This is a genomic window from Vibrio sp. 10N.286.48.C11, assembly GCF_041469805.1.
GTDB classification, from domain to species: Bacteria; Pseudomonadota; Gammaproteobacteria; order Enterobacterales; family Vibrionaceae; genus Vibrio; species Vibrio crassostreae_C.
Window position 1 is genome coordinate 57,672 of sequence record NZ_JBFRLK010000013.1, and the last position, 57,671, is coordinate 115,342.

The window sequence follows — 57,671 nt, forward strand, 5'->3', positions numbered from 1 at the left end:
GCGTATGGCAAAGTGCATAAGTCATTTCTGCACGGTTTAGCGTGTAGAAGTGGAAATCTTTCACACCTTCACGGCTCAGTGTACGAACCATATCAATTGCTTGGCTAGCACCAACAAGCTGACGAGTCGTTGGATCATCATCCAAACCTTCAAACTGCTTCGCCATCCAGCCCGGTACTTTTACGTTGTTCATCGCAGCAAAGCGAGATGCTTGCTTGAAGTTAGAAACCGGTAAGATGCCCGGAACAATCTCCACATCCACACCTGCCGCTACACAACGGTCACGAAAACGTAGGTAGCTTTCTACATCGAAGAAGAACTGAGTGATTGCACGGTTAGCACCCGCATCCACTTTACGCTTTAGGTTAATAAGATCAGATTGAGCGCTTTTTGCTTCAGGGTGAACCTCAGGGAATGCCGCTACTGAGATATCAAAATCGTGGCGAGATTTAAGTAGTTCAACTAAATCAGATGCGTACATCTCTGGCGCGCCGCCGCCTGCTGGAATGTCACCACGCAGCGCAACAATACTCTCGATACCATTTGCCCAGTAATCGTCAGCGATTTGAATCAGCTCTTCGCGGCTCGCATCAATACACGTTAAGTGAGGTGCCGCCACTAGGCCAGTTTGGTTTTTAATTTCTTTAATGATTGAGTGGGTACGGTCACGTTCACCCGAGTTTGCACCGTAAGTTACCGATACAAATTTTGGTTGAAGTGTTTTAAGACGGTGAACAGAATTCCACAGGGTCTCTTCCATCTTCTCACTGCTCGGTGGAAAAAACTCAAATGACACATTGATGTTGTCAGAAAGCTCAGCGATATTCTGATTTAAAGCGTCGATATGACTAGCGTGTGTGTATCCCATCTTACTCTCCCTGTGGCAAAAGCAACCACTAAAAACTCAAATCCTTAAACGACGTTTAGACGTCTATATGTCTGTAGAATGTATTGAATACGATTTAATGTCAACAGATCCATTATGAATTTTTCTCAAGTAGATCGTGAGTAAAACTCAAGTCGTTAAATGGGTCGCAAAGCAGAAATAATGTAGAAAAAAGGCTGAAAAACACATCGTGCTTTCAGCCTTATTTATCTTAGTGAATAGTATGCTATTTACGCATTAAAACAATTGATCTGAGTATTAAACCAACCGATCTGAGTATCAGAACAGGCTAGACATTCTGTTTAGGTCAGATTGAATTGCACCCGCTGTGACTTCACGTCCTGCACCCGGGCCACGGATAACCAATGGATTATCTTTGTACCATTTGCTCTCAATCGCAAAGATGTTGTCGCAAGGCAGCAAGTTTGCCAGAGCATGTTCTTTAGACAGTGCCTCAACGCCTACGGTTGCCTTACCGTTCTTCTCCAAACGCGCTACGTAACGCAGAACTTTCTGTTGAGAGTGCGCTTTCTCTAAGCGCTCAGCCAGCTCTTCGCTTAGAACAGAAGCTTTGTCGAAGAAGTCATCCACTGATAGATCTTGCAGCTCTTCAGGTACGAGCGATTCCACTTTTACGTTTTCAGGTTCGATATCCAAACCCGATTCACGCGCCAGAATCACCAGCTTACGCATCACGTCTGAGCCATCTAGGTCAGCACGCGGGTCCGGTTCAGTCAGCCCTTGTTGCCACGCTAAGTCGACCAACTCGCTGAATGGTACCGTGCCATCAAACTGTTGGAACAACCAAGACAGCGTGCCTGAGAAAATACCTGACAACGCAATAATGTCATCGCCGCTTTCTCGAAGGTCTCGTACTGTGTGGTTAATCGGTAAGCCTGCACCCACTGTCGCGTTGTACAACCAATGACGGCTGATCTTAGCGAAAGCATCTTGTACTTGATGGTAATACTCGCTCGATGCAGAACCAGCCACCTTGTTAGCCGAGATCAGGTGGATACCTTGTTGTGCAATTTGCAGGTACTTTGCTGCAAGCACAGGGCTTGCGGTCACATCCAGAACCACTGCTTCGTCATAACCTTGTATAGAGCCCAAACGCTCTAACCAGTCGTTACCATTGTTGGCAATCGCTTCATCGTCAAAGCGCTTGCTCACTGAGGTCGCATCAACGCCTTGATCGTCGAACCAATAGGTTTGACTATCAACCACGGCAACCAATTCAAAGTTCATTCCACGGCGCTTTTCAAGTTCCGCTTTTTGTTCAGCAAACAGACTTAACCAACTTGAACCAATGTTGCCCTTACCACACAAGGCAATCGCAACACGCTTCTGCGCTTGGAACAGTTGAGAGTGAATGCCTTTCACTAGGCTTGATGTTTCACTCTTACGAATCACAGCCACCAAGCTTAAGCCAGAGTTCGCTTCTGAGATGAACTCAACCGGCGAGCTCTTAAGCTGCTGGTAGAAGCCGTAGCAATGATTCGGGTTCTTAGTCACACCTGCACCCACTGCAGCAATCAGAGAGAAACCTTCTTTTAGCTTAATTTCCGCTTCAATCGCATGATCTTGGAGATATTCTAATGCACCACCAGCGATCTCTTCCGTATAGGCAAGACGCAAGCAGTGTTGATCCGGTTCAAGCTCATAAGCAAGCGGCTCAAGTTGAGCACGCTTAAGCCCTTCAAGCACTTCACTCTCTAGACGGTCGAAATCATGGCCGTGACCAAAGGTCAGCTGCACGATAAGCACTTCATCCAGAGAGGTAATGATTTTTGCGCCACGACCCGATGCCAGTACACGCTCGATCTGTGTAGAGCCCGCCTCCGGCTGATAGCTGCAGCGTAAGCTGAGATCCATAGCACTTTGAGCCACAGGCTGTAGCGTTCGGCTGTGAAGCACTGGAGCGGCAAGACGAGCCAATTCGCTGGCTTCATCAAGGCGAAGTAGAGGCAATAGACACGCATCTGAAACCAGACGAGGGTCAGCGCTGTAAACGCCTGCCACATCACTCCAAATCGTCACGCGTTCAACTTCAGCCAAAGCACCAATCACGGTTGCTGAGTAATCCGAACCGTTACGGCCAAGCAATACCGTTTCACCCTCGCAGTTCTGAGCCATAAAGCCCGTAATCACCACGCGGCAATGTGCATGCTGCGCCAAGGCTTCTTTGATCAGAGGGTAAGAACGTGCGCGGTCGACTTCAGGCTGAGCGCCCACTTCTGCACGTAAAAAAGCACGCGCATCTTGAGCAACGGCTTGTAAATCATGCTGGCACAACAAAGCCGCGAGTATACGTGAAGACCAAACCTCACCGTGTCCAAGCACTTTTGCTTTTTGTGCTTCGCTCAAGGGAGCCGTTAGCTCACCCAAAGCGGTAAATTCTTGTTGAATGGTTGAAGTAAGTTGTGCGGCTGATTCACCCTCAAGCAGTGCTTCAATCAGATCGAGTTGGAACTGACGAAGTGCTTGTAGGCATTCATGGGCAATACGACCATCTTTGTCGAGCGCTTCAACAAATTCAATCAAACGGTTAGTTGTTTTGCCTGCTGCCGATACCACCACCAAATCAGATGCTGATGAGTATTCTCTAAGAATGTTGACCACGCGTTGGTAACATTCAGGATTCGCTAAACTGCTGCCACCAAATTTATGTAGCTGGCGAAAGGTTGCCATTATTAACCCTCCCCTTCAGCGATAAAGCGCTGTGTTCTTTCAAACGCTTGCTTGAGGTCATCGATTAGGTCTTCTGCATCTTCAAGGCCAACAGATAGACGCAGTAGTTGCTGAGAAACACCCGCTTCTGCTAAGGCTTCTTCACCCATCGCGCGGTGAGTCATCGACGCAGGGTGACAAATCAGGCTTTCAACACCGCCCAATGATTCTGCCAAAGAAAACAGCTCTAACTTATCAACAAAGTATTTAAGCGCCTCGAATGAGCCCGCAAACTCAAAACTGAGCATGGAACCAAAGCCCGATTGCTGTTTCTTCGCGATATCATGACCCGGATGTTCAGGAAGGCTTGGGTGGTAAATAGTGCCAACAAGATCTTGTTGCTGCAGAGACGCTAGAATTTCACGTGAGCTTTCTTCGTGAACTCGCATACGCGCACCTAGCGTACGAATACCACGTAAAGTCATGTAGCTATCAAATGGTGTGCCGGTCGCACCAATACAGTTGCCCCACCATGCTAACTCTTCAGCGTGTTCTTCTGTCTTAGTGACCACAACGCCACCAATAACATCTGAGTGTCCATTGATGTACTTAGTGGTTGAGTGGATAACAAAATCAGCACCCAGCTCTAAAGGCTTTTGGAACACAGGTGTCAAAAACGTGTTGTCGACAGCAACCAGAGCACCAACCTCTTTCGCTTTACGGCAAGTTTCTGCAATATCAACCACGCGAACCAGTGGATTCGATGGGGTTTCAATTAAGATCAACTTTGGCTTAAGCGCGAGCGCCGCATCCAGCGCTGCTTGATCCGATTGATCAACGAACAGAACTTTGAAGTCACCTTTTAGCGAGCGAGTGTTAAACAGACGGTAAGTACCGCCGTAGCAATCGTGCGGTGCAATAATAAGATCATCGCCGCCTAAGAAAGCCGAAACCCATAAGTTAAGCGCCGAAGTACCACAGTTAGTCACAACCGCGCCTTTGCCTGATTCAAGCTCAAACAGTGCCGTCTCTAATAAACCGCGGTTTGGGTTACCAGAACGGGTGTAATCGTACTTTGGCACTTCACCAAAAGCGGGAAACCCATAGTTAGTCGAAAGATAAATGGGTGGGACAACGGCATGGTGTTGCGTGTCTGACTCGATACCAGTACGTACTGCGATAGTTGCTGGCTTCCGGCTGCTCATAGGTGCTTCCTTACAAGTTTTGCGTCTGAGAATCACAGCGGCTTGTCGGCATTTTGCGGCTGTGTTAGATATATGTTATTCACTTTACTTTCATAAACGTGAGACGTCAACACTTCTAGACGTCTATATGTCTTTGCTTATGGCAGTAAATCCCGCTAAAATCACCACTATTAATTTATTCTAACAACTAAAGTGATGAAGGTACGCAATGGCCGACTGGAATGGTGAATACATAAGCCCATATGCTGAGCATGGAAAGAAAAGCGAACAAGTAAAGAAAATTACAGTTTCTATCCCTCTAAAAGTGTTAAAGGTTCTTACTGACGAGCGTACTCGCCGCCAGATTAATAACCTACGCCATGCAACAAACAGTGAGCTACTGTGCGAAGCCTTTCTACATGCGTACACAGGCCAACCACTACCAACGGATGAAGACCTTCGTAAAGACCGCCCAGACGATATTCCTGCTGAAGTGAAAAAGCTGATGACAGAGATGGGTATCGAGTTCGAAGCGTTTGACGAAGAATAAAAACAACTCAGTCACTGCCTTCATTATTGATTCGCTCTAGCTGAACCTTATTTATCACATCGCGCATAGCTTTTTATGATTGCGCTGTGAATGATAGACATAAAAAAACCGACTCCAGATGAGTCGGTTTTTTATTATTCTTTTTGGCTCAATAGAGCAACAGCTATTAAGCCATATAGTTAGCAGGCATCTCGATACGAGCTACGCCAGATTCAACAGCCGCTTCCGCAACTGCTCGTGCTACGCGAGGAAGTAGACGTGGGTCCATTGGCTTAGGAATGATGTAACCCTTACCGAACTCCAGTGCAGTCTCGCCCGCAGCTGCTAGTACTTCAGCTGGAACTTCTTCTTTCGCCAGTTCACGAATCGCTTTAACCGCCGCTAGCTTCATTTCGTCATTAATTTCGCTCGCACGCACGTCTAGTGCACCACGGAAAATGAATGGGAAACAAAGTACGTTGTTTACTTGGTTAGGGTAATCACTGCGGCCTGTACCCATGATTAGGTCAGAACGAACTTCGTGTGCAAGCTCAGGCTTGATCTCTGGATCTGGGTTTGAACATGCAAACACAACAGGCTTATCAGCCATCAGCGTTAGTGCTTCAGCAGGCAGTAGATTCGGCCCCGATACACCCAAGAACAGGTCAGCGCCTTCGATAACATCTTCAAGCGTACGCTTATCAGTGTTATTTGCGAACAGCTCTTTGTATTCGTTTAGGTCATCACGACGAGTATGGATCACACCTTTACGGTCAAGCATGTAGATTTTTTCACGCTGAGCGCCACACTTAATCAGTAGTTCCATACAAGCAACCGCCGCTGCGCCAGCACCTAAACAAACGATCTTACACTCTTCAAGTTTCTTACCTTGAAGCTCGATCGCATTCAGCATACCCGCTGCCGTTACAATCGCTGTACCATGTTGGTCATCGTGGAATACCGGAACATCACAACGTTCAATCAGGCGACGTTCAATCTCAAAACAGTCTGGTGCTTTGATGTCTTCCAGGTTAATACCGCCGAATGTATCTGCGATATTCGCAACTGTATCAACGAACTCATCGATTGTGCGGTGTTTTACTTCAATATCGATAGAATCTAAACCAGCAAAACGCTTAAACAGGAGCGCTTTGCCTTCCATAACAGGTTTAGAAGCAATAGGGCCAAGGTTACCTAGGCCAAGAATCGCTGTACCGTTAGAGATAACTGCAACCATGTTGCCTTTACCTGTGTACTTATAAACGTTATCAACGTTCTGTGCGATCTCGCGAACAGGCTCAGCCACGCCTGGGCTGTATGCAAGTGCTAGGTCTTCTGCAGAGTTTGCAGGCTTCGTCAGTTCTACGGCAATTTTGCCTGGAATTGGGAACTCATGGTAATCAAGAGCTTGCTGACGGAATTGTTCTTGAGGCGATAACGATTTTTCAGATGATAACGCTTGAGAGGATTGAGCTTGGCTGCTGTCTTCAGACATAGGTGTAGGTTCCTAGGATATTATTATTTGGGGGATCTTGTTCATGTTAATGGATGTACTTCAAAGTTCCTAGGTGGTTGAAGCCTCTGTCTCATTAAAAAACGAGATTTCACTACTAATAAGACCAGTGAGCAGTTGAAATTACTATCGCTTGTTGAAGTTTCGTGCTGAATTTTGGTGAAGAGAGATACGCAAGGAATTGCCCTGAAATAGAATAGAGAGGCAACTTATCGTTGGGTGAGAGTGATGCTTGAATAGAAGTCAGTGCTTTCTCAAATTACAGGCAACAAAAAAGGACACCGAAGTGTCCTTTTTCATGTCTAAATAGCGAGAATTACTTCTTGCTAGAAAGAGCACCGAAACGCTTGTTGAAGCGATCAACACGGCCGCCAGTATCTACGATACGTTGCTTACCAGTGTAGAACGGGTGACATTTGTCACATACGTCTAGGTGGATTGATTCTTTTGCTAGCGTTGAGTTGAACTCAAATGTGTTGCCGCAAGAACAAGTTGCAGTAACTGCTTTGTATTCTGGGTGGATTCCAGCTTTCATGGGATAACCTCAAGTAGGCCGTGTCGCTATACGATTCTAAGCCGCACACCACACGTAGTTTAAAAAAGAAATAAAGACACCGCATCGACACAAAAGAGTGATGAAGCCATACCTTTAAGGCGCAGTATAGTAATGAATCTATAAAGCAGGATCAACCGATTTGATACATTTTTCACCAATTCTCTCTTTATTTCCTTTATCGGCCTGAGATTTCGGGCTGTCGTTGTCGGTATACGCTAACTCGCCACCTTCATCCAAACTGCTTCTCGAATTTAACCGCCTTATCCTTTAGACTGTTCGCTCTCGTCAACTCAGATAAAGCCGTCCCTTTATGCGTCCAATGATTGCCCGCGTGGCACTGCCTGTTCCACTCGACAAGCAGTTCGATTACAAGATTCCAAACCACCTATTTCCGATTATTGGTGGACGAGTCTCTGTGCCTTTTGGACGACAAACCTTAACCGGCATTGTCACGGCTCTGGTTAACGAATCTGAATTCGAGCTAGACAAGCTCAAACCAATAAAAGCGCTATTGGATAACCAACCTGTTTGGCCGGAATCTGTCTATTCACTATTAATGTGGTGCAGTCAGTTTTATCAGTACCCTCTTGGCGAAACCTTTGCTAACGCCCTTCCGAGCGCTCTAAGAAAAGGCAAAGCCGCCGACTTCGCGACGCTGGTTGAGTGGCAGTTAACGCCATCAGGCAAAGACCAACTGATGCAAGGTTTTGGTCGCGCGGTCAAGCAAGCCAAAGTGATGCACATGCTTGAACACGGCCCGGTTCCTCATCAAGAGTTCATTGATGAAGAAGTTGGCAGCGCCGTACTCAAAACGCTAGAAGAGAAAGGCTGGATTGAATCGGTAGAGAAAAAGCCGAAGCGCCAACCTTGGCCAGTTGAACTTGAGAATGACCAAGACAAACCTAAGCTCAATGCCGAACAAGCCATCGCGATTGCGACCGTAAATAGCCAAACCGACTTTGGTTGTTTCCTGTTAGAGGGCGTTACTGGCTCAGGTAAGACCGAGGTTTACCTGAATATGATTAAGCCGATTCTCGATCAAGGTAAACAAGCGTTAGTGCTCGTGCCCGAGATTGGTCTCACCCCTCAAACGATTAACCGCTTTAAGCGACGCTTTAATGTGCCTGTTGAGGTTATCCACTCAGGTTTAAACGATTCAGAACGCCTGAATGCGTGGTTATCGGCGCGCGATAAAATAGCAGGCATCGTGATTGGTACCCGTTCAGCTCTGTTCACGCCATTTGCTGACCTAGGTATTATCATTGTCGATGAAGAACACGACGCGTCTTATAAACAGCAAGATAGCCTGCGCTACCACGCTCGTGATGTGGCGATCATGCGTGCGCACAAAGCGCAGATCCCGGTTGTGTTAGGCTCTGCAACTCCAGCATTTGAAACACTGCACAACGCTCAAATAGGTAAATACAGTTATCTCACCCTCACTTCACGTGCGGGTGTCGCACTGCCGACCACCAATAAGGTGTTGGATGTTAAAGGTGAATATCTAGAAAGTGGCCTGTCTGCGTCGTTAATTGCAGAGATGCAAAGACACCTCAAAGCTGGCAACCAAGTGATGCTGTTCCTCAATCGTCGAGGGTTTTCTCCGGCATTAATGTGTCACGATTGTGGTTGGACGGCCGAGTGTAAACGTTGCGATGCTTACTACACCTATCACCAATACAGCAATGAGATGCGCTGCCACCACTGTGGTTCTCAGCAGCATATCGTGCACAATTGCCAAGGCTGTGGATCTGCAAACTTAGTGACAGTGGGTGTAGGGACCGAGCAGTTAGAAGCTCAACTTGGTCAACTATTCCCTGAATACAAAACCATTCGTATTGACCGCGACAGCACCCGCCGTAAAGGCAGCTTAGAAAGCGCACTCGAGTCGATTCGTAAGGGTGAATTCCAAATTCTTATCGGCACGCAGATGCTCGCTAAGGGTCACCATTTCCCTGACGTGACACTTGTGGCGTTATTAGATGTGGATGGCTCTTTATATAGCAGTGACTTCCGAGCGTCTGAACGTCTTGCCCAGCTATTCATCCAAGTCGCGGGACGAGCAGGACGAGCAAGCAAACCCGGTGAGGTGATCTTACAGACTCACCACCCAGAACATGGGTTGCTGCAAGCCTTGCTACACAAAGACTACAACCATTTTGCTCAGACGGCGCTGGCAGAACGTAAGCAGGCAATGTTACCGCCTTATACCTTTATGACACTGTTTAGAGCAGAAACCAATGACACACGCTTGGTGGAAGAGTTCTTGCGTCAGGTTCGTCACACATTGGAATCGCACCCGTTGTTTGATCAATATTGCATGGTGTTAGGACCAACTCCGGCTCCGCTGGCTAAGCGAGCGGGCAAATCGCGCTGGCAGTTAATCTTACAAACTCAGACCCGCTCGTTAATGCAGAAGCTATTAATGAGTGCCAAGCCGGCCATCAATATGTTACCCGCTGCGAAAAAAGTTCGCTGGTCACTCGATATTGAGCCGCAAGATTTGAGTTAAACCCACTTGGGTTAAAACTAATGATAAGTTTGTTCACAAATATTTCATATTTCTCGTGAGCAACTTCACACTAGTCATGTGATTTTTGTTAATCTAGCCGTAACTTTACACGGATTAAACGAATAAAATATTGCAATAAAAAAAGTGTTAGCAACACTTTCATAATATCTATTCGATTACATTTATTATTCACGCCTTAGATGCTTAGGCGGCAAAGGAACTTAAAAGAGGGTTTAATTTATGGCGACAATGAAGGATGTTGCCCAGCTAGCAGGCGTCTCAACAGCCACGGTATCACGTGCATTGATGAACCCTGAGAAAGTCTCAGTTTCAACTCGCAAACGAGTGGAAACAGCAGTACTTGAAGCTGGATACTCACCCAATACATTAGCTAGAAATTTACGTCGCAACGAATCAAAAACCATCATCACTATTGTTCCTGATATCTGTGACCCTTATTTCGCCGAGATCATTCGTGGTATCGAAGATGCCGCAGTAGAAAATGATTACCTTGTTCTGCTAGGTGATAGCGGCCAGCAAAAGAAGCGCGAGTCTTCGTTTGTTAACTTAGTTTTCACCAAACAAGCTGACGGTATGCTGCTGCTTGGTACTGACCATCCGTTTGATGTCAGCAAACCTGAACAAAAGAATTTACCGCCGATGGTGATGGCGTGTGAGTTTGCCCCTGAGCTTGAACTGCCTACGGTACACATCGATAACCTGACCTCTGCCTTTGAAGCGGTTAACTACCTAGCTCAGTTAGGTCATAAACGCATCGCTCAAATCTCAGGCCCAGTATCTGCAACGCTGTGTAAGTTCCGTCAACAAGGCTACCAACAAGCACTGCGCCGCGCTGGAGTCTCTATGAATCCAGCTTACAGTACGGTCGGTGACTTCACCTTTGAAGCGGGTGCTCAAGCGGTTCGTCAATTACTGGCACTTCCTGAACAACCTACAGCTATCTTCTGTCACAACGATGCGATGGCGATTGGTGCGATTCAAGAAACGAAGAAGCTGGGCTTGCGCGTTCCTCAAGACCTATCGATTGTCGGCTTCGATGACATCCAATTCGCTCAATACTGCGATCCACCGCTAACCACCATTTCTCAGCCTCGTTATGAGATTGGACGCCAAGCGATGTTGATGATGCTTGATCTATTAAAAGGCAACGATGTGCAAGCAGGTTCGCGTCTGCTTGAAGCTAAATTAGTGGTTCGAGGCAGTACAGCGCCACCTCGAATATAACCCTTAGAAATACCCTTATAAATCTGCGGCACATTTTGATGTGCCGCTTCCATTTCTGCACTATTATCCTCGCGCAATCTGGATTACCATGAGGGCAGAATCAGCAACTATTGAATTGTCTTGTGGCTAATAGAGATTATGTAAAGCGCGGTCGTGGCACGAAAAAACCGACCAAAAAACAAGCCCCTCGCCGTAAACCTTGGCGCAGTGGTCTTTTGGCGATCCTCCTTGCCGGTGGTTTTGGTTACGGACTTTACCTATTGAGTAATGATCCTGAGCCGCCTGCACCAACGCCTGTGGCAACCAAACCAAAACCAGCGAAAGTGATTCCGCCGCCTCCTGAAGAGAAGTGGGACTACGTTGAAACGCTGCCAAGCCGCGAGATTGAAGTAAAAGCCAAAGAGCAACAGATCTCTAAGATCCCTTACATCATGCAGTGTGGCGCTTACAAAACCTCGTCGCAGGCAGAAGCACGTAAGTTGGATATTGCCTTCCAAGGTATCTCAAGTGAGATCCGCAAGAAAGATGGCAGTAGCTGGTACCGTGTGGTTTTAGGGCCATACAAGTTGAAGCGTGACGCAGAACGCGATCGCCATAAGCTGCAACGAGCGAAAATTGAACCTTGCGCTATTTGGAAAGACGGGTCTTAATCAACTCAATATATAATAGGGGGAAGAGGATTCCCCCTATTGCTGTTTGAAAGCGTTCAATAGTTCATCGCACAAGCAATACCAGTATGTTAATCAAAAGAGTGCGTTTTAACGAAACTGAGGTACTTGTTCGTAGTACTCAAGCCCAAAGTCAGTCAGGTAGACCTGCTCCTTATTTATCTCGATGTAACCAAAAAAATCCAAGTGCGCTAAAACGTTAGGAAATGGACGTTTAAGAAAAACGTTGACCGAGTTTTTTAGATGTTCTGTTGAACACTCGCCCGCCTCCTGATACATCAGATGATGCAGTATAGACAGCTCATCCAGATCCATATCTCTATTAAAAAAACTGATATTGTCACTATTCATCACACTACTCCTTATGCAGTGAATACCACTGATTAGTGAACATCATTCCTTATAAATCAAACAAAAAGTGTTAACCATTTCACGTTAGAAATTTGTTTTGTCTTTTTTTATATTTATCACAAACTATTAACCCACCAACCCTTGCCACACATAGGCTCAACAGGTAATGGATGTTTGAAACAACTGGTAACATTTAGTTTTTTTGATATGACATACCATTAAAAGTGGCACTTGAATTCATGATAGTGGAGCCACATATAAGTAGTAACCATAAATAATAATCAAAAGAGGTCGACTCGTGACTACCATTGTATCTGTACGTCGTAATAATAAAGTCGTCATCGCGGGTGATGGACAAGTATCTCTGGGCAATACAGTAATGAAGGGCAACGCCCGTAAAGTACGTCGCCTATACAACAACAAAGTACTGGCCGGTTTTGCTGGCGGTACGGCTGATGCTTTCACGCTATTCGAAAAATTTGAAAGCAAGCTGCAAATGCACCAAGGCCATCTCACCAAAGCGGCAGTTGAGCTAGCGAAGGATTGGCGTAGCGACCGTGCTCTACGTAAGTTAGAAGCACTGTTAGCAGTAGCGGATGAGACCGCTTCACTGATCATCACAGGTAACGGTGACGTAGTTCAACCTGAGAACGACCTGATTGCGATCGGTTCGGGCGGAAACTTCGCTCAAGCAGCCGCTACTGCACTATTAGAAAATACTGATTTAGATGCGCGTGAAATCGCAGAAAAGTCGCTGAACATTGCAGGCGACATCTGTGTCTTCACCAACCATCACCACACTATTGAAGAACTAGAAAGCACCGTTGAGCTGCCAAAGCCAGAGTAACGACCGCTTCCATCAATAACGTTGTATTCAACAGTGATTAAAGAATTAAGGAAAAACCATGTCTGAGATGACTCCTCGCGAAATTGTTCACGAACTCAATCGCCACATTATCGGCCAAGACAACGCTAAGCGCTCAGTGGCTATCGCTCTTCGTAACCGCTGGCGCCGTATGCAGCTTGAAGAAAGCCTACGTGTTGAAGTATCGCCAAAAAACATCCTGATGATTGGCCCAACGGGTGTAGGTAAAACTGAAATCGCTCGCCGCCTAGCGAAATTAGCAAACGCGCCTTTCATCAAGGTAGAAGCGACTAAGTTCACCGAAGTGGGTTACGTTGGTAAAGAAGTTGAAACCATCATCCGTGATCTAACGGACGTTGCGATCAAGATGACGCACCAACAAGCGATGGAAAAAGTACAATACCGCGCTGAAGAACAAGCTGAAGAACGCATTCTTGATGCCCTTCTACCACCAGCGCGTGATGCTTGGGGTCAGAACGAGCAATCAACTGAAGACACAACCTCTTCAAACACTCGTCAGATTTTCCGCAAGAAACTGCGTGAAGGTAAGCTAGATGACAAAGAGATTGAAGTTGATGTAGCCGCACCGCAAATGGGCGTTGAAATCATGTCACCTCCAGGCATGGAAGAGATGACAAACCAGCTGCAAGGCATGTTCCAAAACCTAGCGGGCGACACCAAGAAAAAGCGTAAGATGAAAATCAAAGACGCATTCAAAGCACTGACGGAAGAAGAAGCTGCGAAGCTTGTGAACCAAGAAGAGCTGAAAGAGAACGCGATCTTCAACGCTGAAAACAACGGCATCGTATTCATCGATGAGATCGACAAAATCTGTAAGCGTGGCGACAGTTCAGGCCCAGATGTATCTCGCGAAGGTGTTCAGCGTGACCTACTGCCTCTTATCGAAGGCAGCACAGTATCAACCAAGCACGGTATGGTTAAAACTGACCACATCTTGTTTATCACATCTGGCGCATTCCAAGTGGCTAAGCCATCTGACCTGATCCCTGAGCTACAAGGTCGTCTACCAATCCGCGTAGAACTTGAAGCACTATCAGCACATGACTTCAAACGCATCCTAACTGAGCCAAAAGCATCTCTAACAGAGCAATACATTGCCCTAATGAAAACAGAAGATGTCAGCATTGAGTTCACTGAAGATGGCATCAACCAGATTGCGGACGCAGCATGGCGCGTAAACGAAACCACTGAGAACATCGGTGCGCGTCGTCTACACACGGTAATGGAGCGTCTAATGGATGAAATTTCATTCGAAGCAACAGACAAAGCTGGCAGCAAGCTTGTTATTGATGAAGCTTACGTAACGTCGAAACTTGGTGAGTTCGTAGAAGACGAAGACTTAAGTCGCTTCATCCTGTAGCACACCAAACTCCAACTTATTGCTCTATCTCAAAGAAATAGCAGCTAATAAGCGAATTCAAGGCCCACTTTCGAGTGGGCTTTTTATTACCCGAAAAATGGGCGTATACTCAAATCACAGTATGAAACGAAGACTTACAAAGAATTAGACCTACGATGAAACAATCTCTACTGATTTGGCTTGATGCCGCACGACCAAAAACTCTGCCTCTCGCACTCGTCTCTATTCTTACAGGAAGTAGTTTAGCGTTCGCCGGCGGTCAGTTTTCTCTATCAATAGCCCTACTGGCTTTTTTAACTGCCACCTTATTACAAATCCTGTCGAACCTAGCCAATGACTATGGCGACGCCGTAAAAGGCACAGACAACGAAAATCGTCTGGGGCCAACACGTGCCATGCAATCTGGCGCGGTAACAGCGAAAACCATGAAGCAAGCGATCATCCTCAACATCGTGTTTACCATGCTCGCTGGGCTGATTCTTATTTTTCATGCCTTAACCTCGATTGAAAGCATCTTATCTTTCATCGCGTTAGGCGTATTAGCCATAATGGCTGCCATCGCTTACACCGTGGGCAATAAACCTTATGGTTATATTGGCCTTGGCGACTTATCGGTATTTATCTTCTTCGGTTTGTTAGGCGTTTCAGGCACATACTTCCTACACACTGGTCATGTTGAGCCAAGCCTATTTCTTCCGGCCTTAGGCTGTGGATTAATGGCGGTTGCGGTACTCAACATCAACAACATGCGTGATATAGAGAACGACAGCGAATGTGGTAAGCGCACCATGGCGGTTCGCCTAGGGCAACGCAAAGCCAAGCACTATCATTTTGCACTGCTTGGGCTCGCCCTTGCTTCTTTCGCTATCTACCTACTGATTCAAGAAAAACCGGTCTGGATCAGCCTGCCGTTTTTATTGAGCATTGTTATTGTTTACAAACATGGCAAGGCCGTTTGGGAAACCGAAAAACCAGCGCAGATTGCACCAATGATGCCAGTGATTGTGAAATGCTCACTGGTCACTAACCTATTGTTTGCAGGGGTTGTCGTAGCTCAAACTCTATTGAGTTAAATGAGACTAATCATTGCAAAGGGATCAAGCACCGATATACTCAAAGTAAGCTCATTGTTCAAAAGGTATACTAATGGAATACAACACTTCAGCACTGTGCGACATATATTTGGATCAAGTTGATGTCGTGGAGCCCATGTTCAGCAACTTCGGTGGACGTGCATCCTTCGCAGGACAGATCACGACATTAAAGTGTTTTGAAGACAATGCTTTGATTCGCTCCGTATTAGAGCAAGATGGTCTGGGACGTGTGTTGTTAATCGATGGTGGCGGCTCACTACGCAAAGCGCTGATCGATGCTGAGATTGCCCTACTTGCCGAAGACAATGAGTGGGAAGGTATTGTGGTTTACGGCTGCGTTCGTGAAGTCGATGAGCTAGAAGACATGAACATTGGTATTCAGGCTTTGGCTTCTATCCCTGTTGGTGCGAGCCAAGAAGGTGTCGGTGAATTAGACGTTCCAGTGAACTTTGGCAGCGTGACCTTCTTACCTGAAGATTACCTCTACGCAGACAACACTGGCATCATTCTTTCTGCCGAACCTCTAGATGTAGAACTCGATTTGGATGTCGAGGAAGAAGACGTCGAGTAACTCTCACTCAGCTTCAAGTAATAAAACAAATCATAAGAACACAAACAAAAACGCCCGCTACTGAGTAGCGGGCGTTTTTTTAAATCTGAAGAGTCGATTACTCTACTTCATCCATTTTACCAAGAAGGTTACGGATGCGATCTTGCCATGCTGAATGCTCTTCCTGCATTTGCTGAGTTTTTTGCTCTAGCTCGTGACGGCTTGCTTTAAGCTCACCAGCTTCTGTTGCTAGTGCTTGTTTCTCTTCTTTAAGCTCTTCCACTTCCATTTGAAGAAGTGCAATTGTATCTACTGCTGTTTGAATTTTTGCTTCTAGCTGCTCTAGTACTTCAAAAGACATTCTGGCCTACCTTTAAGTTATCCGTTTGATGGTGAAGGTTCACTCCACTTATTTCCCCATTCTACTCAGCAGAGCAAGGATAAACACTCAATATATTCGATATTTTGCGCCATTCGATGAAAAAAACAGCACTTTTTACCGAATATTGACGTGAACGATTACCGCCACAACGGCAAACCGATTATTTTGATGAATAATAACTGTTTTCCACTGCGAATTGATCGAGAGCAATCTCCAAAAAACAAAAAGGCAAACGTTTCCTTTTGGATATGGTAAAATTCGCCGCGAAATTTCTATTCCCCCTTTGAAAATTTTGGAGTCCGCATGAAACGCGATTTAGCAATGTCATTCTCTCGTGTCACAGAAGGTGCAGCACTAGCTGGTTACAAGTGGCTTGGCCGTGGCGATAAAAACGCTGCAGATGGCGCTGCTGTAGAAGTAATGCGTAGCCTATTAAACAAAACCGAAATTAGCGGTGAGATTGTTATCGGCGAAGGTGAAATCGATGATGCACCTATGCTATACATCGGCGAAAACGTAGGTGTGGGCGGCGACGCTGTCGACATCGCAGTTGACCCAATTGAAGGGACACGCATGACAGCAATGGGCCAATCAAATGCATTGGCTGTATTGGCTGCGGGCGAAAAAGGCAGCTTCCTTAAAGCGCCTGATATGTACATGGAAAAGTTGGTTGTTGGCCCTGGCGCTAAAGGCGTGATTGACCTAGAACTGCCACTAACAGAAAACCTAGAAAACATCGCTAAAGCACTAGGTAAAACACTTGATACTCTAGTCGTAACCACGCTTGCTAAGCCTCGTCATGATCAAGTCATCGCCGACATGCAAGCAATGGGCGTTCGTGTATTTGCTGTGCCAGACGGTGATGTTGCGGCTTCTATCTTAACCTGTATGCCAGACAGTGAAGTAGACGTCATGTACTGCATCGGCGGCGCACCTGAAGGTGTGGTCTCGGCGGCGGTAATTCGCGCACTCGACGGCGACATGCACGGTCGTCTTCTACCTCGCCACGAAGTGAAAGGCGACACAGAAGAGAACCGCAAGCACGGTGAACTTGAACTTGAGCGCTGCGCAGAAATGGGCGTAACGGCGGGTATCGTATTGAAGATGGAAGACATGGCACGCAGCGACAACGTTGTATTCTCAGCAACAGGCATCACTAAGGGTGACTTGCTAGAAGGTATTTCTCGTCAAGGTAATATCGCAACCACAGAAACCCTGCTTATCCGTGGCCGCTGCCGTACAATTCGCCGCATCAAATCTATCCACTACCTAGAGCGTAAAGATCCAGAAGTAGTAGGTCATATCCTGTAAGCCTAAATTCGGTGAAACAGAATATTCCAAGGCTGATACCTAGTATCAGCCTTTTGTTTTATTAGCGCACCAGAATCTGACCATGGCAGCCAATAGAGTAAAACGCTATCTATAGAGTAAATTATCATCAATATAGTAAATGGTTTGCTTTATAAACACCTTGCCTCATAATAGTAAGGTTCATTAGGTAGGGATAGTATGAAAACAAGCGACAGAATCTTACAGACCATTAAGCGTCAAGGCGCGGTAACCGCGAAACAACTGTCAGAAGAATTTGGCATGACGACAATGGGTGCAAGGCAACATCTGCAAAGCCTGGAAGATGACGGTATTCTTGCGTTTCATGATGTGAAAGTGAAAGTGGGTCGCCCGACTCGCCACTGGTCTTTGACTCAACAAGGCCACAGCCAATTTTCAGACCGACATGGTGAACTCACTATTCAAGTGATTGATGCTGTGGAGAATCTATTTGGTAAAGAAGGGCTGGCTAAGGTTGCTGCCGAGCGTGAACAACACACACTCAAGCAGTATCAAACTGCATTGTCTGACTGTAATTCACTCATCAGCAAGCTTAAAAAACTTACCCAGCTTCGTGAAGACGAAGGCTACATGGCTGAGCTTCAAGAGCATGATGATCACTACATCTTGATTGAGAACCACTGCCCTATCTGTAAGGCTGCAACTCGCTGCCCTAGCCTGTGCCAATCTGAGCTCAATGTGTTTACTGAGTTACTAAAAGATGAGTGCCATGTGAGCCGAACAGAACACATCATTGCTGGCGAACGACGCTGTACTTACACCTTAACACCCGCACTTTGATTGCACGGTAAGCAGTTAATACCGTCTCAATATTGAGAAAATACAAATAGATTAAAATTTGTACAGATTTCTTTCTTAAGCTTAGAGCATATGAAACACGCTTAATGCTAAGGAAGGAATGATGGCGCATCCACAACCCTCTCAAAAACTGCCACCCTTTGATGAACTTGTCCAACTCGCGAAAAGCGATCCGAAAGCATTCAATCAATTCAAACACGAGATGTGCGAACAGATGATCTGCTCGGCTTCAGACGTGATGCAAGACAGACTTCGCGCACAACAAAGTCACATCGACTTAGTGGTTAGCCGTTGTAAAAACCCACACCATGCCAATGTCGTACTCATGCAAGAGCTGCGCTGCCAGGTCTGTAAGTTCCAAGATGCACTCGAAGGGCGCTGCGGCTTTGAAGAGTCTCTGCCTGAAAATGTCGTGCCTTTTAAGCCGAATACCGAACCTAAAATGTACTGAAATTAGCAAAGCACTAAAAAGAAAAAGGGAGCGTAATGCCCCCTTCTTATTGGTTCGCTGTTCAATATTCACATGGGTCTTCGCCGTAGTCATTACGGCCTTCTGTGCCTTTCAACAAGCCACACTCAATCAGCATCCACAAACCACACACTAATGCCACGACGGTTGCAGCCATATGAATTGGCGATACCGGCTCTGTCGTCGTTGCAGCCATTGGCGAAGCTAAACGACCCAAGACTAATGGCACATTCAATAGTAGCCAGTAATTAGACTTATTGCGGTCATGCCAGCGCTTAGCGGTTACCGCAAGATCTGGGATCACAAGCATCAATAGGAAGATTGGTAGCAGGATATAAGAGTAAGCAGGGAACAACACAGAGATACCAGAAGCAAAACCGGTAATCGCTATGTAGTAGAAAATATTCCAAATCCAGTAAGTCTTACGACCAATTCTCCCCTTGAAAGAGAGCAGTAATTCTTTCATCGACATCTTAAATACTCAAATTTATACGCCGCTAAAAGTCAGCAGCAATGGTTAGTTTATTACTTTTTGAAAGCAACTTTTATCCATATCACGAATATTCACCGTTAAGCTTCTTACATGACTCGCTTGTTCTTGCAGGACCTGCATTAACGATCGTGACAATTCTCGCTTTTGCTCTTCCGTTCGTCCCGAAAGTAACTCAAAGCTGATATGAATAAAGTCTACACTATCTTCCTCATCACCGACCAACCAATTATGGCAACGCAGTGAACGAGACTTCACTGACGGCACATCAAACAAGCCACATGTGAGAGCGACTTGGTGGAGATCTTCCAGTAAGCCTTGGATATTTACTCGCTCATCCACTGAATTGGAGTACTCTAGAACTAGATTCGGCATTGTTACTTCCTGTTGTTAACGCAATCGTTTGTCCCTTAATAACAACTAACGATGAAAAATCCGAGAAGTTAGCTATTATTCTGTCTGCCGGATCACTGATATATGCTCAAAATCTACTCTGACCATTGAGTAAGATCCAAGAAAGTCATGACCACAGTCATGATCTGTTGATATTAATCTGTTATATTATTTCGTAATAAAGTTTACTTTTTTACATTCGATTTATTTAAATACTTTGGAGATATTCCTATGCGTCATCCTGTAGTTATGGGTAACTGGAAACTAAACGGCAGCAAAGAAATGGTTGTTGATCTACTAAACGGTCTTAACGCTGAACTTGAAGGCGTAACAGGCGTAGACGTAGCAGTTGCTCCACCAGCACTTTTCGTTGATCTAGCAGAGCGTACGCTTACTGAAGCGGGCAGCGCGATCATCCTAGGTGCTCAAAACTCTGACCTAAACAACAGCGGTGCATTCACTGGCGACATGTCTCCAGCAATGCTTAAAGAGTTCGGCGCATCTCACATCATCATCGGTCACTCTGAGCGTCGTGAATACCACAACGAATCAGATGAGTTCGTAGCTAAGAAATTCGCATTCCTAAAAGAGAACGGCCTAACTCCAGTTCTTTGTATCGGTGAATCTGAAGCACAAAACGAAGCAGGCGAAACTGTTGCAGTATGTGCTCGTCAACTTGACGCTGTTATCAACACTCAAGGTGTTGAAGCTCTTGAAGGCGCTATCATCGCTTACGAACCAATCTGGGCTATCGGTACTGGTAAAGCAGCTACAGCTGAAGATGCACAACGCATCCACGCTCAAATCCGTGCACACATCGCAGAGAAATCTGAAGAAGTTGCTAAGAAAGTTGTTATCCAATACGGCGGTTCTGTTAAGCCAGAAAACGCAGCAGCTTACTTCGCACAACCAGACATCGACGGTGCTCTAGTTGGCGGCGCAGCTCTAGACGCGAAAAGCTTCGCAGCTATCGCTAAAGCAGCAGCTGAAGCAAAAGCTTAATTTAAACTTCACCGTTTAAATTAAATGAAAGGTCAACTTAGGTTGGCCTTTTTTGATCTCGCTCGAAAACCGCCACTCCCAACCTCTTTTTTGCACTGAGCTCTTTGTAACTTAATAACATTCCGGTTTATTAGACTGCGCTATGAAGATTTATACACAAGCTCATCTAAACACATTTCGAAAACAGCTCCGAAACAACATGCCTCAACCAGAACGCAAGCTATGGTTTTATATACGGAACAAGCAGCTTGGTATTAAGTTTCGCAGACAACATAGCATCGGAAAGTACGTCGTGGATTTCTTCAGCTGTGAACTAAAACTGGCCATTGAGATAGATGGTAATAGCCACTTTTCAGAACAAGCACAGGCTTACGATCATCAGCGTACACGAGACTTAAACAAGATTGGAATCAAGGTGCTTCGCTTTACCAATAATGAAGTTAATCAGAATCTTGAAGAAGTTTTGGTGAAAATCATGAATTCAATCCCCAAATAAACTTCTGTGTACGCATCCCCCTCTAACTCCCCCTTATTTCAACATTTTCGATTACCCTGCCGATCTAAGGTAAAGGGGGAGAACTTTCTTTGTTCACTTAGGTTCCTAGGCTTACTGAAACCATAAAATGTTCAATAAATCGCTAATAGGAAAGCTTACGTTAATCGCTAAAATTTGTTGTAGTCGGTATATGCTCCAACAACTACGGAACGGTTCCTCCCCTTTCCAATGAAAGCTAAAGGGATCTAGAAACCTGACATAAGGGGAGGCTAGGAGGGGATTTTACAATGAATCTAAAGAACGGCAGGCACAAAAAAACCGCTGAATAATCAGCGGTTTTTAAATTCTTTAAGAGAACGCTAAGCGTGGCTTAGAACAACTCTTCTGCAACGCGGAACAGCTCAGAACGGTCTGGATTCTGCATGTTCTCGATACAATCGATGATGTCGTGGTGAACAAGTTCTTCTTTCTCGATACCCACACAACGACCACCGTGACCTTCTTGAAGAAGGTGAACAGCGTAGTTACCCATGCGAGAAGCCAATACACGGTCAAATGCAGTAGGACGACCACCACGTTGGATGTGACCAAGAACCGTTGCACGAGTTTCACGACCTGTTGAAGATTCGATCTCTTTAGCCAGTTCGTTAGCATCCATCATTAGCTCAGTTAGAGCGATGATTGCGTGCTTCTTACCTTTCGCAATACCATCTTGGATGTTGCTGATAAGCTGTTCTTTATCTAGGCCAGTCTCTGGAGTAATGATGTACTCACAACCACCCGCGATTGCTGACATAAGCGTAAGGTCACCACAGTGACGGCCCATGATTTCAACAATAGAAATACGTTGGTGAGAAGAAGACGTGTCACGTAGACGATCAATTGAATCAATAACAGTGTTAAGCGCTGTTAGGTAACCGATTGTGTAGTCAGTACCCGCGATATCGTTATCGATTGTGCCTGGAAGACCGATACATGGGTAACCCATTTCAGTCAGCTTCTTAGCACCCATGTAAGAACCGTCACCACCGATAACAACAAGTGCTTCGATACCGTGCTTCTTAAGGTTCTCAATGCCTTTCTCACGAACAGCAACGTCTTTAAATTCAGGGAAACGTGCAGAACCCAAGAAAGTACCACCACGGTTGATCACGTCAGATACGCTTGAACGGTCAAGCTTTTCGATACGGTCTTCAACAAGGCCTTGGTAGCCATCGTAAATACCGTAAACTTCAATGCCAACTGATAACGCAGTACGAACAACGCCGCGAACTGCTGCGTTCATACCTGGAGCGTCACCACCACTGGTCAAAACACCGATCTTCTTAATCATGCTCACCCTCGATTTTTGGGAATCTATTATTCAATTCTTGTTCTTGCTGATTGTATATCAACAAGATTTTAAATCTATATTTGTGCGTTATGTTACATTTCCTCAACAGGAATAGCACTCAAATCGCGTAAAATTATGTAACATTTCTACTTCTGTAAGAGTATTACAGTTTTACTCAATAACTTTGTTGATTCACATCAGAATCAACATTAATTGTTACTAAGGTGGTTTTTGAATCACCTAACAGTTAATAATTTTTACTCACTTTAGTTCAAAAGCCACTCACTTACCATTTGCCCGCTGATTTTTAGCACGCATTACCACGAGTGGAATTTCTGCTGCTTCTCTGGTCCAAATACCACCGAATACGGGTCTTGGTGAATTAATACATCAGCATCAGGGAACACGGAGATAAGCTTAGCCTCTACTTCGTCAGAAATGCGATGCGCTTCAATAAGTGGGATATTATCTTCCAATTCTAGATGCAGTTGAATGAAGCGAATTGGCCCCGAACGACGTGTTCGTAATTGATGCACACCCAACACGCCTTCCACGCTCAATGATGTCTCTTTAATCTGTTTCAGCTCATCATCTGGCAGCTTATGATCAAGCAGAGACTGAACCGCTTCCATCGCCATTTGATAAGCGCTGTACAGAATGTAGATACCTATACCCACCGCAAATACAGAGTCCGCTTGGCCAAGCCCAAGCCAACTCAATGCCAGTGCCAGCATAATCGCGGCGTTCATATAAAGGTCTGATTGATAGTGCAGAGAGTCGGCCGCAATAGCTTGGCTGCCTGTTTTGTTGACCACATGCTTTTGGAATCGAACCAAACCGAAGGTCATCACCATCGCAAATAAGCTGACATAGATACCAATCTCTGGAGAATTCAGTTCATGAGGTCGGAAGAAGCGCTCAATACCATTGAGAATAAGGAAACATGCAGAGCCTGAAATAAACATTGCCTGCGCTAATGCAGCTAGAGATTCAGCCTTACCATGACCAAAGGTGTGCTCTTTGTCGGCAGGCTGCAGAGAGTAACGAACCACGATAAGGTTAACGACAGAGGCCGCGATATCCAGCATTGAATCCACGACGGAAGCCAGCAGACTCACGGAACCTGTCACCCACCAAGCTGCGACTTTCACTATCAATAAAATAGTGGCGATGGTTGTGGCTGCCCAAGCGGCGAGCGTAACTAAACGTGCGTATTCTTGTTTCATAACTTGGCTATAAAGTGACTGATAGCACAAAGTATAACCTGCAAACAACCAATTGAATATGACAGCTATGATGTAAAACATTCATTTTTAAGGATCAAAAAAAGCGGCACTCGGCCGCTTCTTTCTAAACACTTTCATTCAACGCTGATTTTTCAAGCAATGAATTACTTGTCTTTGTTCATGCGTTTTTCCATTTTGTCAGCACACTTAGTCATGCGCTCTTGTTGGATTTCTTTCAGTTGAGTCTTTTGCTCAGCCGTTAGTACGCTCATCATTTCGTGTTGCTTCTTAAGCATTGCTACGCGACGCTCAGTTTGCTTCTCAACCATTTGGCTTGCTAGGTCGTTTGCTGCTGCTTCGTCAAAGTTGTCAGCAAGTACCAATGCTTGAACCTTTTCGTGATGCGCTTTCATTTGCGCCATTTTTGCCGTTTTGTTTGCACCGCGCTTTGATTTCATCTCAGCACGGTCTGCTTCACGCATCTCTTTTAACTGTTCTTTTTGAGCGTCGGTTAGGTCTAGTTGGCGCATTACTTTTTTATCGAAACCGCCACACTTGTCGTGCATACCTTTGTGGTCACCTTTATCACCACCACCGTAAGCATACGCGCTTGCTGTACCTAACATTAGTGGAAGTGCCGCAGCTGCTAGTACAAGTTTCTTAGTCATTTTCATAATTGTTGCCTCAATTCGGTATAATAAGTCATGTGTTGCGTCTGTTTCTCAGCGCTTAGATATAGATTAGTCTTTCCCTCGTAAAGTGACGTTTAGAAAGCGTAAAGAATCGTAAAGAGTGAAAGTTGACGAATAATTAGCAGTATTATTAACCTGTAAATAGTAGATAACCGATTAAGGCTTCCCAATGGCGAACATTCTTCTTATTGATGACGACACCGAGTTAACCAGCTTACTCAAAGACATTCTGAGCTTTGAGGGCTTCACTGTTTCCGAAGCCAATGATGGCTATGCAGGGCTGGAAGCTATCAATGATGAGATTGACCTGATTCTTTTGGATGTGATGATGCCGCGTCTTAATGGCATGGAAACACTAAAGAAACTGAGAGAAAATTGGGAAACACCAGTGCTGATGCTGACCGCAAAAGGCGAAGAGATCGACCGTGTGATTGGTCTTGAACTTGGCGCGGATGATTACCTGCCTAAACCTTTCAGTGACCGAGAGTTGTTAGCTCGTATTCGAGCTATCTTGCGTCGTACTCAAACCAACACCGCACCTAAGGCGGCCAGTGATAGAGTTCAATATCAAGACATCGAAGTCTTCCCTGGCAAACAAGAAGCCTACTGCAATGGGGAGCTCATCGACCTCACCACAACCGAGTTCGCCCTACTGAGTCACCTTATCCAAAACCCAGGGCAAGTGATCACCAAAGAAGCATTGAGTTTGGATGTGCTGGGTAAAAGGCTCGCAGCGTTTGACCGCGCGATAGACATGCACATCTCTAATCTACGTAAGAAGATTCCTGAGCGCACTGACGGCAAATCACGCATCAAAACCTTACGAGGCCGTGGCTACTTATTGGTAGAGGAAGATTAATGCGTATACCTAAAATCACCAGCTTATATGGACGTATCTTTGCTATCTTTTGGTTCACCATGTTACTGGTGCTTTTGTCGGTGCTGTCACTTCCCCATTTAGACCCTCGAGTCGCGCGAGATGTGCCCGCAGATCACCTCGATAAACTCGAGCGTATCGCTAAAATCACAGAGAAACGCTACGCCAAAGAACCTAATCTGGGCAAGATTGTCTTCCAACTGGAGGCACCACGCAGCCGCAAGGATTCTAGAGCTCGCATCTACCTGACCGATCTTGAGGGCGCAGTCCTTACCTCGAAAAGGCATTCAGACTATAAGCTAAAGGCGATTCGTAACTTTGTTACCTCGATAGATAACCCTGAAGTGCCGAAACAAAAACTGTACGGACACTACATGGTCGCAGGGCCAGTGCCAATTACTCTCGCTGGTGAAGAGTTGCTGATGTATGCCGGAGTGAAGTGGAACCAACCACCGCCATTCTTACTGCGCCTGTTTGATAGACCTCTGCAGCTATTGCTTGCCGTGATGTTGGCGAGTACCCCGCTATTACTTTGGTTAGCTTGGGCACTGAGTCAACCCGCTCGCAGGCTAGAACGCGCGGCACAACGCGTGGCGAAAGGTCAATTCGAGGTCGATCCAACACTCGAAAAAGGTACTTCAGAGTTCAGACAAGCTGGTGAAAGCTTTAACCAGATGGTAGAAGCGGTAAACCAGATGATTTCGGGGCAACAACGCCTGCTCTCTGATATCTCACACGAGCTCCGCTCGCCACTGACACGTCTTCGCATGGCCAATGCACTGGCGATTCGTAAACAAGGCGAGAGCCAAGAGTTAGAACGCATTGATACCGAAGCACAGCGTTTGGAACAGATGATCAGTGAGCTGCTAACGCTATCTCGTATGCAGGTCGACAGCCATATTACTCGTGAGGTTCAGCCTATCTCGAGCCTATGGGAAGAGATCTTAAAAGACGCAGAGTTTGAAGCCGAACAGATGGGCAAACAACTGACGTTCTCGGAGATCCCAGAACGCTCTATTTCGGGGAACCCTAAACTGCTGATGAGTGCGCTAGACAACATTACACGCAATGCCATCTACTACGGTAAAGACCAAGTGGATGTACAGTTCCATGTGGTTCAAGATCAGCTAACAATTTGCGTCAATGATAATGGTGATGGTGTTCCAGAGGATGAACTCGATTCTATCTTCAGACCTTTCTACCGTGTCTCAACAGCGCGTGACAGAAACTCTGGCGGCACAGGGCTTGGATTAACCATTACTGAAAGTGCGATTCGCCAACACAGCGGAACCATCACCGCAACCCGCAGCCAGCTCGGTGGATTACAACTCGAAATCACGCTGCCTATCTTACCGGTGTAATACCCCCACAAAGATCACAGTTGATAATGATTGTTATTATCATTATGGTAAATCCTCTAATTAAGGAGGATTTACCATGTCGCACACTTTCCCTGCTTTACCCTACGCTTACGATGCCCTAGAGCCTTACATTGACGCTAAGACAATGGAAGTGCATTACAGCAAGCACCATAGAACCTACTACGATAAGTTTGTTGCGGCGGTGTCTGGCAGCGAGCTAGAACAGCAATCTCTGACCGAGATCTTTGCCAACATATCTCAGCACAGCCCTGACGTGCGTAACAATGGTGGTGGCTACTACAATCACATCTTGTATTGGAATTGCATGTCGCAAGACGGTGGTGGTGAACCTACGGGCGAGCTTGGTGAGGCTATCAAGAGTACCTTCGGTGATTTCGAGACATTCCAAGATCAGTTCGCCCAAGCGGCGATCAATACCTTTGGCTCCGGCTTTGCTTGGCTAGTGGTAGAGCAAGGGCAGCTGAAGATCATCTCAACCTCGAACCAAGATAATCCGTGGATGGATACCGTGGCGAGTGATGGCGAACCGATTCTCGCGCTCGATGTTTGGGAACACGCCTACTACATCAGCTACCAAAACCGTCGTCCTGATTACATCAATGCATGGTGGAATGTGGTGAATTGGAATGCCGTATCTGAAAACTACGCGCAAGCACTAACGAACCAAGCGTAAGCGAATGGTGACGGTGGCGAACTGTACTCACTCAGCTTGCCACCGTATACTCGGGCTATCTTTGATTACTCTTGTGAACCAACATGTTTGATATCGCTCTATACGAACCAGAAATTGCACCCAATACGGGTAACATCATCCGCCTATGTGCTAACTGCGGCGCAAATCTGCACCTGATTGAACCGCTTGGCTTTGATTTTGAAGAGAAGAAGGTTCGTCGTGCTGGATTGGATTACCATGACCTTGCGCGAGTTAAGCGTCACAAGAACCTAGAAGCTTTCCTTGAGTATCTAGAGAATGAACGTGAGGGTGATTTCCGCATCTTTGCTTGCACCACAAAAACGACAGGCCACCACGTTGATGCGAAATTCCAACAAGGCGATGTGCTGATGTTTGGCCCTGAGACTCGCGGCCTGCCTGCTGAGTTCATTGAAAGCATGCCAATGGAGCAACGTATTCGTATTCCAATGATGCCAGACGCACGCAGCCTCAACCTGTCTAACGCAGTGGCAATCATTGCTTTTGAAGCATGGCGACAAATGGGCTTTGAAGGCGCGGTATAACCGAACACTCAAGCTTATCTTTTATCTGTTATCGATAGTAAACAGTAAGTAACAGCTAGCGAAAGACAATAAAAAAGGCTCTTACCATTATCACTTTCTGCGAAGGATAAAGGTAAGAGCCTTTTCTGTTTTCCCTCTATATAAAGAGAGAAAAAATTAATTAGTTTAAGCGGTTACGATCGTTGTCGTCGTCTTTCTTCTCAAACTCACCTTCAAAGGTGTTGCCGTCTTTTGATTGGTCAGATGGATCGCGATTGAATGGGTCTTGTCCAAATGGGCTCTGGCCAAAACCAGCTTGTCCACCGGCATGGAAACCACCAGACATGTTGGTCACCACCATTTTTTCCATCATTTTCTTGGCAATCATCGCTCTTGGTGCTGGCAATAATACCAACATACCGAGTGCGTCCGTCATAAAACCCGGAGTCAGCAGCAATACACCGGCAACTGCAAGCATCACGCCTTCAAGAATCTGTTGTGCTGGCATTTCGCCTTGTTGCAAACGACCTTGCACAGACATAAGTGTCTGAATGCCTTGGCTACGAACCAGCGATGCACCCACAAATGCAGTGATCAGAACCAACGCTATAGTTGGCCACAATCCTAAGAAGCCACCAACTTGAATAAATAGCCCAATCTCAATGATGGGTACGAAGATAAATAGTAATAATAAGATAGGAAACACACGCCCTCCTTTGTTACTTGCAGTTTACGCTGAAAGCCCTAACAATCTCAAATTTATCCTGTAAATAAGCGTGTTTATTGACCAAGAATAACTTTGCAAAATATTGACGAAACAAAACCGAAAAAGGTGATCCACTTAATATTTTTATGCGCTAAGTACAGTATCATGTGCCACATAAGTCAGGACGGATTTATCAGCCCAATATTCTAGCGAACGGAGTATTTGCACACAGAATAGGCTAATAACTAACTATATAATCAGAATAATTCTCTAAGGATCCTGTTATGGCTACTCAATCAGAAGCTCAAGTTGAAGCTCCTCAAGCTACTCGTCTCGAAGAAGATCTATTAGGTCAACGTCATGTTCCGGCTGATGCTTACTACGGCATCCACACTCTACGCGCAGTTGAAAACTTCAACATCTCAAATGTAACGATCTCAGATGTACCTGAATTCGTTCGCGGTATGGTGATGACTAAGAAAGCGGCGGCTTTAGCAAACAAAGAGTTAGGTGTAATTCCAAGCGAAGTGGCTAAATACATCATCCAAGCTTGTGACCTAATTCTAGACACGGGTAAGTGCATGGATCAGTTCCCATCGGACGTTTTCCAAGGTGGTGCTGGTACTTCTGTAAACATGAACGCAAACGAAGTTGTTGCGAACGTGGCTCTTGAACTTATGGGCAAAGAAAAAGGTCAATACGAGTTCATCAACCCGAACGACCATGTAAACCGCAGCCAATCTACAAACTGTGCTTACCCAACTGGCTTCCGTATCTCTGTTTACAACAGCGTTCGTAAACTGATTGATGCGATCGAATACCTAAAAGGTGCATTCGAGCTTAAGAGCCAAGAATTCAACACGATTTTGAAGATGGGTCGTACTCAGCTTCAAGACGCAGTTCCAATGACGGTTGGCCAAGAGTTCCACGCTTGGGCTGTAACCATCAATGAAGAAATCAAAAACCTAGAATACACTTCAAAACTACTGCTTGAAGTAAACCTAGGCGCAACGGCTATCGGTACAGGTCTGAACGCAGCACCGGGTTACCAAGGCCTAGCAGTGAAACACCTAGCAGAAGTAACAGGCCTAGAGTGTGTAGCGGCTGAAGATTTAATCGAAGCAACGTCTGACTGTGGCGCATACGTAATGACGCACGGCGCACTTAAGCGTCTAGCAGTTAAGCTATCTAAGATCTGTAACGACTTGCGTCTACTTTCTTCAGGTCCACGTACTGGTTTGAACGAGCTAAACCTACCTGAACTGCAAGCAGGTTCTTCAATCATGCCTGCTAAAGTAAACCCAGTTGTACCTGAAGTAGTAAACCAAGTTTGCTTCAAAGTTCTAGGTAACGACAACACGGTTTCTTTCGCTGCGGAAGGTGGTCAACTTCAACTGAACGTAATGGAACCTGTTATTGCACAAAGCATGTTTGAGTCTCTAGACATCCTAACAAACGCTTGTGTGAACCTACGCGACAAGTGTGTAGACGGCATTACGGTGAACAAAGAAGTATGTGAATCACACGTATTTAACTCTATCGGTATCGTCACTTACCTAAACCCATACATTGGCCACCACGAGGGTGACATTGTTGGTAAGATCTGTGCTGAGACAGGTAAGAGCGTTCGTGATGTGGTTCTAGAGCGCGGTTTATTAACCGAAGAAGAACTTGATGACATTTTCTCTGTTGAAAATTTGATGCATCCTCAGTATAAAGCGAAGCGCTACGAATAAAGTTAGCGAGAAAGGGTTCCAAACGGAGCCCTTTTTTAGGCTCCAATACGGTTAACCATGATTATTTTGTGGATTTCCGTTGGTTGCGCTTTTGCCAAATTGAATCTAAACCATAGAACTATTATGTGAACATTCCAGCGGCGAATGTTCACATAATAAAATCTAAATGAGGTGTTACTTATGATTGCAGTAGAACTGTTTGTCGTCCTGCTCTTTATCTTTTTGGGGGCCAGAATTGGCGGTATCGGTATTGGTTTTGCCGGTGGTGCTGGTGTTATTGCCCTTTCACTTATTCTTGGCGTTCCAACAAGCCAATCTTTCATCCCGATCGACGTAATCTTGATCATCATGTCAGTTATCACCGCAATTGCTGCAATGCAAGTTGCTGGCGGTATGGACTGGTTGGTACAAATTGCCGAAAACTTTTTGCGTAAACACCCTGAACGCATCACCTTTTACGCGCCGATTGTGACCTTTGTAATGACATTAATGGCGGGTACTGGTCACACAGCATTCTCTACGCTTCCTGTTATTGCAGAAGTAGCGAAAGGCCAAGGTGTTCGTCCTTCTCGTCCACTGTCTATCGCAGTTGTCGCTTCTCAAATTGCTATCACAGCTTCGCCAATCTCGGCTGCAGTTGTGGCTTTCGCAGCAATGTTGGCACCATTTGGTGTTGATTACCTAACGCTATTGATGGTTTGTATCCCAACAACCTTCATCGCTTGTATGGTTGGTGCGGTTGTTGCTAACTACATGGGTAGCGAATTGAAAGACGATCCTGTTTATCAAGAACGTCTAGAGAAAGGTCTAATCAAGCTAGCAACAGAAGAGAAACGCGAAATTCTACCTACAGCGAAGAAAGCAACGTACATCTTCCTAGCTGCAATTGGTTTCGTGGTTTGTTACGCAGCGGCTATCTCTAGCTCTGTTGGCCTAATTGAAAACCCGGCGCTAGGTCGTAACGAAGCGATCATGTCTGTAATGCTGGCAGCAGCAGCGGCTATCGTGATGTTCACTAAGATTGATGCAGCGAAGATTTCTTCAGCACCAACGTTCCGTTCTGGTATGACGGCATGTGTATGTGTACTTGGTGTGGCTTGGTTAGGTTCAACGTTTGTAAACGCACACGTTGCTGAAATCAAAGACGTAGCAGGCGCTCTACTGGCTGACTACCCATGGATGCTGGCTCTTGTTCTGTTCTTCGCTTCTATGCTGCTTTACTCTCAAGGCGCAACAACAGTTGCACTGATGCCTGCAGCACTAGCGATTGGCGTAGCACCACTAACAGCCGTTGCTTCTTTTGCTGCGGTAAGTGCGCTGTTCGTACTTCCAACTTACCCTACGCTACTAGCAGCGGTTGAGATGGATGACACAGGCTCAACGCGTATCGGTAACTACGTATTCAACCACCCATTCTTCATTCCAGGTGTGGTAACAATCAGTACTGCGGTAGCACTCGGCTTCGCATTCGGCGGTCTGTTTATCTAACATTCGCTGGTGATTGAACATTTAAAAGGAAGCTTCGGCTTCCTTTTTTGTTTTCTGCTCAATGTGTTATTTGATACGCATCAAATAACCATTATAAACTTTAAAAACCGCCTAAAAATAAAGTTTGAATAAAATTCCAAGATTATTCTGCCTAATCATAAACAACACCTACCAAATCAATCTCCTTCCACTTCCAGTTAATCCACAACGAATATTAATCCAAGCTAACTAACCAAAAAACCTTGACGATTTTCTGCCATTTTTTAGCCCTTTTATTAGCCATTATTTTTGTGAACAGCACCAAACTTAAATACCGGAGTAAGGAATAAAATAACCGCAGCTAAATTAAATCTAACTTCATTTGGATTAGTAAATATAAAAACAACCTTAATTTAAAGTCAGCAACTTTATATCGTTGAGTGCTTTATAAGTGTCCGTGTATTTACAATCTATAAATCATTAGTCGCTAATTCACATCACTTCTATTTAAGATGATGTAAGGAGATAGCCATGACAACTCAAACGATACCAAGCGAGAAAAAAAAGGGCGGCTTCTTTGCCAACTTTAAATTCCCTTCTGCCTACACCATTCTATTTATTCTGATTGCGTTCGTCGCACTGCTTACCTGGATTGTTCCAGCAGGCCAATACGACCGTGCAATGAATGAAGAGCTAGGCCGAGAAGTACCCGTAACCGGAACCTATCAAGCGGTAGAAGGTAACCCTCAAGGCGTGATTGATGTACTGCTCGCGCCTATTGACGGCTTCTATGACCACAATAGCTATGAAGCGGCGGCTATCGACGTTTCGCTGTTCATCTTAATCATTGGTGGCTTCTTAGGGCTAGTAACCAAAACGGGTGCCATTGATGCCGGTATCGAGCGCGTCACCGCCCGCTTAGAAGGGCGAGAAGAGTTGATGATACCAATACTGATGGCGCTATTTGCCGCAGGTGGTACCGTCTACGGCATGGCGGAAGAATCACTGCCCTTCTATACATTACTAGTGCCGGTAATGATGGCAGCTCGCTTTGACCCTCTTGTTGCCGCTGCGACCGTACTGCTTGGTGCAGGTATTGGGGTGCTGGGTTCAACGATTAACCCATTCGCAACCGTGATCGCTGCCAACGCCTCTGGTATTCCATTTACAGACGGTATCGTGTTGCGCATTGCGATGTTGATTATTGGTTGGGGTATTTGTGTTGCCTACGTAATGCGTTACGCAAGAATGGTTCAAGCCGATCCAACAACATCAATTGTCTACGACAAATACGAAGAGAACAAAGCGCACTTCTTAGGTAATGCGAGCGGCGAAAAACTTGAATTCACCGCGACTCGCAAACTGATTCTGACCATTTTTGGTGGCTCGTTCGCTGTAATGATTTATGGTGTATCCGTTGCTGGATGGTGGATGGCTGAGATCTCAGCGATGTTCTTAGCAGCAACCATCATCGTTGGTATTGTGGCTCGCATGAGCGAAGAAGAGTTTACCACCAGCTTCATTGATGGTGCCCGCGACCTACTTGGCGTTGCGCTCATCATAGGTATTGCACGTGGTATCGTAGTGGTGATGGACCGCGGTATGATCACCGATACCATTCTCTTCTCAGCAGAACAGATGGTAACGGGGCTTTCTTCGGTTATCTTCATTAACGTGATGTTCTTCTTAGAGATTCTACTGTCGTTCTTAGTGCCATCGACCTCTGGCTTAGCGGTACTGACCATGCCAATCATGGCACCACTGGCCGACTTTGCTGGCGTAGGTCGTGACTTGGTTATCACTGCGTACCAATCTGCATCTGGCTTGGTGAACCTAATCACCCCAACCTCCGCGGTGGTGATGGGTGGTTTGGCGATTGCTCGTGTCCCTTACGTGCGCTGGGTTAAATGGGTGATGCCACTAGTCGGTATATTGATGGTGTTCTGCATTGTTGTACTGAGTATTGGTGCGCTGATCTAACTAACAGCACTTCACTCCTTTCTCATCCAAAGCCGCTTCTCACAGCGGCTTTTTTATTGTTCCCTCTCAATGTAACCCTCTGCCACTGAAACAGCTCCTCAAAGCCATACACGCGATATTCAAGGTTCTTCTGTTCGTAGCCAAGCTCAACTAAACTCAAAGCACTCGCAATAGAAGAATCAATCCTACTTTTAAACATCTAATTTTCTTGATGAAATAACACTCTATTTTCAACCATGATGTTTAAACAAATAGTTAGTCACTTATTAGCGTTAATTATATTTAAAGTAATTAATAGCCTAATAAACAGACGAGGATTAATGCCCTTTTCTATCAAAAAACACACTTAAACAGCCGATTTTAAAATGTGATCGCAACAGCTTTATTCGCATTTACTTTGTTAATAAACAATTAATTCCACATCCAAAATTAAATATCTAAATAAAAACACTGCATACTTCCAAGCTAAGTACACTCTTATCAATAAAACTATTCTGCATATAATCCCTCGTAGATTAGATTCTAGTAAGTTTCGTCAAAAAAGCGTGCATAAAGTTCCCTAACTGCTAACTATTTAGAATGTATTATTCATAACTGAAAGTGCATAAAGTTTGTTAAAACCCTTAATTTTAAAGGGCTGCGGGATAAAAAACGATTTGTGATAGATCTCTAAGAATACCTGACTAGCAGGCGTAATATTAATTCCAGACAAGAGATATGAATAAATAATTCATTCTTCTCAACTGAAAATAAATAATTACTCTTAGCGATAAAAGTAATTCAAATATATAAGAGAGAGACGATCATGAGTAAGTTCTATGTAGGTTCTGAAATAGGTCAATTACGCCGCGTTCTAGTTCACCGTCCAAGACGCGCACTGACTCACCTAACACCCTCTAACTGTCACGATTTACTATTTGATGACGTACTGGCTGTTGAACGTGCTGGTAAAGAGCATGACGCATTTACTCAAACGCTGCGTGATCAAGGTGTTGAAGTTCTTCTTCTTACTGACCTACTAGCAGACACGCTAGCAGTGCCAGAAGCGAAAGATTGGCTTTTGAATCATCAAGTTTCTGATTACCGCTTAGGCAAAACCTTTGCTAACGATGTGCGCTGCTACTTGGGCGACTTACCAAACCTAGAACTAGCAAAAATCCTAACGGGTGGTCTGTCTTACGCTGAGATGCCAATGAAATCATCTTCAATGATGCAAGGCATGCACGCACCAACCGACTTCATTATCGAACCGCTACCAAACCACCTATTTACTCGTGACACATCTTGCTGGGTATACGGTGGCGTATCCATCAACCCGATGGCGAAACCTGCTCGTCAACGTGAAACCAACCACGTTCGCGCTATTTACCGCTGGCACCCAACATTTGCTGGCCAAGACTTCATTAAGTACTTCGGCGATGAAGAAAACATCAGCTACGACAACTCAACCATTGAAGGCGGTGACGTTCTTGTAATCGGTCGCGGTACGGTTCTTATCGGTATGTCTGAGCGTACAACAGCACAAGGTGTTGAGCACTTAGCATCTAGCCTATTCAAACACGGTCAAGCGAAACAAGTTATCGCAATGCAGCTACCAAAACACCGCTCTTGCATGCACTTAGACACCGTTATGACGCACATGAACGAAGATACGTTCTCTGTTTACCCTGAAGTGGTGAGTAAAGACGTACAGTGCTGGAACCTAACTGGTGATGAGTCTGGCGCAGTGAAAGTGAAAGAAGAAGGCTACTTCGTAACAGCTATCGAAAAAGCACTTGGCGTAGACAAGCTAAACCTAATCACGACCGGTGGTGACAACTTCCATGCAGAACGTGAGCAGTGGAACGATGCAAACAACGTTCTAACGGTTAAACCTGGCGTTGTGATTGGCTACGAAGGCAACACCTACACCAATGAAAAATACGATAAAGCAGGCATCACAGTTCTTCCTATCCCTGGAGATGAACTTGGCCGCGGTCGCGGTGGCGCACGCTGCATGAGCTGCCCAATTGAGCGTGATGGTATCTAATCACTAAGACGAAAACGGCCAATTTGAATGATCTTAAATAATCTCAGCTTGGCCAAAATGAGAGAACACAATTATGACTAAGCAAACTGTTGTTGTTGCACTCGGCGGTAATGCCTTACTTCGTCGCGGTGAGCCGTTAGAAGCCGATGTTCAACGCCGTAATATTGAAACAGCGGTTAAAACCATCTCTGAAATCGCGAAAGTGTACAACGTGGTTCTAGTACATGGTAATGGCCCACAAGTTGGTTTACTGGCTCTGCAAGGTTTGGAATACAAAAAAGTAAACCCGTATCCGCTAGATGTATTGGGCAGTGAGACTCAAGGCATGATCGGCTACATGCTGATGCAAGAGTTCAAGAACTATCTACCTAACCGCAACATCTCGTGCATGTTGACGCAAATGACCGTTGATCCAAACGATCCTGCATTCGCCGATCCAACGAAGCCGATTGGCCCGATCTACGAAGAAGCGGAAGCGCGTGAATTGGCGGAGAAATTCCACTGGATCGTCAAACCAGACGGCCAACACTTCCGTCGCGTTGTGCCAAGCCCACGCCCTACTGGCATTGTTGAGCACGAAGCGATCACCCAACTTATCGATGCAGGCCACCTAGTGATTTGTACTGGCGGCGGTGGCATCCCAGTGAAAAAAGAGAACGGCAAATTAGTGGGTGTTGAAGCGGTTATCGACAAAGACATGTCAGCGGCTTTCTTAGCGAAACAACTGGATGCGGATGCACTGCTTATTTTGACCGACGCGGACGCTGTTTACCTTGATTGGGGCAAACCGACTCAACACGCACTGCGCAGCACCACACCAAGTGAACTGGCGAAATTCGAATTTGATGCAGGCTCTATGGGACCAAAAATTGAAGCATCGTGCGAATTCATTCAGCAAGGCGGCAAAGTCGTCGGTATTGGTGCACTCGAAGATGGTTTGCAAATCCTGCAAGGCTTGGCGGGCACCAACATCACCAAAGATTAATCTACTCGCGTAGCTTTTCAAGCCTTGCGAGAAAACTGAATCACCGTTTGAACTGAAATTAATACACAAAAATTGAATCGCGCTTTCTTGAATTTTCTTTCCCTGTAACAGGAAAGCGCCTAAATCTAAGAAGGAATACATCATGGCTTTTAACCTACGCAATCGTAACTTCCTAAAACTACTAGATTTCACTCCACGCGAAATTCAACACTTGTTAGATCTTTCTATGGAGCTAAAAAAAGCGAAGTACAACGGTTACGAACAGCCGACACTGACTGGCAAAAACATTGCACTTATCTTTGAGAAAACCTCAACTCGTACTCGCTGTGCATTCGAAGTCGCGGCATTCGACCAAGGTGCTCGCGTGTCTTACTTAGGTCCATCTGGCTCTCAAATTGGCCACAAAGAATCTATGAAAGATACCGCTCGCGTTCTTGGCCGTATGTACGATGGCATTGAATACCGCGGCTTCGGTCAAGAGATCGTTGAAGAACTAGGCGCTTACGCTGGTGTACCTGTATGGAATGGTCTGACTGACGAATTCCACCCAACTCAAATCTTGGCTGACTTCCTAACCATGACGGAATACGGCCGTGGTAAACAACTGCATGAAATCAGCTTTGCTTATCTAGGCGATGCTCGTAACAACATGGGCAACTCTCTGATGGTTGGCGCTGCGAAAATGGGTATGGACATCCGCCTTGTAGCTCCAAAGCAATTCTGGCCACAAGAAGAGCTACTAGCTCAATGTCGTGAAATCGCAGAACACACTGGCGGCAAAATCACGCTAACAGAAGATGTTCAAGAAGGCGTGCAGGGTTGTGACTTCCTATACACCGACGTTTGGGTATCCATGGGCGAAGCGAAAGAAGCATGGGCTGAGCGTATCAACCTAATGATGCCTTACCAAGTGAACATGGAAATGATCAAAGCAACAGGCAACCCACATGTGAAATTCATGCACTGCCTACCGGCTTTCCACGGCGAAGATACAACAGTCGGTAAGCAACTTGCTGCTGAATATCCGCAACTTAAAGATGGCGTAGAAGTGACAGATGAGGTAGTTGAGTCTGAATACTCAATCGTATTCGATGAAGCAGAAAACCGCATGCACACCATCAAAGCAGTCATGGTTGCGACACTAGGCAGCTAATAAATTAAAAAGTTACGAAGTTAAAAAGTTAAGCACTCACTTGTTCGCAAGACATTGACAAGTTAAGTGCAATAACAGGGAAATGCGGGTGGCGTTCTTGGGATTTTGACCTTGGATAAAACCCGCATTTTTTTTCATGTACTAAAAAAGATTATTACCTGAAAAACCCTGAGATTCGCAGTTCCGACAAAGGCTTAAATGGAAGCTACAAACGGACGTGATTTCGCATAAAAATCCATTAAATGAATACTTTACAGAAAGTATTGCATGGCCTTTTTATCTGAGTATAATCCTCCGCAATTTGTCTAAAGAGAGCAAAAAATGAACCGCAGTTCTGTCGCACATAATTGTCAAACTACACGCCAAAGAGTGGCGTTAGTGTCATTTTTATTTTGCTCTATTGATCGTTTCGAAGCCTCCTATTTTTAGGGGGCTTTTTTTTGTCCGCAATTTGACTGTATGCATAGAAAAAGGAAGACCCGTTATGGCGCATTCGTTATTTAACAAGCACATCATCTCCATTCCAGAGCTCTCTCGTGATGAACTGGAGCTTATCGTCGATACTGCAGCAAGACTCAAAGCAGAGCCAAACCCAGAGCTGCTGAAAAATAAGGTGGTTGCGAGCTGCTTCTTTGAGCCTTCAACTCGAACTCGCCTTTCATTTGAAACCGCAGTTCAACGCCTAGGTGGCACTGTCATCGGTTTTGATAATGGCGGTAACACGTCATTGGCGAAAAAAGGCGAAACACTTGCCGATTCGGTGCAAGTTATCTCTTCTTACGTTGATGCCTTTGTGATGCGTCATCCACAAGAAGGCGCAGCACGTTTAGCCTCTGAGTTCTCTAACGGTGTGCCAATTGTGAATGGTGGCGATGGTGCCAATCAGCACCCAACGCAGACCTTGTTGGATCTATTCTCGATTTACGAAACGCAAGGCACGCTCGACAACCTCAATGTGGCATTCGTTGGTGACCTAAAATATGGCCGCACCGTACACTCATTGACGCAAGCACTATCAAAATTCAATAACGTACGTTTCTTCTTTATTGCGCCAGAAGTGTTAGCGATGCCTGATTACATCTGTGAAGAACTGGAAGAGATGGGGATCCAATACAGCACCCACAGCAGCATTGAAGAAGTGGTGCCTGAGCTGGATGTTCTGTACATGACTCGCGTACAGAAAGAGCGCTTTGATGCGTCAGAATACGCGCACATGAAATCGGCTTACATTCTGACGGCCGATACGCTGAAAGACGCTCGCCAAAACATGAAGGTGCTTCACCCACTGCCACGTGTCGACGAAATCACAACTGACGTCGATAAAACGCCACACGCTTACTACTTCGAACAAGCTGAAAACGGTGTGTATGCACGTGAAGCTTTATTAGCCCTAGTTCTAAACGACACTTTATAAGCAGGAGATACAGTCATGGTTAAACAAACTCAGCTACAAGTAGAAGCGATCCGTAATGGCAGCGTCATTGACCACATCCCTGCTCATCTTGGGATTAAAATTCTCAAACTGTTCAAGCTGCATAAAACAGAACAGCGCATCACTATGGGGTTAAACCTGCCATCATCAGCACTCGGCAACAAAGACCTAATCAAGATTGAGAACATCTTTCTGACCAAGGAACAAGCCAACCAATTGGCTCTGTACGCCCCGCAAGCGACGGTCAATCAGATTGAAGAGTACAAGGTGGTGAACAAGCTAACATTAGTGCTGCCAGACCAAATCAACAGTGTCTACTCTTGCCCGAATAGCAACTGTATTTCGCACGGTGAGCCAGTCGAAAGCAGCTTTAAAGTGCAGCTAAAACAGGAAAACGTGCAGCTAAAATGTCACTACTGTGAAAAAGTATTCTCTCGCGAGATCATGAGTGAAATTCGCTAACCCTTAGCGCCATTATCACGGTCTCCAAAGCACCCTAATACCGATGGATATTTATGCCAAACTTGGAATAAATATCCATTTAACAAAAGAATAAAACTCCAAAATAAAAGCAATTAACTAGAATTTTATTTGGTGATCCCCTTCAAAAAGATAACTATCCTTTAGTGGTAGACTCAATGGATAGACGATCATACATCACGCATACCTTCCCTCTTTATTTCGGGATTCATCGGTAAGCCCTATTTAACAATCGTACTCTACGGCTTTGGGAGTACGCTCGGCGCTATGGACAAGCGATAACCACATGTTGACCTTAAGGAGTTGTTCATGAACCCAATCACTGAGCACGGTTGCTTGTATTCAGCTGAAGATAAAACACTGACTGAAGCGTGCAAACGCTTACTACAACAACAAAGCTTCTCGACCCAAAATCAACTGCGAGAGAAACTTGTCGATATTGGCTATACAGGTATCAGCCAATCGACCGTCTCTCGTATTTTGTCACAGCTTGGTGTTGTCAAAATTCAGAATGCTTGCGGTAAAAAGGTTTACTGCATCACGGTTGAAAGTGCACCGGTTCGTGTCGATGCATCCATCTCATCGCAAATCGAATTCATCACTCATAACCAAGCGATGGTCATCGTAAAAACTCATCCAGGTTGTGCACAACTAGTCGCAAGATTAGTTGATATCGACCCACACACTGAGATTATCGGCACCGTTGGCGGCAATGATACTGTGCTCATCATTCCAAAAGATACGATGAATATTGATGCTTGCGAACAAGTAGTAAAAGCACGCTTGGGTGTAGCTTAAATGTCTCTTTTACAAAGGCAAGTCACTCAAGTTGAATTGCAGCTCCCCACTCGATTACCCAATAAAATCGCTATCCCGCCTTAGGGGATATTTGTTTGCCGATGAAACTAATAGCAAACTATTACGGTCTGATTGAGTTAAGATACCTTCAACTCCATTTTGATGACTAAATAGTATGCGACGACTTGCCACATTACTTTTTGTTTGTGTTTCCCTATTCACCCAGCCTGCGTGGGCGCTATTTGGGAACGACAACGCCGAGCCAAGCTTCGGAGGCAATAACAATGGTTTTGTCCCTGTAGACCAAGCTTTCCCTTTCAATTACTACCAGCAAGACGACAAAGTCCTTCTCGACTGGCAAGTAAAAGAGGGCTACTACCTCTATCAACATAGCCTCTCGTTCACCGGGCAAAATCTCGCTATCGGTAATGTTGAATTAGAAGATGGTAAGCCGCACCAAGATGAATTCTTCGGTGAGGTGAGCATTTATACTCAGCCGTTATTCGTGCAAGTTCCTCTGCAGAGTTACCAAGATGGCTCACAGCTGATCGTTAAGTATCAAGGCTGTGCGGACGCAGGGTTCTGCTACCCACCAGAGACTCGTATCATCGACATTGAACCTTTCACAGCAACAGGTTCTGCTAGTTCGCAAGGTAGTGACTCACAAGCTTCATCTTCTGCTGGCAACGAAACCGATGTTTCTACGCAACCAACATCTCCGAAAGCAGACGTTGTAAGTAACACGACTCAACAGCCAAATGCCCCTGTTTCAAAAGAAGCAGGCTTAGCCGATAAGCTCGGTGACAGTTGGTGGACCCCTCTATTATTCTTAGCACTCGGTGTTGGTTTAGCCTTTACGCCGTGTGTGCTGCCTATGTATCCGATTCTAACGGGTATCGTTTTAGGTGGTGGCAAACTCAGCCAAGGTCGCGCGCTGATGCTGTCCTTTATTTACGTGCAAGGCATGGCGTTAACCTACACCTTATTAGGTTTAGTGGTTGCTTCAGCAGGCATGCAGTTCCAAGCCGCTATGCAGCACCCTTACGTGCTGATCGCGCTGAGTGTTCTGTTCGTGGCGTTGGCAATGTCGATGTTTGGCGTTTATAACCTGCAACTGCCAAGCAGCATTCAAACTTGGCTCAACAATCAAAGCAATAAGCAGCAAGGTGGCAATACCTTGGGCGTATTCGCAATGGGCGCTATCTCTGGCTTGGTGTGTTCACCTTGTACCACGGCGCCATTGTCAGGCGCGCTGCTGTATGTGGCTCAGAGTGGCGACCTATTTACCGGTGCGATTGCTCTGTATGCATTAGCCATGGGTATGGGTATTCCGCTGATTTTAGTTGCGGTATTTGGTAATAAGCTATTGCCTAAAGCGGGCAGCTGGATGGACAAGGTGAAGATCGTATTCGGCTTTATCTTGCTGGCAGCACCTATCTTCCTGCTAGAGCGCATCATTCCTGAATTGTGGGCAACCGTGCTTTGGTCTGGCCTTGGCTTCATCGCCTTTGGTTGGCTGTACCATAGCAAGAATGCACTGCCATTCGGCGGCTGGAAGCAGAGTGCGGTAGGCATCATCGCGATGCTTGGCTTGTTTGCTTCGGCACAGCCTGCATTGAACTATTGGTTTGCGGAGAAGAGCGTAACGGTAGAACAACAGCACATCCAATTTGCACGCATCAACACGGTTGAAGAGCTAGAAATCCAGCTCATCGAAGCGAAGAAACTCGGTAAGCCTGTGATGCTCGACTTCTACGCCGATTGGTGTGTGGCGTGTAAAGAGTTCGAGAAGTACACCTTCCATCAAGCTGATGTGGAAAACAAGCTTTCTGACTTTGTACTGCTACAAGCCGATGTAACGAGAAACATGCCTCAAGACATTGAACTGCTTAAACAATTACAGGTACTTGGCTTACCGACGATTGAGTTCTGGGATGGCGAGGGTAACCATGTTCCAAATGCTCGTGTAACCGGTTTTATGCCTGCTGATGTATTCTTAAAACACATGCAAAACCACCAGCTATAACGGCAATATTCACTAAAATATAAGCCGAATCGAAAGCCGCACCGCCCCTCCGTAACGAGATGGCAGTGCGGCTTTTTTGCTATTCAGAGTAACGCTTTCTTATTCCGGGGATAAAAGTCGATATGGTTCAGACTTTTAATGCATAGATATTGTCCACATACTCAATCAGGATGATAATAAATATTAACTAAATTGTTAAAAGTATGAACGTCATGGACTCGACCTATACCATCATCATTGCTGATGACCACCCTCTCTTTCGCAACGCCCTGTTTCAGTCAGTTCATATGGCGATCAGTGGTGCGAACCTGCTTGAGGCCGATTCTCTCGATGCCTTACTGACTCTGCTAAAGAAAGAAGGCGAGCCGGATCTATTACTGCTCGATCTGAAAATGCCGGGCGCCAATGGCATGTCAGGCTTAATTCAACTGCGCGCTGAATACCCAGATCTACCGATTGTGGTGGTTTCTGCCAGTGAAGATGCCAGCGTGGTCACTCAGGTGAAGAGCCACGGTGCGTTTGGCTTTATTCCTAAGTCGAGTGATATGCGTGAGTTGGTGAGTGCACTGAATCAAGTGCTGAATGGCGACCCGTTCTTCCCTGAAGGGCTTATCACCAATAATGCAGCGTGTAGCGACCTTGCAGAAAAGATTTCCACACTGACGCCTCAGCAATACAAGGTATTAGGGATGCTTTCTGACGGCTTGCTTAACAAGCAAATCGCGTATGAATTGAATGTTTCGGAAGCGACCATCAAAGCACATATGACGGCCATCTTCCGTAAACTGGATGTGAAAAATCGTACTCAAGCGGTTATCTTGCTACAAGAAGTCCACAATTAAGCTTCACTGATATCCTCTTCTAAAGTCGTCTTAGGTAAACATAAACCCAACCTGACGACTTTATGATCATCTATCTCTGCAACCACCCAAGTGATGTCATGCCACTCAAAGCTATCACCCAATACAGAGTGTGCGCCAAGCTCTTGAGCAACCAATTGTTTTAGCGTCATTTCTCGCTCTTCTTCCGAGCCAAGTTCAATACCATAACAATCACTCACTGCCGCAACTGATAGCTCAACATCCAAGAAGAAGTCACCAAAGAATCGTGCCGCCTCTTCTGCTAGAGGCGCCTCACTGAACAACGAACTTAAGCTGTCCAAATCTTTGTCTTGACCAAGCACACATAAGATATCGTTCGCCTCTAACACGGTGCTGCCTGATGGGTGAAGCAAGGCATCCTTTCTAAACAGTGCAGTAATTCGCGTTCCTTCCGGCATAGACAAACGCTTTAGTGGTTCGCCCACACACCACTTCTCTTCTTTCAGCTTGTAGACAAACATCTCCCACTCACTAGCAGGGTAAATTTCAATGCCAGTACGAGAAATCGGTGTCGGCGTTGGAGGTAGCGTCACTTGAGCCAATCTCGCGACTTTCATCAAGCTGCCGCCTTGAACAATCAGCGACACCATAACCACGAAGAACGCGATGTTGAAGTAAAGCTGAGCATTAGGCAGGCCAGCCATCATCGGGAACACCGCCAGAATGATCGGTACCGCGCCGCGTAGACCGACCCAAGAAACAAACCAACGTTCCTTGGTGGTAAAGCTTCTGAACGGCAGCAAACCCAACCAAACCGACAGCGGACGAGCAAACAAAATCATACCGAAGGCCAGTGCCAGCGCAGGCAGAGCAATGTCCATCAACGTTGATGGCGTCACCAATAAACCCAATACCAAGAACATCACGATCTGGCTTAGCCACGTCATGCCATCAAGAACATTAAGAATCGAGTGTCGCGAGCGCGTCGGACGATTACCAATGAACAAGCCCACTAGGTAAATCGATAAGATGCCGCTGCCGCCAAGCATGTTAGAGAGCGCAAACAGAGCCACGCCCCCACTGAGTACCAGAATGGAATAAAGGCCATCAGCCAATTGTACTCGATTGATTAAGCTCCATAGAACCCAGCCGCCGCCAATACCAACAAGAGTACCGATACCAAACTGCATCGCAAAACTTTGCAGTAGGAAGTTCATCCCCATCTCAGCGTCAGGGTTACCTAACAGCGCAATTAAGGTCACCGTCAGGAAGACCGCCATTGGGTCGTTAGTGCCCGATTCGATCTCTAGGGTTGAACCAACACGCTCATTGAGACTCTGTCCTTTCAGCAAAGAGAATACCGCTGCCGCATCGGTTGAACCAACAATCGCCCCGACCAAGATGCCCTGCATTAATGACAAGTCAAACAGCCAAGCCGCCATTAATCCGGTTAAGGTTGCTGTACATGCGACACCTATCGTCGCCAGCGAGAGCGAAGGCCAGAAAGCGACCTTGAAGCTCGCCACCTTGGTTCGCATACCGCCATCCAACAGAATCACGGCAAGCGCAAGGTTACTCACCAAGTAGGTCAGTGAGTAATCATCGAAATGAATATTACCGGGTCCATCTTCACCCGCTAACATACCAACGAACAAAAAGATCAAAAGAATAGGAACGCCCAATCGTGAGGACACTTGTGAGAAAAGCACACTGATGGCGATGAGCACCGCACCAGTTAAAAATAAGTGGTTGATAGTTATTGCGTCCAATTCGTTCCCCCAAAGAATAAAACTCAAGATATAAGCATGTTGATCTTCTGCCGCTAAGCATGGCACGGTCGATGAAAGTGCTTTAGTTACTATAACAAACTTATGTTTCCCTTCGTGTCATACGCAGGGCTAAATACCGTTTCTCGGTCATTTAGTTGTTAAATTTTATGACTCGCAGTCTAATTCATCCCTTTTTGTTAGACCTTTGGCTAATTTAACAACATTGTAACATCACATTTTTCTATGGTTATGTCTCCTAGCTCCCATATTTCAGTACATTAGCGCTAATACCATCCCGACTAAAGTTGCACAGATCCCTTGACTTATCCTTGCTACATTCTAAATCGTAACATTACGTTAACACGCTATTTTACAAAACGGTTTCACAAAAACAGTTTCTACGAAAACGGAATAAAGGAGAAGGCAATGGCGTTCGAATCTACGGAACATGCTCAAGCCTACTGGAAGGAAAACTTGGGAATTATGGGAACACTGCTCGCGGTCTGGTTTGCGGTGTCTTACGGCGCTGGCATCTTATTTGTGGATGCCCTCAATACCGTTCAGTTTGGCGGGTTCAAGCTAGGATTTTGGTTCGCTCAGCAAGGTTCGATATACACCTTCGTGGCGCTGATATTTATTTACGTTGTCCGCATGAATGCGCTCGACAAAAAATACAACGTACAGGAAGACTAGAGGCTAGAACATGGATATTCAAACTTGGACGTTTATTCTCGTCGGTATTACTTTCGCGGTATATATCGGCATCGCAATCTGGGCTCGTGCAGGGTCTACTAGTGAGTTCTACGTTGCTGGCGGTGGTGTACACCCAGTAGCAAACGGCATGGCGACCGCTGCTGACTGGATGTCGGCAGCATCATTCATCTCAATGGCAGGTATCATCTCATTCGTTGGTTACGACGGTGCGGTTTACCTAATGGGTTGGACAGGTGGTTATGTACTACTTGCGCTATGTTTAGCACCTTACCTACGTAAGTTCGGTCAGTTTACGGTTCCTGATTTCATCGGTGAGCGTTACTACTCGAAAACGGCACGTATGGTAGCGGTATTCTGTGCAATCTTCGTATCGTTTACGTACGTTGCAGGCCAGATGCGTGGTGTGGGCGTTGTATTCTCTCGTTTCCTAGAAGTTGATATTAACCTAGGCATCATCATTGGTATGGGTATTGTGTTCTTCTACGCAGTACTAGGTGGCATGAAAGGCATCACTTATACGCAGGTAGCTCAATTCTGTGTCCTCATTTTCGCCTTCCTTGTTCCAGCAATCTTTACCTCAATCATGATGACAGGTAACCCACTTCCACAAGTTGGTATGGGCTCTACGCTATCAGGCACAGATGTTTACCTTCTTGATAAACTGGATGGACTGACCGAAGAACTCGGATTTACCGCCTATACCGAAGGTAACAAGAGCATGGTAGATGTATTCTTCATCTGTGCGGCTCTAATGGTCGGTACTGCGGGTCTTCCACACGTAATCATTCGTTTCTTCACGGTACCAAAAGTACGTGATGCTCGTATCTCAGCGGGTTGGGCACTACTGTTCATCTCATTGCTATACACAACAGCACCAGGCGTTGCAGCATTCGCTCGTGTAAACATGATCGAAACAATCAACGGCCCTGACATGCAAGGTGTCGCTGCAGCGGACGCACCAAGCTGGTACAAAAACTGGGAAAGCACTGGCCTAGTAGGTTGGGAAGATAAGAACGGCGATGGCAAAATGTTCTACTCGGGCGATGAGCGCAACGAGATGAAGATTAACCGTGACATCATCGTACTGGCTTCTCCAGAGCTAGCGAAACTACCAAACTGGGTTGTAGCACTGCTTGCAGCCGGTGGCCTAGCAGCCGCACTATCAACAGCCGCGGGTCTACTATTGGTCATCTCAACGTCGATTTCACATGACTTGTTGAAGAAAGGCTTCAGACCAAACATGACCGACAAGCAGGAGCTGTTAGCCGCTCGTCTGGCAGCCATGGTCGCGATTGTCGGTGCCGGTTACTTAGGTATTAACCCACCAGGCTTTGTAGCACAGGTAGTAGCGTTTGCCTTCGGCTTAGCCGCAGCATCCTTCTTCCCAGCGATTATCCTAGGTATCTTCTACAAGAAGATGAACAAGGAAGGCGCAATTGCAGGTATGTTGTCAGGTATTGCCTTCACAGCAAGCTACATCATCTACTTCAAGTTCATTAACCCAGCAGCAAGCACACCTGAAAACTGGTGGTTTGGTATCAGCCCAGAAGGCATCGGTACGCTAGGTATGTGTCTAAACTTCGTAGTATCGATTGCTGTAAACAAAGTAACTGCTGAAGTACCACAAGATGTACAAGATATGGTTGAGAACATCCGTTACCCGAAAGGTGCAGGTGAAGCTCACGACCACTAAGCACGACCATTAAACAAAGATGTTTAGCAAAAAATGAATCAGTACTTACATTGTAGGGATTAGGTACTGACTCCAGAAAGCCGATACTTCGTGTATCGGCTTTTTCTTTTTCTGCTCACTTTATAAAAAGATAAACAAAGGGTTGTTTTTAAAATTTTATTTGATAATAATTATCATTAACATCCAATAAAGAGATGCAGATGATGATGAAAGAGCAGCAGGTTCTCTATTCGAGATTTTACAAAGCACAGGATCGCTTTGCTTCATTAGAACAAGTTCAAGGCCATGAGCCGTTTGTAATTCGAGAGTATATCGAGTGTGCACTGACGCTTTCGGCTTACTATGAAAAGCATGCCGCTCAAGAAAACATCTTGTTGTGCGAGCTGTATCTACGCCAAGTTTTCTTTCATTTGATTGAAGCGATTGAGTCTCCTCAGCGCAGTTTCGCCTTTCGTCATATCTGCCTAGACTCTATTCACTCACCACTATTTTATTTGAAGCGCCACTACTGCCAGCAACCTCAAGGCCAAGCGCGTTTTTTGAATCTCAGCCAAACACTACAACAAGTCCAAGCCCCACTTGGCTAACAAGGATAGAACATGACCCTACAATTTCGGATTGAAAAAGACAGCATGGGCGAAGTGAAAGTCCCTGCCGATGCGCTATACCAAGCACAAACTCAGCGTGCAGCGTATAACTTCGCGTTTAGCTCTCACAAGATGCCGACCAGTTTTATTCAAGCACTGGCGTTAATTAAACAGGCAGCGGCAGATACCAATGCTCAGTTAGGTCTACTGGAAGGTGATATTGCCAACGCGATAGCCGAAGCCAGCCAAGAGATCATTGAGGGTAAACACCTCGATCAATTCCCTATCGATGTCTACCAAACCGGTTCAGGTACCAGTTCCAACATGAATGCCAATGAAGTGATTGCTACGCTTGCCTCAAGAAGCTTGCAAGGCGACGTGAACCCCAATGATCACGTCAACATGGGCCAAAGCAGTAACGATGTGGTGCCAACCGCAATTCAAGTGAGCGTTGCTTTGATGGCTGAAAATAAGCTATTACCTGCATTAACTCACCTTTCTGAAGCACTCACCATCAAACAACAGGAACTTGCGGAGGTCGTGAAGACCGGCCGCACTCATCTAATGGATGCGATGCCAATGACCTTTGCTCAAGAGCTAGGTGGTTGGAAATTTCAGATAGAACACGCTAAGCAAGCAATAGAGAACACCCTGCCCGCTATCAAGGCTTTAGCACAAGGTGGTACTGCGGTTGGAACAGGGATCAATGCTGACCCACGCTTTGCCGATAAGTTTGCGAGTAACCTGTCTCAATCGACAAAGATCAGTTTTAGCTCGAGTGAAAACTTCTTTTTTAGCCTCAGCAGTCAAGACGCGATCGTTGCGCTGTCAGGTCAGCTCAAAACGGCAGCAGTTGCGATCATGAAGATCTCAAACGATCTTCGCTGGATGAACTCTGGGCCGTTGGCTGGCTTAGGGGAAATTGAATTACAGGCTCTACAACCAGGCTCATCGATCATGCCTGGCAAGGTAAATCCTGTGATTCCTGAAGCTGCAGCTATGGCGGCGGCGCAAGTCATTGGCAACGACACCACCATTACCGTAGCCGGACAATCAGGTAACTTCCAACTTAATGTGATGCTGCCAGTGATTGCTCATAACGTGTTGGAAAGTATTGAGTTATTGGCAAACAGCTCAGTCGCTTTAGCGGACAAAGCCATCGCGACCTTCACGGTACGCCAAGACAATCTCGATTTGGCACTGTCAAAGAACCCAATCCTAGTGACCGCACTTAACCCTGTGATTGGCTACTTGAAGGCGGCTGATATTGCCAAGAAAGCTTACAAAGAAGGCTTACCAATTCTGGATGTCGCAGAAAGAGAAACCGATCTTAGCCGAGAAGAGCTCAGTAAACTGCTTGATCCAACCACACTGACACAAGGTGGCATTGCTGGTTAGTTATTGAATTAACAAGCGAATCGGCGTTCGCAAAAAAAACAGAGACAAAAAGGCCTCATCTGAGGCCTTTTCACTATCCGCTCACGAACGTACTAATCCGAGCCTGTTAACCCAAACTAGCTCACTCGATTCAAGACCGCTCTTAACTTAAGTGGTTTCACTGGCTTGGCAATAAAGCTAAAGCTGTTGGCCTTTATCGCTGCCAACATGTCATCGGTTCTATCGGCACTGATGATGACACCTTCAAAAGAATCTCCAAGGCGCAAGCGACACTGCTGCAGGACTTCGAGACCCGTTCTGCCATTATCTAAACGGTAATCAGAGAAAATCACATCAGGTAGCCAACCCTCATCTAGGCACTGCAAGCTTTCGACCAAATCAACCGCCGTCTTAACCTCACAGCCCCAACGTCCGATCAGGTTTTCCATACCGACTAAGATTTCTCGTTCATTATCGACACACAATATCTTGAGATGTTCGATGTCGCTGGTCGCCATTGGCGTCGAAGCTTGCACAACTGGAGCCACTTTTTCCGCTCTAGCTAAGGTGATGGAAAAGACACTGCCTTGCCCCGGCCATGAGCGCATCGAAATTTGATGGCCAAGCACATGAGCAATACCTTTCGAGATAGCCAGCCCTAACCCCAATCCTTGATCGGCTCGTACTTGGCTGCCACGAGTAAACTCTTCAAAGATTTCTTGTTGCTTGTCTTCATCGATACCGGTTCCATTATCCCACACATCAATTCGAACCTGTCCATTCACTCTTCTCGCACCCAGTACCACTTTCCCTTCCGGGTTATAGCGGAACGCATTGGTCAAAAAGTTCTGAATCACACGCCTCAACAGCTTAGGGTCTGAATGAATGAACAATGACGACGGAATCATCTTAAACTCAATTTTCTGTTGTCTCGCTAGAGCGCTAAATTCCGCGTTCAAATTGGTTAATACGTCATGCACGGCAATCGCGTGAATGTTGGTTTCTAACTTTCCGGACTCCAATCGAGAGATATCCAGCAAGTCACCAATCAAATCTTCTGCGGCGCCAAGTGCACTCTCGATGTGAGATGACAATTGCTTCACCTCTTGCTCTTTTGCCACCTCAGACAGTGACGAAGCAAATAGACGCGCGGCATTGAGCGGCTGCATCAAATCGTGGCTTACCGCGGCTAGAAAACGACTCTTAGATTGTGATTCTTGATCCGAAATCTGCGTGGCTTTTACCAAGCGATGGTTCAGTTTTTCGAGTTCTTGAGTTCGCTCATGCACTCTCGATTCCAAACTTTCGTTGGCATCTTTTAGCGCTTGCTCTGCTTGTCGGAATACCGTGATGTCGGTAAAGCTCATCACAAAGCCACCACTTGGCATCGGGTTACCTTGCACTTCAATCACTCGACCATCAGGACGAATGCGAGAAGAGGTATGTCGAGTGCCTTGCTCCAAATGATAAACACGGCGACGCACATGATCTTCAGGGTCACCCGGACCACACAAACCTTGCTGAGCATTATGGCGAATCACATCGGAGATCGGCCTGCCCACTTGTATCAAACCAGCAGGGAACTCAAACAATTCTAGATAGCGCTGATTCCACGCCACCAGCCTCATTTGTTTGTCGATTACTGCGATGCCTTGGCCAATATGTTCAATCGCGCCTTGCAGTAAACCACGGCTGAAGTCGTACAGTTCCGAAGCTTCATCCACGATGGTCGCGACTTCTTCAAGCTGCATGTTTCTTCCCTGTAAAGCGGAAGTAAGTACTAACTTAGCAGACGAAGCACCGAATACTCCGGCGAGCACGCGCTCTGCGTGTCGAATCAGACTTGCAGGCGCTTGTTGATTAGGAAGCAGCGGCTGACCGTGTTGTTGCCAATAGCTGTGTAAGGCACTTTTGGCACGCTTACGGCCTACAAAACGCGACGCCAGCATCTCTAATTCAGCGACCGTCACTCGGTTCTGGTAAAGGCTGATATTCTCGTTTTCAGGCAGCGGCGTGCCAACAAATGCTGCTGATTGTAAGCGCTCACTTAGGCTTGGGCGAGTCGTCATCGAAACCACGGCATAGCACAAGGTATTAAGTACAATACTCAGCACAATGCCCCAGTTTGAACTGCTGATATTCCAGCTACTGAGCAGTTCTGGCGGCGTGATAATCCATAGTAAAAGGTTACTTTCACTGTCGCCAGCCAACATGCTGGTTTGGCTCATCAAGGTAATCAGCCAAATCAACGAGCCCACCATTAAGCCGACATACACGCCCTTGCGGTTACCCGGGCGCCAGTACAAACCACCAATAAGTGCTGGCGCGAATTGAGCAATCGCAGCAAAGGAAAGAAAGCCAATCGCTGACAGTGAATGGATGGTATCGAGCGCCTGATAAAACAGCCAAGCACCCAGTAACAGCAGTAAAATTAGCCCGCGGCGAATCACCAATAGCAGGCCAGAAAAGTGTCGATGGGTTCTTTGAGTTAGGCGCATACGGCGCAGTAACAATGGCATCACTAAATCATTCGACACCATGATCGCCAAGGCGATGGTCGACACTATCACCATGCCACTTGCCGCAGACGTACCACCAAGGAAAGCCAGCAAGGCAATGTGATTAGCGCCTTCTGACATTGGCACACTGATCACATAGGTATCCGCTGGCATACCAGTAAGTAGTCCTTGTCCTGCCCAAGCAATTGGCAGCACGAACAGTCCCATCAAAATCAGGTAAAGCGGAAACAACCAGCGAGCGGTATGCAGGTCTTGAGGACGTTCGTTCTCTACCACCATGGTATGGAACTGGCGTGGCAGACAGACAATCGCCAACATGGTCAAAACGGTATGAATAATTAAGGTCGGAATATTGGGTGATTCGTAGGTGGAAGCCGCCACATCAAGCAAGTCGATCTTGTCGCTGCTCATCGCCAGATACATGATGAATAGGCCAACGATCAGGAATGCCGCGAGCTTAACGATGGATTCAAACGCCACCGCCATCATCATGCCACGGTGATGCTCTGTGTTATCAATGTGTCTTGTACCAAACAGCATGGTGAAAATAGCCAAAGCACCGACCACAAACCAAGACACATGATAGTCCTGATAACCGAAGTCAGCCGCTAGGTTGGGTGCAACAATATCCAACCCCATGGTAATACCACGCAGTTGCAGAGCAATATAAGGAAGGATACCAACCACGGCGATAACCGTCACCGCCACCGCTAAGCCCTGAGATTTTCCATAACGAGCCGCGATAAAGTCGGCAATGGAGGTGATATGTTCCCGCTTCGCAATCAGGATCAGCCGCGCCAAGATCCGCCAGCCTAGTGTAAAGACTAGAATCGGGGCGAGGTAAATGGGTAAAAAAGACCAAGGGTTGTTACTCGCCTGCCCGACCGTTCCATAGAAGGTCCAAGAGGTACAATACACGGCAATCGAAAGGCTATAGATCCACGGGCGCCAACGCGATAGCCAACGAACCTGCCTGTCTCCATACCAAGCGATCAGAAATAACACGCCCAAGTAGGCTAAAGAGACTGGAATTACTATCCATCCTTGCATTGAAAACCCTTTTTTCATCCATAAAAAAACCTCTCCATAAGGGAGAGGTTTCATTTAACTAAGGATGGGTGATTAACTCAATCGCATCGCTTAAATTCTGTGCTTTAGACTCTAATTATCAGCATTTGCTGTGAGATTCTGACTGTTCCGAATCTGATTGATTAATCTCAACCACTGAACTTCTTTCATCCAACTTAATGAACAGAGCAAGTGCACCCATTGCAGCCATGCCCCAGAAGATATTTGCGCCCCAAAGCTCATAACCCCAACCACTTAAGGTGGTCATCAGTGCAATAAAGGCACCTAATGGAATCGCGTTATACAGGGCTTGTAGCGCAACCATCTTGTTTTGTTCTTCAGATTGGATGTATTGAATCGCGGCGATGTGTGCCATGGCAAATGTCACACCGTGCAGCAACTGCACCATCACCAGTGCAAAAATCGCCGTGGTTGATGCGGTTATACCCCAACGCGCCATCACCCCAATAGCCGCGACGACAAACAAAGTACGCAGTGACCAGCCTGAGAATAATCGCTTACTCAGAGCAAATACGGCCACTTCAGCAACAACACCTAAACTCCACAAATAACCGATGATAGCTTCTGAGTGACCCGCTTCTTTCCAATAAATCGCACTAAAACTGTAGTAAGCCGCATGACTACCTTGCAGCAGCGCCATCAAGGCTAAAAACTTTACCACTGACGACTCACGCAGCAGTTCACCTAGTTTTGGTCGCGCCGCTTGTTGCTCAGATTGTGTTACTGGCATCACATTGGGGTTTCTCATCGCAAGAATCAATGACAGCAACACACCGGCAAGCGCAGTATACAAAATCATGTCAGTGCCGAATTGTGCCACCAAATAGCCAACAACCGTTGAACCTGCGATAAAGGCAATTGATCCCCAAAGACGAGTTCGGCCGTAGTCGAGCATTTTCAAACGACTGTAATGGTTAGCCATCGCATCAGAAAGAGGAATGATCGGCCCACAACAGAGGTTAAACAGTACCGTTGCCAACAACATCAGTATAAAGCTGCCACCGGTGAAGAAGTGGAAACCGACAAACAGCAGCGCAGCGAAACTCAAACAGCGTAGCGCTGGCATCAAGTGTTCCACTTTATGGATACGCGGCGTAATCACTAAGTTGGCCACACAACGAGTCGCAAAGCCGATACCAATCAATACGCCAATATCACCAGCAGACACGCCTTGGTCTTCAAACCACAACGCCCAAAATGGCAAATACACGCCATACGCAAAAAAGAAACCAAGAAAATACTGAGAGATCCAGCCATAGGGTGAAGGGCTAAACATAAATGACCTATAAAGTGTGCGGAAAAAGGCAGCACCAATTATGCCTATCTCGCATACGATGAAAAAGGGAATTATTACTGGGATAGTATTCCCATATTCAATGGGTCTGGATATCGCATTTCAACAAGAGATTTCACGCTCATCAATACTCATACTCGCATTTAGACTAAAGTCGTCTGGAGCTTCGCTGGTATTTTGTCAGACTGATTAAAGACTCCCATTTCTTCTTGTGATGCTTATGCCTGACAAATTTAATATGCAGCACCCGCCCTTCGATAGCCTGTCCGACGCCGAACAGTTGAAGCTTCGCTCTTCATTAGACGTGGTGTATTACCGCTCTCAAGAAGTGATACTGGAAGCTGAAAGGCCGAGCCGACACCTGCATATTTTGATCAAAGGAGCTGTTGAAGAGCGCGCGAGCAGTGATGGTGAGATTTACGCACACTATGCCAATGACGATATTTTTGATGTCCGCAGCCAGTTTGAACCCCACACCAAACACCGATATATCGCACTCGAAGATACATTAAGTTATCTGCTGCCCACCGATATTTTTCTTGAGCTTTACCACGCCAATGGCCAATTCGCTGCCTACTTTGATAGCAACCTATCAACACGAAAAGCTTTGATAGAAGCCGCCCAGCAGCAACAGAATCTTGCCGAGTTTATATTAACCAAAGTGGATGACTCTATCTATCACCCACCACTGATACTTGAACCAAACCAACCGATCAACCAAGTCACTCAAACCCTTAAAGAACAAGGGTTAGACTCGGCCCTAGTCCATTTGGAACATAATGATCCAAAAGCTTTTGGATCATCATGTTCCTTGCCGTATGGAATCGTCACTCGAACCAATTTATTGCATGCTGTGATGCTCGATAATTTCACACTGGATGCGCCTGTCGGTGAGATCGCAACGTTTCCGGTGATGCACGTGAACCAAGGCGATTTCTTATTTAACGCCATGATTACCATGACCAGAAATCGAGTAAAAAGGTTGATGGTTTGTGATGGTAAAAATGCGGTCGGCATGGTGGATATGACACAGATTCTCAGTGCATTCTCCACACACTCCCACGTTCTTACTTTGCGTATTGCGCGCGCCACCAGCGTTGAAGAATTGGCAATGGCATCCAACAAACAACGTCAACTGGTCGAGAGCTTGCTCAGTAATGGGATTCGCACACGCTTTATCATGGAGCTGATTTCTGCGGTCAACGAACAGATCATAGAGAAGGCTTTTGAGTTGGTGATCCCACCTGCACTGCATAATCATTGCTGCCTAATCGTGTTGGGTTCTGAGGGGCGTGGAGAGCAAATTCTCAAAACCGATCAAGACAACGCTCTGATTATTCAAGATGGTTTGGAATGGCATCAATGCCAAAGTGCCATGAACGACCTCACCCATACCCTTCAACAATTGGGTTACCCACTGTGCCCGGGCAACGTAATGGTCAACAATCCGAAATGGGTGCATTCAGAACAAGAGTGGAAACAAACCCTCACCCATTGGGTAAAAAAAGCCACGCCAGACACCGTGATGGATATCGCGATCATGGCAGATGCACACGCAGTAGCGGGGAATAGAGAGTTATTAAAACCTGTAAAGCAGCACCTCAGTGATTTAATGCTCGGACAAGAATTGATTCTGACGGAGTTCTGCCGCCCGGCGCTGAACTTCTCAGTTCCCCTGACCCTGTTTGGTAATGTGAAGCAATCTAAGTCCGGACTCGATATCAAACAAGGCGGTATTTTCCCTATCGTGCATGGTGTGAGAGCGCTTTGCCTAGAACATGGTGTCACGGTCAACAACACCTTCGAACGCATTGAGCAGCTGGTCAGCAAGATAGTATTAGAGCAAAGTACTGCCGATAATCTCAGTGAAGCACTCAAGCAATTCTTTAAGTGGCGCTTAGCCCAAAGGCTTTCTCAGCAGCACAGCAGCAACAAGATTAACGTCAAACTGATGGAACGAGCAGACAGGGATCTGCTTCGTCATAGCCTGCACGTGGTGAAGAAATTCAAGCAATGGCTCGGCTACCACTATCAGATACGGGATTAGGCATTGAACGATGAATAGGTTGGTTCGCTATTACTGGCATCACAAGCTCAAAGGCTCCCTCTATCAGCCTCTGTTTACTGCGCCTATTGATCATGAATATGTATCGCTCGATTGTGAAACCACCAGCCTAGATCCCAATCAGGCAGAATTAGTTACCATTGCCGCGACCAAGATCATCGGTAACCGAATCATTACCAGCCAACCTTTTGAAGTCCGGTTGCGCGCCCCCCAATCGCTCGATTGCAATTCAATAAAAATCCACCGTATCCGTCATCAAGATCTAAAGCACGGCATCGAAGAAAAACAGGCTTTAATCGAGCTACTGAACTTCATTGGAAATCGTCCTTTAGTCGGCTATCACATCCGCTATGATAAAAAAATTCTCGACCGCGCCTGTTTAAAACAGCTTGGATTTCCACTGCCTAACCGATTAGTCGAAGTGAGCCAACTCTATCAAGACAAACTCGAAAGACAGCTGCCCAATGCCTATTTTGATCTCAGTATGGACGCCATCTGTCGCCAACTCGATTTACCTATCCCGGTCAATAAACATGATGCATTACAAGACGCTATCTCCGCTGCGCTGATCTTTGTGCGCCTGAAACATGGTGACCTTCCCCGTTTCAACTCTTCTTATTCTTAATTCAACCACTGTCGCTTCACATAGAGAGCAACATCTCAAAATTGAACTTAACTCGCTATTTTGTAAGTGAAAAGCAGCGTCTCATCCTAAAGTCTAATTGTGGAAATCGCCGTCCTAGCCGAGAGTGATAACACAAAGACGGTTCTGTAATAGACCTAGAAACTGAACACAAAGGAAGTTGCCAGTTCATTAGGAATGTAGGCACAAGGAGAGATGC

Annotated in this window: 50 protein-coding genes (1 of these 50 only partly in view); 34 read left to right on the forward strand and 16 right to left on the reverse strand. The window is 46.0% G+C overall.

Annotated elements, in window-relative coordinates; all coding sequences use genetic code 11:
• The 3 genes from metF to AB4209_RS04690 form a co-directional block, all read right to left on the reverse strand.
• A protein-coding gene (gene metF / locus AB4209_RS04680; RefSeq protein WP_004729683.1) for a methylenetetrahydrofolate reductase crosses the window boundary here: on the reverse strand, positions 1-868 show its 5' portion. The gene continues 32 nt to the left of window position 1, outside the view; only the first 868 of its 900 coding nucleotides appear in the window; it begins with the start codon at positions 866-868; the stop codon falls past the left edge of the window.
• Positions 869-1,165: 297 nt separating this feature from the next.
• Positions 1,166-3,577 (reverse strand): bifunctional aspartate kinase/homoserine dehydrogenase II, encoded by a 2,412-nt coding sequence (locus AB4209_RS04685; protein WP_372055003.1) that lies wholly within the window; start codon positions 3,575-3,577, stop codon positions 1,166-1,168.
• A 2-nt stretch (positions 3,578-3,579) separates the two neighbouring features.
• A complete protein-coding gene (locus AB4209_RS04690; RefSeq protein WP_017063681.1) occupies positions 3,580-4,761 on the reverse strand; it encodes an O-succinylhomoserine (thiol)-lyase in 1,182 nt (393 codons plus the stop codon).
• A gap of 208 nt (positions 4,762-4,969) precedes the next feature.
• Between AB4209_RS04690 and metJ the strand changes: the two genes are divergently transcribed.
• Positions 4,970-5,290 carry a met regulon transcriptional regulator MetJ gene (gene metJ / locus AB4209_RS04695; RefSeq protein ID WP_004415993.1) on the forward strand — a complete coding sequence of 107 codons (321 nt, stop codon included), beginning with the start codon at positions 4,970-4,972 and terminating at the stop codon, positions 5,288-5,290.
• A gap of 166 nt (positions 5,291-5,456) precedes the next feature.
• Here metJ and AB4209_RS04700 read toward each other — a convergent pair whose 3' ends face one another.
• Complete coding sequence (locus AB4209_RS04700) at positions 5,457-6,764, reverse strand: malic enzyme-like NAD(P)-binding protein (RefSeq protein WP_017063680.1); 1,308 nt, start codon at positions 6,762-6,764, stop codon at positions 5,457-5,459.
• A gap of 334 nt (positions 6,765-7,098) precedes the next feature.
• On the reverse strand, positions 7,099-7,317 hold the full coding sequence (gene rpmE, locus AB4209_RS04705; protein WP_004737142.1) for a 50S ribosomal protein L31: 219 nt from the start codon (positions 7,315-7,317) through the stop codon (positions 7,099-7,101).
• Positions 7,318-7,648: 331 nt separating this feature from the next.
• Here rpmE and priA point away from each other — a divergent pair, with 331 nt between their 5' ends.
• From priA to AB4209_RS04720, 3 genes are all read left to right on the forward strand, one after another.
• A complete protein-coding gene (gene priA / locus AB4209_RS04710) occupies positions 7,649-9,850 on the forward strand; it encodes a primosomal protein N' (protein WP_372055005.1) in 2,202 nt (733 codons plus the stop codon).
• A gap of 240 nt (positions 9,851-10,090) precedes the next feature.
• The gene (gene cytR, locus AB4209_RS04715; RefSeq protein WP_017061147.1) at positions 10,091-11,095 is read left to right on the forward strand and encodes a DNA-binding transcriptional regulator CytR; all 1,005 of its coding nucleotides are present in this window, start codon (positions 10,091-10,093) and stop codon (positions 11,093-11,095) included.
• Positions 11,096-11,217: 122 nt separating this feature from the next.
• Positions 11,218-11,745 carry an SPOR domain-containing protein gene (locus AB4209_RS04720; RefSeq protein WP_372055007.1) on the forward strand — a complete coding sequence of 176 codons (528 nt, stop codon included), beginning with the start codon at positions 11,218-11,220 and terminating at the stop codon, positions 11,743-11,745.
• Between the two features lie 108 nt (positions 11,746-11,853).
• Here AB4209_RS04720 and AB4209_RS04725 read toward each other — a convergent pair whose 3' ends face one another.
• Complete coding sequence (locus AB4209_RS04725) at positions 11,854-12,114, reverse strand: hypothetical protein (RefSeq protein ID WP_017061149.1); 261 nt, start codon at positions 12,112-12,114, stop codon at positions 11,854-11,856.
• Positions 12,115-12,412: 298 nt separating this feature from the next.
• Here AB4209_RS04725 and hslV point away from each other — a divergent pair, with 298 nt between their 5' ends.
• The 4 genes from hslV (at position 12,413) to rraA (ending at position 16,025) form a co-directional block, all read left to right on the forward strand.
• Positions 12,413-12,961, forward strand: a complete 549-nt coding sequence (hslV, locus tag AB4209_RS04730) for an ATP-dependent protease subunit HslV (RefSeq protein ID WP_004729692.1) — start codon at positions 12,413-12,415, stop codon at positions 12,959-12,961.
• A gap of 58 nt (positions 12,962-13,019) precedes the next feature.
• Positions 13,020-14,360 carry an HslU--HslV peptidase ATPase subunit gene (gene hslU, locus AB4209_RS04735; protein WP_017065988.1) on the forward strand — a complete coding sequence of 447 codons (1,341 nt, stop codon included), beginning with the start codon at positions 13,020-13,022 and terminating at the stop codon, positions 14,358-14,360.
• Between the two features lie 155 nt (positions 14,361-14,515).
• Positions 14,516-15,433 (forward strand): 1,4-dihydroxy-2-naphthoate polyprenyltransferase, encoded by a 918-nt coding sequence (locus AB4209_RS04740; protein ID WP_017080187.1) that lies wholly within the window; start codon positions 14,516-14,518, stop codon positions 15,431-15,433.
• Between the two features lie 73 nt (positions 15,434-15,506).
• The gene (gene rraA / locus AB4209_RS04745) at positions 15,507-16,025 is read left to right on the forward strand and encodes a ribonuclease E activity regulator RraA (protein WP_372055009.1); all 519 of its coding nucleotides are present in this window, start codon (positions 15,507-15,509) and stop codon (positions 16,023-16,025) included.
• A gap of 97 nt (positions 16,026-16,122) precedes the next feature.
• Here the strand turns inward: rraA and zapB are convergent, their stop codons facing one another.
• Positions 16,123-16,365: a cell division protein ZapB gene (zapB, locus tag AB4209_RS04750; RefSeq protein WP_008219652.1), complete on the reverse strand. Its 243-nt coding sequence runs from the start codon at positions 16,363-16,365 to the stop codon at positions 16,123-16,125.
• A gap of 324 nt (positions 16,366-16,689) precedes the next feature.
• On the opposite strand from zapB, the gene glpX reads away from it, so the two are divergent.
• The 3 genes from glpX (at position 16,690) to AB4209_RS04765 (ending at position 18,985) form a co-directional block, all read left to right on the forward strand.
• On the forward strand, positions 16,690-17,697 hold the full coding sequence (gene glpX / locus AB4209_RS04755) for a class II fructose-bisphosphatase (RefSeq protein WP_017061153.1): 1,008 nt from the start codon (positions 16,690-16,692) through the stop codon (positions 17,695-17,697).
• Between the two features lie 198 nt (positions 17,698-17,895).
• Positions 17,896-18,516, forward strand: a complete 621-nt coding sequence (locus AB4209_RS04760; RefSeq protein WP_372055011.1) for a helix-turn-helix transcriptional regulator — start codon at positions 17,896-17,898, stop codon at positions 18,514-18,516.
• A 121-nt stretch (positions 18,517-18,637) separates the two neighbouring features.
• Complete coding sequence (locus AB4209_RS04765; protein WP_048614960.1) at positions 18,638-18,985, forward strand: DUF3135 domain-containing protein; 348 nt, start codon at positions 18,638-18,640, stop codon at positions 18,983-18,985.
• A 61-nt stretch (positions 18,986-19,046) separates the two neighbouring features.
• Here AB4209_RS04765 and AB4209_RS04770 read toward each other — a convergent pair whose 3' ends face one another.
• Positions 19,047-19,475: a DUF805 domain-containing protein gene (locus AB4209_RS04770; RefSeq protein WP_372055013.1), complete on the reverse strand. Its 429-nt coding sequence runs from the start codon at positions 19,473-19,475 to the stop codon at positions 19,047-19,049.
• 45 nt (positions 19,476-19,520) lie between these two features.
• Entirely contained in the window at positions 19,521-19,868 is a 348-nt protein-coding gene (locus AB4209_RS04775) for a 5-carboxymethyl-2-hydroxymuconate Delta-isomerase (RefSeq protein WP_050632402.1), read from the reverse strand.
• 249 nt (positions 19,869-20,117) lie between these two features.
• Between AB4209_RS04775 and tpiA the strand changes: the two genes are divergently transcribed.
• Together tpiA and AB4209_RS04785 are read left to right on the forward strand one after the other, a co-directional pair.
• On the forward strand, positions 20,118-20,888 hold the full coding sequence (gene tpiA / locus AB4209_RS04780) for a triose-phosphate isomerase (RefSeq protein ID WP_017061158.1): 771 nt from the start codon (positions 20,118-20,120) through the stop codon (positions 20,886-20,888).
• Positions 20,889-21,030: 142 nt separating this feature from the next.
• A complete protein-coding gene (locus AB4209_RS04785) occupies positions 21,031-21,384 on the forward strand; it encodes an endonuclease domain-containing protein (RefSeq protein WP_017061159.1) in 354 nt (117 codons plus the stop codon).
• A 370-nt stretch (positions 21,385-21,754) separates the two neighbouring features.
• On the opposite strand, the gene pfkA is transcribed toward AB4209_RS04785, so the two are convergent.
• The 3 genes from pfkA to AB4209_RS04800 form a co-directional block, all read right to left on the reverse strand.
• Positions 21,755-22,717, reverse strand: coding sequence for a 6-phosphofructokinase (gene pfkA, locus AB4209_RS04790; protein ID WP_017061160.1), 963 nt, complete (start codon positions 22,715-22,717; stop codon positions 21,755-21,757).
• A 317-nt stretch (positions 22,718-23,034) separates the two neighbouring features.
• Positions 23,035-23,943, reverse strand: coding sequence for a CDF family cation-efflux transporter FieF (fieF, locus tag AB4209_RS04795; protein WP_102320314.1), 909 nt, complete (start codon positions 23,941-23,943; stop codon positions 23,035-23,037).
• A 164-nt stretch (positions 23,944-24,107) separates the two neighbouring features.
• Entirely contained in the window at positions 24,108-24,617 is a 510-nt protein-coding gene (locus tag AB4209_RS04800) for a CpxP family protein (protein WP_372055015.1), read from the reverse strand.
• 187 nt (positions 24,618-24,804) lie between these two features.
• Here AB4209_RS04800 and AB4209_RS04805 point away from each other — a divergent pair, with 187 nt between their 5' ends.
• The 4 genes from AB4209_RS04805 to trmL all read left to right on the forward strand — a co-directional run bounded on the left by AB4209_RS04805 (position 24,805) and on the right by trmL (position 28,130).
• Complete coding sequence (locus AB4209_RS04805) at positions 24,805-25,494, forward strand: response regulator (RefSeq protein WP_017061163.1); 690 nt, start codon at positions 24,805-24,807, stop codon at positions 25,492-25,494.
• Positions 25,494-26,873 (forward strand): envelope stress sensor histidine kinase CpxA, encoded by a 1,380-nt coding sequence (gene cpxA / locus AB4209_RS04810; protein WP_017071178.1) that lies wholly within the window; start codon positions 25,494-25,496, stop codon positions 26,871-26,873. Before AB4209_RS04805 ends, cpxA begins: the two co-directional genes overlap by 1 nt.
• Positions 26,874-26,949: 76 nt before the next feature.
• Positions 26,950-27,567, forward strand: coding sequence for a superoxide dismutase (locus AB4209_RS04815; RefSeq protein WP_102320305.1), 618 nt, complete (start codon positions 26,950-26,952; stop codon positions 27,565-27,567).
• 83 nt (positions 27,568-27,650) lie between these two features.
• The gene (trmL, locus tag AB4209_RS04820; protein WP_009844716.1) at positions 27,651-28,130 is read left to right on the forward strand and encodes a tRNA (uridine(34)/cytosine(34)/5-carboxymethylaminomethyluridine(34)-2'-O)-methyltransferase TrmL; all 480 of its coding nucleotides are present in this window, start codon (positions 27,651-27,653) and stop codon (positions 28,128-28,130) included.
• A gap of 160 nt (positions 28,131-28,290) precedes the next feature.
• Here the strand turns inward: trmL and AB4209_RS04825 are convergent, their stop codons facing one another.
• A complete protein-coding gene (locus tag AB4209_RS04825) occupies positions 28,291-28,815 on the reverse strand; it encodes an FxsA family protein (RefSeq protein WP_012604974.1) in 525 nt (174 codons plus the stop codon).
• Between the two features lie 284 nt (positions 28,816-29,099).
• On the opposite strand from AB4209_RS04825, the gene aspA reads away from it, so the two are divergent.
• The 11 genes from aspA (at position 29,100) to AB4209_RS04880 (ending at position 43,743) form a co-directional block, all read left to right on the forward strand.
• Positions 29,100-30,551, forward strand: coding sequence for an aspartate ammonia-lyase (gene aspA, locus AB4209_RS04830; RefSeq protein WP_019821539.1), 1,452 nt, complete (start codon positions 29,100-29,102; stop codon positions 30,549-30,551).
• Positions 30,552-30,731: 180 nt separating this feature from the next.
• A complete protein-coding gene (locus AB4209_RS04835; RefSeq protein ID WP_017061168.1) occupies positions 30,732-32,039 on the forward strand; it encodes an anaerobic C4-dicarboxylate transporter in 1,308 nt (435 codons plus the stop codon).
• A gap of 510 nt (positions 32,040-32,549) precedes the next feature.
• Positions 32,550-33,998 carry a YfcC family protein gene (locus tag AB4209_RS04840; protein ID WP_017062726.1) on the forward strand — a complete coding sequence of 483 codons (1,449 nt, stop codon included), beginning with the start codon at positions 32,550-32,552 and terminating at the stop codon, positions 33,996-33,998.
• A gap of 805 nt (positions 33,999-34,803) precedes the next feature.
• Complete coding sequence (gene arcA, locus AB4209_RS04845; RefSeq protein ID WP_017062724.1) at positions 34,804-36,027, forward strand: arginine deiminase; 1,224 nt, start codon at positions 34,804-34,806, stop codon at positions 36,025-36,027.
• A gap of 73 nt (positions 36,028-36,100) precedes the next feature.
• Positions 36,101-37,012: a carbamate kinase gene (gene arcC / locus AB4209_RS04850; protein WP_017062723.1), complete on the forward strand. Its 912-nt coding sequence runs from the start codon at positions 36,101-36,103 to the stop codon at positions 37,010-37,012.
• A 142-nt stretch (positions 37,013-37,154) separates the two neighbouring features.
• Positions 37,155-38,165 carry an ornithine carbamoyltransferase gene (locus tag AB4209_RS04855; protein ID WP_017063666.1) on the forward strand — a complete coding sequence of 337 codons (1,011 nt, stop codon included), beginning with the start codon at positions 37,155-37,157 and terminating at the stop codon, positions 38,163-38,165.
• 484 nt (positions 38,166-38,649) lie between these two features.
• Positions 38,650-39,579: an aspartate carbamoyltransferase gene (pyrB, locus tag AB4209_RS04860; RefSeq protein ID WP_004729720.1), complete on the forward strand. Its 930-nt coding sequence runs from the start codon at positions 38,650-38,652 to the stop codon at positions 39,577-39,579.
• Between the two features lie 15 nt (positions 39,580-39,594).
• A complete protein-coding gene (pyrI, locus tag AB4209_RS04865) occupies positions 39,595-40,059 on the forward strand; it encodes an aspartate carbamoyltransferase regulatory subunit (RefSeq protein ID WP_059021942.1) in 465 nt (154 codons plus the stop codon).
• 327 nt (positions 40,060-40,386) lie between these two features.
• Entirely contained in the window at positions 40,387-40,875 is a 489-nt protein-coding gene (locus tag AB4209_RS04870; RefSeq protein ID WP_102320306.1) for an arginine repressor, read from the forward strand.
• A 175-nt stretch (positions 40,876-41,050) separates the two neighbouring features.
• Entirely contained in the window at positions 41,051-42,901 is a 1,851-nt protein-coding gene (locus tag AB4209_RS04875; protein WP_102320307.1) for a protein-disulfide reductase DsbD, read from the forward strand.
• Between the two features lie 212 nt (positions 42,902-43,113).
• Entirely contained in the window at positions 43,114-43,743 is a 630-nt protein-coding gene (locus AB4209_RS04880; RefSeq protein WP_017062717.1) for a response regulator transcription factor, read from the forward strand.
• Here AB4209_RS04880 and AB4209_RS04885 read toward each other — a convergent pair.
• Entirely contained in the window at positions 43,740-45,491 is a 1,752-nt protein-coding gene (locus tag AB4209_RS04885) for a potassium/proton antiporter (RefSeq protein WP_372055018.1), read from the reverse strand. The two genes, AB4209_RS04880 and AB4209_RS04885, sit on opposite strands and share 4 nt — an antisense overlap.
• Positions 45,492-45,917: 426 nt before the next feature.
• On the opposite strand from AB4209_RS04885, the gene AB4209_RS04890 reads away from it, so the two are divergent.
• From AB4209_RS04890 to AB4209_RS04905, 4 genes are all read left to right on the forward strand, one after another.
• The gene (locus AB4209_RS04890) at positions 45,918-46,184 is read left to right on the forward strand and encodes a DUF4212 domain-containing protein (protein WP_010435433.1); all 267 of its coding nucleotides are present in this window, start codon (positions 45,918-45,920) and stop codon (positions 46,182-46,184) included.
• A gap of 10 nt (positions 46,185-46,194) precedes the next feature.
• A complete protein-coding gene (locus tag AB4209_RS04895; RefSeq protein ID WP_017062715.1) occupies positions 46,195-47,898 on the forward strand; it encodes a sodium:solute symporter family protein in 1,704 nt (567 codons plus the stop codon).
• Positions 47,899-48,098: 200 nt separating this feature from the next.
• The gene (locus tag AB4209_RS04900) at positions 48,099-48,485 is read left to right on the forward strand and encodes a hypothetical protein (protein WP_017062714.1); all 387 of its coding nucleotides are present in this window, start codon (positions 48,099-48,101) and stop codon (positions 48,483-48,485) included.
• Between the two features lie 12 nt (positions 48,486-48,497).
• On the forward strand, positions 48,498-49,883 hold the full coding sequence (locus tag AB4209_RS04905; protein WP_372055020.1) for a class II fumarate hydratase: 1,386 nt from the start codon (positions 48,498-48,500) through the stop codon (positions 49,881-49,883).
• Between the two features lie 116 nt (positions 49,884-49,999).
• Here the strand turns inward: AB4209_RS04905 and AB4209_RS04910 are convergent, their stop codons facing one another.
• Together AB4209_RS04910 and AB4209_RS04915 are read right to left on the reverse strand one after the other, a co-directional pair.
• Positions 50,000-53,431 (reverse strand): PAS-domain containing protein, encoded by a 3,432-nt coding sequence (locus tag AB4209_RS04910; protein ID WP_372055022.1) that lies wholly within the window; start codon positions 53,429-53,431, stop codon positions 50,000-50,002.
• Positions 53,432-53,549: 118 nt separating this feature from the next.
• Positions 53,550-54,746 carry a 3-phenylpropionate MFS transporter gene (locus tag AB4209_RS04915; protein WP_017062710.1) on the reverse strand — a complete coding sequence of 399 codons (1,197 nt, stop codon included), beginning with the start codon at positions 54,744-54,746 and terminating at the stop codon, positions 53,550-53,552.
• 232 nt (positions 54,747-54,978) lie between these two features.
• On the opposite strand from AB4209_RS04915, the gene AB4209_RS04920 reads away from it, so the two are divergent.
• Both AB4209_RS04920 and AB4209_RS04925 read left to right on the forward strand, forming a co-directional pair.
• Positions 54,979-56,811 (forward strand): DUF294 nucleotidyltransferase-like domain-containing protein, encoded by a 1,833-nt coding sequence (locus AB4209_RS04920; RefSeq protein WP_372055028.1) that lies wholly within the window; start codon positions 54,979-54,981, stop codon positions 56,809-56,811.
• A gap of 10 nt (positions 56,812-56,821) precedes the next feature.
• Positions 56,822-57,454, forward strand: coding sequence for a 3'-5' exonuclease (locus tag AB4209_RS04925; RefSeq protein WP_017062708.1), 633 nt, complete (start codon positions 56,822-56,824; stop codon positions 57,452-57,454).
• Positions 57,455-57,671 lie beyond the last annotated feature (217 nt).

Excerpts from the sequence above, each read along its gene's own strand:
- AB4209_RS04685 (WP_372055003.1), bottom strand. The coding sequence starts at position 3,577 with ATGGCAACCTTTCGCCAGCTACATAAATTTGGTGGCAGCAGTTTAGCG.
- AB4209_RS04690 (WP_017063681.1), bottom strand. The coding sequence starts at position 4,761 with ATGAGCAGCCGGAAGCCAGCAACTATCGCAGTACGTACTGGTATCGAG.
- metJ (WP_004415993.1), top strand. The coding sequence starts at position 4,970 with ATGGCCGACTGGAATGGTGAATACATAAGCCCATATGCTGAGCATGGA.
- AB4209_RS04700 (WP_017063680.1), bottom strand. The coding sequence starts at position 6,764 with ATGTCTGAAGACAGCAGCCAAGCTCAATCCTCTCAAGCGTTATCATCT.
- rpmE (WP_004737142.1), bottom strand. The coding sequence starts at position 7,317 with ATGAAAGCTGGAATCCACCCAGAATACAAAGCAGTTACTGCAACTTGT.
- priA (WP_372055005.1), top strand. The coding sequence starts at position 7,649 with ATGCGTCCAATGATTGCCCGCGTGGCACTGCCTGTTCCACTCGACAAG.
- cytR (WP_017061147.1), top strand. The coding sequence starts at position 10,091 with ATGGCGACAATGAAGGATGTTGCCCAGCTAGCAGGCGTCTCAACAGCC.
- AB4209_RS04725 (WP_017061149.1), bottom strand. The coding sequence starts at position 12,114 with ATGAATAGTGACAATATCAGTTTTTTTAATAGAGATATGGATCTGGAT.
- hslU (WP_017065988.1), top strand. The coding sequence starts at position 13,020 with ATGTCTGAGATGACTCCTCGCGAAATTGTTCACGAACTCAATCGCCAC.
- AB4209_RS04740 (WP_017080187.1), top strand. The coding sequence starts at position 14,516 with ATGAAACAATCTCTACTGATTTGGCTTGATGCCGCACGACCAAAAACT.
- rraA (WP_372055009.1), top strand. The coding sequence starts at position 15,507 with ATGGAATACAACACTTCAGCACTGTGCGACATATATTTGGATCAAGTT.
- zapB (WP_008219652.1), bottom strand. The coding sequence starts at position 16,365 with ATGTCTTTTGAAGTACTAGAGCAGCTAGAAGCAAAAATTCAAACAGCA.
- glpX (WP_017061153.1), top strand. The coding sequence starts at position 16,690 with ATGAAACGCGATTTAGCAATGTCATTCTCTCGTGTCACAGAAGGTGCA.
- AB4209_RS04760 (WP_372055011.1), top strand. The coding sequence starts at position 17,896 with ATGAAAACAAGCGACAGAATCTTACAGACCATTAAGCGTCAAGGCGCG.
- AB4209_RS04765 (WP_048614960.1), top strand. The coding sequence starts at position 18,638 with ATGGCGCATCCACAACCCTCTCAAAAACTGCCACCCTTTGATGAACTT.
- AB4209_RS04770 (WP_372055013.1), bottom strand. The coding sequence starts at position 19,475 with ATGTCGATGAAAGAATTACTGCTCTCTTTCAAGGGGAGAATTGGTCGT.
- AB4209_RS04775 (WP_050632402.1), bottom strand. The coding sequence starts at position 19,868 with ATGCCGAATCTAGTTCTAGAGTACTCCAATTCAGTGGATGAGCGAGTA.
- tpiA (WP_017061158.1), top strand. The coding sequence starts at position 20,118 with ATGCGTCATCCTGTAGTTATGGGTAACTGGAAACTAAACGGCAGCAAA.
- AB4209_RS04785 (WP_017061159.1), top strand. The coding sequence starts at position 21,031 with ATGAAGATTTATACACAAGCTCATCTAAACACATTTCGAAAACAGCTC.
- pfkA (WP_017061160.1), bottom strand. The coding sequence starts at position 22,717 with ATGATTAAGAAGATCGGTGTTTTGACCAGTGGTGGTGACGCTCCAGGT.
- fieF (WP_102320314.1), bottom strand. The coding sequence starts at position 23,943 with ATGAAACAAGAATACGCACGTTTAGTTACGCTCGCCGCTTGGGCAGCC.
- AB4209_RS04800 (WP_372055015.1), bottom strand. The coding sequence starts at position 24,617 with ATGAAAATGACTAAGAAACTTGTACTAGCAGCTGCGGCACTTCCACTA.
- AB4209_RS04805 (WP_017061163.1), top strand. The coding sequence starts at position 24,805 with ATGGCGAACATTCTTCTTATTGATGACGACACCGAGTTAACCAGCTTA.
- cpxA (WP_017071178.1), top strand. The coding sequence starts at position 25,494 with ATGCGTATACCTAAAATCACCAGCTTATATGGACGTATCTTTGCTATC.
- AB4209_RS04815 (WP_102320305.1), top strand. The coding sequence starts at position 26,950 with ATGTCGCACACTTTCCCTGCTTTACCCTACGCTTACGATGCCCTAGAG.
- trmL (WP_009844716.1), top strand. The coding sequence starts at position 27,651 with ATGTTTGATATCGCTCTATACGAACCAGAAATTGCACCCAATACGGGT.
- aspA (WP_019821539.1), top strand. The coding sequence starts at position 29,100 with ATGGCTACTCAATCAGAAGCTCAAGTTGAAGCTCCTCAAGCTACTCGT.
- AB4209_RS04835 (WP_017061168.1), top strand. The coding sequence starts at position 30,732 with ATGATTGCAGTAGAACTGTTTGTCGTCCTGCTCTTTATCTTTTTGGGG.
- AB4209_RS04840 (WP_017062726.1), top strand. The coding sequence starts at position 32,550 with ATGACAACTCAAACGATACCAAGCGAGAAAAAAAAGGGCGGCTTCTTT.
- arcA (WP_017062724.1), top strand. The coding sequence starts at position 34,804 with ATGAGTAAGTTCTATGTAGGTTCTGAAATAGGTCAATTACGCCGCGTT.
- arcC (WP_017062723.1), top strand. The coding sequence starts at position 36,101 with ATGACTAAGCAAACTGTTGTTGTTGCACTCGGCGGTAATGCCTTACTT.
- AB4209_RS04855 (WP_017063666.1), top strand. The coding sequence starts at position 37,155 with ATGGCTTTTAACCTACGCAATCGTAACTTCCTAAAACTACTAGATTTC.
- pyrB (WP_004729720.1), top strand. The coding sequence starts at position 38,650 with ATGGCGCATTCGTTATTTAACAAGCACATCATCTCCATTCCAGAGCTC.
- pyrI (WP_059021942.1), top strand. The coding sequence starts at position 39,595 with ATGGTTAAACAAACTCAGCTACAAGTAGAAGCGATCCGTAATGGCAGC.
- AB4209_RS04870 (WP_102320306.1), top strand. The coding sequence starts at position 40,387 with ATGAACCCAATCACTGAGCACGGTTGCTTGTATTCAGCTGAAGATAAA.
- AB4209_RS04875 (WP_102320307.1), top strand. The coding sequence starts at position 41,051 with ATGCGACGACTTGCCACATTACTTTTTGTTTGTGTTTCCCTATTCACC.
- AB4209_RS04880 (WP_017062717.1), top strand. The coding sequence starts at position 43,114 with ATGGACTCGACCTATACCATCATCATTGCTGATGACCACCCTCTCTTT.
- AB4209_RS04890 (WP_010435433.1), top strand. The coding sequence starts at position 45,918 with ATGGCGTTCGAATCTACGGAACATGCTCAAGCCTACTGGAAGGAAAAC.
- AB4209_RS04895 (WP_017062715.1), top strand. The coding sequence starts at position 46,195 with ATGGATATTCAAACTTGGACGTTTATTCTCGTCGGTATTACTTTCGCG.
- AB4209_RS04900 (WP_017062714.1), top strand. The coding sequence starts at position 48,099 with ATGATGATGAAAGAGCAGCAGGTTCTCTATTCGAGATTTTACAAAGCA.
- AB4209_RS04905 (WP_372055020.1), top strand. The coding sequence starts at position 48,498 with ATGACCCTACAATTTCGGATTGAAAAAGACAGCATGGGCGAAGTGAAA.
- AB4209_RS04910 (WP_372055022.1), bottom strand. The coding sequence starts at position 53,431 with ATGCAAGGATGGATAGTAATTCCAGTCTCTTTAGCCTACTTGGGCGTG.
- AB4209_RS04915 (WP_017062710.1), bottom strand. The coding sequence starts at position 54,746 with ATGTTTAGCCCTTCACCCTATGGCTGGATCTCTCAGTATTTTCTTGGT.
- AB4209_RS04920 (WP_372055028.1), top strand. The coding sequence starts at position 54,979 with ATGCTTATGCCTGACAAATTTAATATGCAGCACCCGCCCTTCGATAGC.
- AB4209_RS04925 (WP_017062708.1), top strand. The coding sequence starts at position 56,822 with ATGAATAGGTTGGTTCGCTATTACTGGCATCACAAGCTCAAAGGCTCC.